Below are 51,239 nucleotides of genomic sequence, written 5' to 3' on the forward strand. Positions count from 1 at the left end.
GGTGTCTTTGCGGTACATCCACTCCCCCTCGGGTGCACTGTCCGGTCTCAATCCTGACATACGGCCTCCTTGCCCCACGAGGTCCGGCCAACCCCCGCGAGGAGCTGTAGAAGAGCTGTTACAGCGTCGCGCCGCCGGGTAGGCGGAGTCTGCGGGGAGTTGGGGAGGAGGGGCCGTGCGGGACCCTGACAGTGAACTGCGGCTTGCCGAAGTTCTCGTGGAGACGGCGGACACCCTGGCCGACGACTTCGACACCGAGAGGTATCTGCGGTGGCTCTCGGACCGCTCGGTGGAGCTGCTCGGCGCGCAGGGCGTCGGCGTCATGTACACGGGCGGGGCGGGCACGGTACGTCTCATTCCCAGCAGCCGCCAACAGGAGCGGGTGCGGGACCTGTTGGCCGTGCAGCACCTCGGCGGCCCGTGCCTGGAGAGCTTCGGTTCCCGAAGGCCCGTGCCACCGGTCCGGATCGGCTCCGGCCGGGTGCGGGCGCGCTGGCCCGCGTTCACCGGGCAGGCCGTGAAGTACGGCGTCGCGGAGACGTACGCGGCGCCGATGCACCGGCGCGGCGCCATGCTGGGCGTCCTCAACGTCTTCGTCCCGGGGACGCGTCGACCGGCCACGTCCGAGCGGGAGTTCCGGGCCGCCCTCGCCCTGGCCCGAGCCGCGGCGGTGGGCCTCGCCAATCGCCATGCGTTCTGCGAGTGCCGGACCCTCTCGGAACAGCTCCAGACCGCGCTCGACAGCCGAATTCGCATCGAACAGGCCAAGGGAATCCTGGCGGAGCGGTGGAAGAGCGGCGTGGACGAGGCATTCGAGGCGCTGCGGAGTTATGCGCGCCGCGAGCAACAGTCTCTCGATCTCGTCGCCGCCGCGGTGATCAAGGGCTCGGTCGGCAGTGAAACGCTGCTGGAAGGCATTCCGCGACCCGCCCGCTGAATTCGGTTCGACCCGTGCCACCCGCGGTGATCACGGAGGGAGAGGGAGAAGCGACGTGGTGTCATTCCGGCTCGGACGCCCTCTAGGATCGCGCGCCTGTTCGTTCTACAGTCGGTTGCACGGCCCGAGCCCCCGGCCTTTGCCCACCATTCCGTGATCCGTCATTCGGAATGGTCCCGGACCTCCCGCGTCGACGCCGGGTTACTCCCGCAACCCGTGCGCGCGCGGTCGAGGACCTGTCCGGTCGGCGGCTCCGGGGGGAGCGGGCCGCCGACCGGGCCAGGTGGAGGGCCGGACGCGAGGCCGGTGGCGCGTGCGGTGACATGTCCGGCGGCGCGTGCGGTGGTCACCTGTCGACTCCCGTGAGGTACGCCGAGACGACGACGTTCGCCGTGTAGGTGCGGGCGTCCTTGTCGAAGGCGCCGCCGCAGGTGATCAGGCGCAGCTCGGCGCGGCCCTTCTCGTGGACGCCGTAGGCCTTCTTCGCGTCGAAGCGGGCGCGGGTGATGACCCGGACGTCGTCCACCGTGAACTCCGCGACCGTGCCGTCGTCGCGGGTCACCTCGATCTTCTCGCCGGGGCGCAGCGTGCTGAGGTCGTAGAAGACGGCGGGTTCCGTCTCCGTGTCCACGTGGCCGACGACGAGGGCGGCGCCGGAGGCGCCGGGGCGGGTGCCGCCCGCGTACCAGCCGACGGTGTCGGCCTGCGTGAAGGGCGGCGGGTCGATCGCCCCGTCGGCGTCCAGGCCGCGGGCATGGACGGGGGCCCGCACCTTCAGCGACGGCACGTCGACGCGCAGCGGACGCGCGGGCGCCAACGGCTCGTGCGGGGCGGGCAGTTCGACGCTGAGGGGGCGGCCGACCGCGGCCACGTCACCGGTGGCGGGCCCGGAGAGGCCGCCGCGCAGACCGGCGACGTCGCTGCCCCAGAGGCACAGGCCGGCCATGAGGACGGCCCAGGCGACGCCGGTCGACAACCGCCTTGATCCATGGGGGTGTTCACCACTGGACACGACTGTCTCCCGTCCGTCACTGGGAGCGTCGGCGGCGGACGCTGCGGAACGCGACGGCGACGGCCGCGACCGCGGCGAGGACCAGGCCGATCACGGCGTGCCGGGTGCCGGGTCCCGCCTCGTTGGCATCGTGCGCACGGGACGCGGCCGTGGTCACGTGGTGTGCGGCGCCGCCACCGCCGGCCCGTACCGGCGAGACAGGATCCTGGTGGTGTTCGATCACCTGGAGCGTGCCTGCGCCCTGGTGCGGGTGGCCGTCGCAGGTGATGGTCACGTCGTGCGCGCCGTAGACGCCCTGCCGGATCCTGGCGCTGCCCGCCAGCGCGTACTGGCCGCCGTCGCGGCCGGTGAGCTCGGCGTCCCCCTCGAAGACCCCCGAACCCGCCGTTCCTGTCGTGCCCCCGCAGCCCGTGACGCTCACCTCGACGGTGGCGCCGGGCGCGGCGGTGGACGGGGTGATGGTGGCTCGCACGGAGCCGCTGTCGTGGGCCTGGGCCGCGGTGGCGGGCAGGGCGGCCGCGAGGGCGACGGCCACCCCTGCTCCACGGACGGCAAGGGAACGTATACGCATCGTGAACCTCCTGTATACGAGGTTCACGCGCCGGGCGGCCCTTCGCATCTCGGGGCGCGCCGCCCGAGGACCCGTGGGGCGCTGCGCCGCAGGTCAGAGCCGTTCTGCGGCGAACACGGACTGCGTCAGACGCGGTCGACGAGGTCCGCGATGGAGTCCACGACGGTGGAGGGCCTGAAGGGGTGCTTGTCGATGTCGGCGCGGGTCGTCAGGCCCGTCAGCACCAGGAACGTCTCCATGCCCGCCTCCAGACCGGCCAGGACGTCCGTGTCCATGCGGTCGCCGATCATCGCGCTGGTCTCCGAGTGCGCCCCGATCGCGTTCAGCCCGGTCCGCATCATCAGCGGGTTCGGCTTGCCCGCGAAGTACGGGTTCTTGCCGGTGGCCTTGGTGATCAGCGCGGCGACGGCCCCGGTGGCGGGCAGCGGGCCCTCGGTGGAGGGGCCGGTCTCGTCGGGGTTGGTGCAGATGAAGCGGGCGCCCGCGTTGATGAGGCGGACGGCCTTGGTCATGGCCTCGAAGGAGTACGTGCGGGTCTCGCCGAGCACCACGTAGTCCGGGTCGTGGTCGGTGAGGACGTACCCGATGTCGTGCAGGGCCGTGGTCAGGCCCGCCTCGCCGATGACGTACGCGGTGCCGCCGGGGCGCTGGTCGTCGAGGAACTTGGCGGTGGCGAGCGCGGAGGTCCAGATGTTGTCGACGGGGACGTCGAGGCCCATGCGGGCCAGCCGGGCCTGGAGGTCGCGCGCGGTGTAGATGGAGTTGTTCGTCAGGACGAGGAACGGCTTGCCGGACTCGCGCAGCTTCTTGATGAAGGTGTCGGCGCCGGGGATCGGCACCCCTTCGTGGATGAGCACGCCGTCCATGTCGGTGAGCCACGATTCGATGGGCTTGCGCTCTGCCATGAGGTGCACTCCTGCGGTCTGCGGTCAGCCTGGTGGTGAGGGGACGCCGGGACAGCGCTGTGCCGACGCCCCACAGCCTAATCAGGATCCAGTGATCTTGACCCCGTCGATCACCGGAGCCCAGAGGTACGACGGTGAACTCTCAGCTGCCGGTCGCGGACTTCCAGTCCTCCACGTACGACGGAAGGTTCTCCGAGACGTCCCGCCAGTCCGGCCGGAAGATCTCCACGCCGTCCATGATCTCGCCGAGGGCGGTCGCGTTGGCGTCGGTGGGCCTGACGTCCTCGCGGGCCGGGAAGCCGCCGCCGATCTCGCTGACCTGGCGCTGCGCGTCGCGGCTGAGCAGGAAGTCCAGGAGTTTCCGCGCGTTGGCGTCGTGCGGGGCCTTGGTGACCAGGCCGGCCGCGTAGGGCAGCGCGAAGGTGGTCGGCCTGTCCGGGGCCTTCGCGGTCGCCGGGAACCAGATGTTGAGGTTCGGCAGGTCCTTGGACTGGGCGTAGTTCATCTGGACGTCGCCGTTGGCCGCCAGGAGCTCGCCCTTGTCGACCTTGGGCGCGAGCTTGCCGGTGGAGGCGGACGGGCCGACGTTGTTGGTCTGGAGCTTCTTCAGGTACTCCATCGCCGGCCCCTTGCCGCCGAAGTCGTGCATCGCCTTGATGAGCACGGCGGTACCGTCGCCCGCGACGCCGGGCGTCGAGTACTGCACCTTGTTCTTGTACGTGCCGTCGGTGAGGTCCTCCCACGTCCTGGGCGCCTTGCCGCCGGGCAGCTCCTTCTTGTTGTAGATGAAGCCGAAGTAGTTCTTCACCACGGAGGTCCACTTGCCGTCGGCGTCCTTGTCCGCGGCGCCGACCTCCTTCGACCCCTCGGGCTCGTACGCCTTCAACAGCCCCTTCTCGTCGGCCTGTTGGATGAATGGTGGCAGCGTGATCAGCACATCGGCCTGGGTGTTGGACTTCTCGCGGACGGCGCGCTGCACCATCTCCCCCGAGCCGCCCTCGACGTAGTTCACCTTGATGCCGGTCTTCTTCTCGAACTCCTCGAAGACCCGGTCGTACCAGCCGTCGCCGTTCTCGCCCTTGAGGCCGTCGGCGCTGTAGACGGTGACGGCCTTGTCGTCGGACGCGGCGGAGCTGCCGCCGCACGCGGTGAGGGATCCGGCAAGGACGAGGCCGCCGGTGACGGCGGCGGCCGTGCGCAGGTGCTGGGCTCGGGTAAGGCGGGACATGACGTTTCGTACTCCTTGGCTTCAGCGGTAGGAGGCGCGGGTGCGGATACGGGAGACGGCGAACAGCACGAGGAGCGTGGCCGCCATCAGGACCACCGCGACGGCGGCGCCGGTGAACGTGGACCCGCGGTCGGTGGCCGCGTAAATCCGCACCGGGAGCGGCATCCAGTCCGGCGGGTAGAGCATCATCGTGGCGCTCAGCTCGCCCATGGAGAGCGCGAAGCAGAGCCCGGTCGCCGCCGTCAGGGACGGCAGCAGCAGCGGCAGCTTCACCTTCCACAGGACGTACGAGGGCCGGGCGCCGAGCGAGGCCGCGGCCTGCTCGTACGCCGGGTCGAGGCGGACGAGGGCCGCCGCGACCGACTGGTGGGCGAACGCCGTGACGAGCAGGGCGTGCGCGAGGATCACGATCCACCGCGTGCCGTTGAGGATCATCGGCGGCTTGGAGAACGCGACGAGCACCGCGAGGCCGACGACGACCGACGGCACGGCGAGGGGCAGCACGAACAGCGCGTCGACGAGCGCCTTGCCGCGCTTCTTCAGGGCGGCGGCGGCGAGCGCGGCCCACGAGCCGACGGCCAGCGCGAGCAGGCTGGCGCTCACCGCGGTCACCAGGCTCGTGGTGAGGGCCTCCAGGGACTCCCCGCGGGTGGCCGACGCGTAGTGCTCCCCGGTGAATCCGGTGGGGAAGGCCCCCGACCAGTGCTCGGCGAACGACGCCGTCAGGATCACGAGCAGCGGCAGCGCGAAGAGCGGCAGGAAGAGGACGAGGAAGAGCGCCCAGAGGGCCCATCTGCCCTTGCAGCTATGCACCAGCACGACGGCTCACCACCCGGTAGAGGCCGTAGAGGCCCACGGAGATCGCGATGTTGACGACGGCGACGACACACGCCGCCGGGTAGTCGGACTCGAGGATGGCCTTGCTGTAGACGAGCATCGGCAGGGTGGTGACCCCCTTGGCGCCCGTGAAGAGCACGATCCCGAACTCGTTCAGGCACATGACGAGGACGAGGCTGCCGCCCGCGGCGAGCGCGGGCAGCGCCTCGGGCAGGATGACGCGCCGGACGATACGGGCGGGCTTCGCCCCCAGACCGGCCGCGACCTCCAGCTGCGCCGTGTCGAGCTGCGAGAACGCGGCGAGCAGCGGCCGCATCACGAACGGCGTGAAGTACGTGATCTCGGCGAGCAGCACGCCCCACGGGGTGGTCAGGAACTGGAACGGGCCCTCCGCGGCGCCGGTCGCCTCCGTCCACACCCCGTTGGCCATGCCCTTAGTCCCGTAGACGAACAGCAGGGCGAGGGTGATGAGGAAAGACGGGAAGGAGAGGAAGACGTCGATGAACCGGGCGACGGCCTTCCCGCCGGGAAACGGCACGAACGCGATGATCAACGCGAGCGCGAACCCCAGTACGAGACACCCCGCGGTCGCCCCGACCGCCAGCCACACGGTGGTCCCGAGCGCCTCCCGGAACACCTCGGACGCGAACACGTCGGAGTACGCGGCGAACGAGGTCCCACCCGTATCGGGCCGCACCGACTGCTGAACGACGAGCACGAGCGGATAGAGGAAGAAGAGACCGAGGAGGAGGACGGGCGGCAGGGCCCACACGAGTGCGGGAACGCGCCGCTCCCGCCAAGGCGAGCCGTCCCGCTCCCGCTGTGGGCAGGCGTTCGGCTCCCGCTGTGGGCAGGTGTTCCGTGCGGCGGAACGGGTGGGCGCAGCCCCCGGTGCCGGGGCACTGTCGGCGAGGCGCTCAGCGGGACTACCCACCGGTCACCCCTCCGGCCAGGAGCACCGCGTCGTCGGGCGCGAAGTGCAGCGTCACCGTTTCCCCGATCGCCGGGGGCGTCCGCAGCTCTCGTACGTCCGCCTTGATCCGCTCCCCGCCGACCGCCACGTACAACCGGTGCGTGGCCCCCCGCCACTGGACCTCGACGACCTCCCCCACGACGGAGTTGGGCCCCTCCCCCAGCCCCACCAGATGCGGCCGCACGCACAACGTGGCGGTCACCCCCGCCGCCACCGCCCCCGTGTCGACGTCGAGTTCCGTGCCGCCGAGGGAGACGCCCTTTGTGCCCACCGTCACCGTGAGGAGGTTCGCGTTGCCCACGAACGACGCCGTGAACTCCGTCCGAGGAGCCCGGTACAGCTCCTGGGGCGTCCCGCAGTCCTGGAGCCTCGCCCGGTCCATGACGGCGATCCGGTCGGCCAGGGTGAGCGCCTCGACCTGGTCATGGGTGACGTACAGGATCGATACGTCGGGCAACTCCCGGTGCAGACGGGCGAGTTCGGCCAGCATTCCGGAGCGCAGCTGTGCGTCGAGCGCGGACAGCGGCTCGTCGAGGAGCAGCACGCCCGGCCGGACGGCGAGCGCCCGCGCGATGGCGACCCGCTGCTGCTGCCCGCCGGACAGCTCGCGCGGAAACCGTTTCGCGTAAGCCGCCATGCCGGTCATCTCCAGCGCCTCGGCGACCCGCCCGGGTATCTCGGACTTCGCCACCTTCCGCGCCTTCATGCCGAAGGCGACGTTGTCCGCGACGCGCATGTGCGGGAAGAGCGCGTACTGCTGGACGACCATGCCGATGCCGCGCCGGTGCGGCGGCAGCGCGGTGACGTCGCGGCCACCGATGAACACCCGCCCCGCCGCGGGCCGCACGAACCCGGCGACGGCCCGCAGCGCGGTGGTCTTGCCGGACCCGGAGGGCCCGAGCAGGGCCATGACCTCGCCGGGCTCGACGGTCAGGTCGAGGGAGTCGAGGACGGTGGTGCCGCCGTACGCGACGGAGACCCGGTCGAAGCGGATGCCGCTGCCCATCAGCCGACTTCCCGGAGCAGGGCGGGCAGTTCGGCGACAGAACCGAGCACGTGGGTGGCCCCGGCCTCGCGCAGCGCGGCACCGTCGTGGGCGCCGGTGAGCACGCCCGCGACGACGGAGGCGCCGGAGCGTACGCCGCTGAGCATGTCGTAGGCCGTGTCGCCCGCGACGGCGACGTCCCGCACGCCGTCCACGGCGCCGGTCCGCAGGAAGGCGGCGAGCACCATGTCCGGGTAGGGGCGTCCGCGACCGCCCGCGTCGGCGGGGCAGAGGGTCAGGCCGACCAGGTTCCGCCAGCCGAGCGCGTCGAGAATGGCGTCCTGGGTGACCCGGGCGAATCCGGTGGTGAGGACGACGGTGCGGCCGTCGTCCGCGAGCTCCTCGATGGCCTCGCGCGCCCCGGGGACGGGTGCGATGCGACCGCCGTCGACGAGGGTCCCGTACGCCTTCTCGAAGGCGACGTTCGCCTGCCGCGCGAGCTTCTCCTCGCCGAACAGGTGCCGGAAGACGGAGATCTTGGACTCGCCCATGGTGGCGCGGACGTACTCCAGTTTCGCGGCGTGGTCGGCCGATTCGGGTTCGACGCCGAGTTCGCGCGCGGCGGCGGCGAAGGCCTGCTCGACGAGGCCGCCGTCGGCGACGGTGGTGCCGGCCATGTCGAGCACGACGAGCCCGATCCGGCTGCCGTCCGTGGTGTGCGTCATGGTGTTCGTCAAATCCCTCACCATCCCAGTTCGTCGGCGGTCTGCTCGGCGATCGCGGGCGAGCAGGTCATGCCGCGCCCGCCGGGCCCGGTGACCAGCCACACGCCGTCGCGCACCTGCTGCCGGTGCACGACACGGCTCGTGTCGACGCACTGCGCGTACACCCCGGCCCAGCGCCGCCGGATCTTCGGCAGCGGGCGGCCGAGGAAGCCCTCGACGACCTCGATGAGGTGGTCGTAGGGGTCCTCGACGGTGTCGAAGGCGAAGGGGTGCTCGTACTCGTGAGTGTCGCCGATGGTCAGCCCGCCGTCCTCGCGCTGCACCATGAGCAGCTGCATCTTGTGCGCGGCGGCGGTCGGCGCCTGTGGCTGCGCGGCGTTGAGCGCGTCGAGCGCTTCCGACCGGTACGCCGGGTAGTAGCGGAAGCTGTCGGCGTCGGCGACGGAGGTGGTGAGCCGCTCGCCGAGGGGTTCGGTCTGCATCATCTGCAGCCTTACGCGGCGCACCGGCAGGTCGGGTCCGGCCAGCTCCCGGACGAGCCCGCCGAGCCAGGCTCCGGTGGCGAGCACGACGAAGTCGCCGGTGTGCACGTCGCCGTGGTCGTCGCGGACGCTGCCCGCGCCGACGACCTCGCGGACCTCGCGGCCCGGCAGGAAGGTGTAGCGCGGGGACTTCGACAGGGCCTCGCGCAGCCGCAGTTGCGCGGTGCGCGGCTCCACGGCCGCGTCCCGCTCGCACCACAGGGCGGCGCTGAACTCGCCGCGCAGGGCCGGGTTGAGGGCGCGCGCCTCGTCGGCGGCGAGCAGCTCGTAGCCGCGGGCGGCGGCGTCGGGGCGGGCCAGCGCGGCCTCGGCGACGGCGCGTTCCCTGTCGTCGCGCACGAGGGTGAGGGAGCCGTTGGCCCGGAAGCCGAGGCCCGGGACGCGCTTCCCGATGCCCTCCCACAGCTCACGGGCGCGCAGGGCGGTGTCGAGCTCCTCGCCGCCCGCCCGGCCGCTCACCCATATCTGCCCGAAGTTGCGCAGCGACGCTCCCCGGGCCTCGCTCTCGCGCTCGATCTGTACGACCTCGTGGCCGCGCTCCACTGCGTGCCAGGCGTGCATGGTTCCCACCACGCCGGCTCCTACGACGATGACTCTCACGGCGGCAACGCTGCTGGGGAGCGGTGACCCGCGCGGGGCGGACTGGCAACGGGACGGTGAACGCCCACCCAAGCTTGGACTAGACCCGTTACGCATCCGTGACTTTTGAGGGGCGGTGCATTCGATGGGCGGATCAGCCGAGGTGGGTGGTGAAGGAGAACCGGTCCCCGCGGTAGAGGGTGCGTACGCGTTCGAGCGGCCGACCGTCCGTGTCCCGGGAGAGCCGGTGGATCAGCAGCATGGGGAGCGCGGGCGGAGTCCCGATGAGAAGGGCCTCGCGGGGGGTGGCGAGGACCGTTTCGATCCTCTCGTCGGCGTCGCCGAAGGAGATGCCGAGGCGGTCGCGCAAGTACGCGTAGAAGGAGGAGTCCGGTGCGAAGTCGACGTCGAGGCGGGGTACGCGGGCGACGGAGACGTACGTGCTCTCCAGGCCGACCCGCTCGTCGTCGGCGAGCAGCACCCGCTCCATGTGCCAGACGGGCTCGCCCGCACCGGCGCCGATCTCGGCGGCGAGCACGGCCGGGCACGGGAAGCGGTCCAGCGAGATGAGATTGCGGCCGGGCGTACGGCCCTGGCGCCGCACGCCCTCCGTGTAGCTCGCGAGCGACAGCGGCTGCTCCAGCTTCGGCCCCGCGACGACGGTGCCGCGCCCCTGCCTGCGCAGCCGCCCCTCCAGGAGCAGTTCGCGCAGCGCCTGGCGCACGGTCTCGCGCGCCACCTCGTACCGCTCGGCGAGATCCCGCTCGGTGGGCAGCGGCTGCCCGTCCCCCAACTCCACGATGAGCGCGGCTATCCGGGCCTTGACGGCGTAGTACTTCGGGATGCGGCCGTGCTCGGGGATGCCGGAGCGGATGGGGGCGCCGGGCACCTGGTCCAGCAGGTGGGCGGGGTGGTGCGCGGGGTTCGGGTTGTCCACTCGGGGATGCTCGCAGACGTACGTGAACACGCGGGTGAACGGGAGGTGGCGGGGGCCGGGGGCGGTCCTGGGCCGAGGTCAGCGCGCTCCGGACCGCAGGCGCCTGCGCCGGGCCGCCATGACGATGGCGCCCGCGCCGAGGAGGACGGCTCCGGCGGCGATCCCGGACACCGTCGGGGCGCCCGGACCCGTCTGGGCGAGCTGTTCGGCGGACGGCGTCGCGGGGCCTTCGGTCACGATGTCGAACGGGTAGTCGTTGGAGTCGCCGACCCAGTCGCCGTCGTCGTCCCTGCGCTGCACGAGCGCGGCGGACGCCACGACGCGGTCGGCCTCGGTGTCCGAGGTGAAGGTGAGCCGGACCTCGACCGTGACGGTACGGCCCGGCGCGACCGTGAACCCGGCGAAGCCCGCGTCGTCGAAGACGCCGACGTGCTCTCCCTGACCGGTCCTCTCGAACGGCACGGGCCGCCGCCGCTTCCCGTCGTCGAACTCCAGCTGGATCTGCTCGGGCCGCAGTGTCCGCGCCCGGTCGACGAGGACGACGATCGGGTGGATCCTGGCGCAGGTCTCGTCAGTGGTGTTGGTGAGGTCGATCGACCAGTGCTGGTAGCCGTCCCCGGGGTGGTAGGTGCCGGGCCCGCGGTGGATACGGGTGTCGATGGGGAAGTCGGCGCTGTCGTCCGTGGCGCAGGTGGGCCGTTTCACGGCGTGGGTCCAGGCCGCCCGGGAGGCGCGGCTCCCCCGGCTCCCGTCTCCGTCGGCCACCGCGGACGTCCCGGCCGTCGCGGGCGCCGCCACCACCACGGGCACGAGGACGGCGGCAGCGACGGCGGCACCGAGGACGAGGGAACGGCACAAGCGCATGAACGGCCTTTGCTGAGCTGAACACCGACGAGGGGAGGCGGGGCGGGACCGGGAGCGGGAGGGAGGCGGACGGCGGTCGGCGTCCACCGGTCGGGGCATGCCTCGAGACCTTCCCCGCACGCGCGACCTCAGCGCCGCCCCACCGCGCGATGGGCCCGTTCGGCCGCCTGATCCCCCTCGTTCAGGCGAGTTTCCGCCGGAGCGGGTCGGCGGGCCCATCGGTCGACCGCCCACCGCCCGGACACCGGCCCGGAGCCCTACCAGGGGACGGTCTCGCCGTGCCGGTCGAGGAATTGCAGCCCAGGGGCGCCCGACCGAGGCGCAGCACGACCCGGACACGGCCAAGAGCTTCCACAAGCGCTATCTCGGCCCGCGCCGCGCTCTGGAGCGCGACATGCTGGCGCGCGCGGTCGACGCGGGCGAGATCGCGCCCGCGCTCGGCCCCGAGGCCACGGCCGACGCCGTCGTCGGCCCGATCGTCTATCGCGCGCTGACGGGTTCGAGCATTCCGCGCGGCCTGGTGGACACACTCGTGGAGGATCTGCTCAGGCCGCGCACGAAGTAGCGAGCGCCAACGGCGGGAGAGCCGTCGTCGAGCGCGTCACCGGCTGGACATCGAGCGCGTCACCGGCGAGAAGGGCCCGTGCTCCCCCAGGCCGCCTCGATCATCTCGAAGACCTCGTCCACCGCTCCCCGCGGATCGTCCGCCTCACGGGCCAGCGAGTAGGCGTCGACGACGAACCGGGCGACCGCCCGGCAGGCCGTCGTGGTCCCCGGCAGGCCGAGATCGGCCGCGATGGCCGTGGCCAGCGACTTCGCATGGCGCAGCCGCATCGACTCGTCGTACTGCCGCAGGGCGGGCGATTCGTTGATCATGCGCCAGATCGGGCCCGCGCCGTCCGCCGTGCAGTGCCGCACCATGGCGTGGATCTCGCGGCGCAGCGCGGGGAGGAGCGGCTCGTGCGGCTCCCGGTCGACGACCGCCCTCGTGAGGCGCTGCTCGAAGTCCTCGTCCTGCTCGAAGACCAGGGCCTCTTTCGAGGCGAAGTGGGAGAAGAGCGTGGTGACGGCGACGTCGGCCTCGGCGGCCACGTCACGGATACCCACCGCGTCGTACCCGCGCTCCTGGAAGAGCCGCAGTGCCGCGTCGGCGATCTTCTGGCGGGTGGCGGCCTTCTTGCGCTCACGGCGTCCGGTCGGCACGGTCATGGCCGGATGCTATCAGGTACGAAACCACAACGGTGACGCAAAAACAACAGCTACAAAACACTAACCGTTAGTGTTACGTTCGGCGGCATGAAGAAAGTGAGCTTCGCCGAGTTCGGCGGTCCGGACGTCCTGCGCCTCATCGATGCCGAGGAGCCCCACGCGGGACCCGGCCACATACGCATCGCCGTGCGGGCGGCGGGGGTGAATCCCGTCGACTGGCGCGTCCGTGAAGGCCAGATCCTGGCCGCCCACCCCCTGGAACTGCCCGCGGGCGTCGGCCTGGACGCCGCGGGAGTGGTGGACGAGGTGGGCGAGGGCGTCGAAGGGATCGAGGTCGGCGATTCCGTCTTCGGCGAGGGGTCGAGCACCTACGCCGAGTTCGCCGTGCTTTCGGCCTGGGCGCGTATGCCTGAGGGGCTGACCTTCGAAGAGGCGGCCGGATACCCCTCCGTGGTGGAGACCGCGCTGCGCGTCATCCGCGAGGTGGGGGTGGAGGCCGGGCAGAGGTTGCTGGTCAGCGGGGCGTCGGGAGGTGTCGGCTCGGCGGTCCTGCAGATCGCCCGCGACCGCGGCATCGTGGTGATCGGCACGGCCGGTGCCGCGAACCAGGACTACCTGCGCGACCTGGGCGCCCTCGCCACGACGTACGGCGAGGGCTGGGTCGACCGGGTGCGGCGGCTCGGCCGGGTCGACGCGGCCCTCGATCTCGCCGGGTCGGGCGTGATCCGCGAACTGGTCGAGCTGACGGGTGACGCGCGCAAGGTGCTCTCCATCGCCGACCTCGACGCACCGCAGTTCGGTGTCCGCTTCTCCGGCGCGGCGGGGAGCGTGCCGGACGCGCTGGCCGAGGCGGCCGAACTCATCGCGCGGGGCAAGCTCCACATCCCGGTCGAGAAGTCGTACTCGCTCACCGAGGCCGCGGCAGCCCACATCGACAGCCAGGCCGGCCATACGCGCGGACGCCGGGTCATCGTCATCTGAGCGGCTTCCTGGGGGGCGGGGTCAGCCGTCATCCCGGGCCGTCGTGCGGAACAACTCCCTCCGCCCGCCCGAAGAGGGGAGCGAGGACCAGCTGGGCCGCCCCCTCGGCGACTCCGCGCTCCCCTCCCGCGGCGAGGCTCACCGGCACCGGCGTCCTCCCACCCCCGCGCCGGACGCGTTCGGCGACGACCGTGCCCACCCCTCGTACGAAAAGGTCCTCGGCGGCGTAGACCGTCCGGCCGCCCAGCAGCACGCGGTCGATGTCGAGCAGGCCGACGACGTTGCCCGCGGCCGTGCCGAGCACCCGCGCCGCCTCGTCGAGGTCGCCCCGGGCGACGGCCGCGAGGCAGAGCGCCTCGACACACCCCCGGTCCCCGCACTCGCAGCGCGGCCCGTCCAACTGCAATACCTGGTGGCCGAATTCACCCGCGCCCGTGCGCGCGCCGCGGTAGAGGGCGCCGTCGAGCACGAGCCCGGCGCCGAGTCCGGTGCCGAGGTGGAGGTACGCGAAGGAGTCGGCGGCACCGGCGAGGGCCAGGCCCAGGGCGGCGGCGTTGGTGTCCTTGTCCACGACGACGGGCAGCCCGAGCCGCGCACCGAGCGCGTCGCGCAGCGCGAACCCGTCCCACTCCGGGAAGCCGGTGACACGGTGCAGTACGCCTGCGGCGTGGTCGAGCGGCCCGGGGAGCGCGACCCCGACTCCGGAGATCCGACGCCCGGCCCCTCCCTCTCCCTCTCCCCCTCCCTCTCCCTGCCCTTCGCCCTGCCCTTCGCCCTGCCCCCGCCCCTCTCCCTCTCCCGACCGCAACAGCTCCCGCACCTCGCCCGCCGCCGCCTCGACCACCGCCCGCGCGCCCGCGCCGAAGGCGAGCGGGGCGCGGCGTTCGGCGACCACCGTGCCGGTGAGGTCGACAAGGACCGCCGTCAGCGCGTCGCGGTCCAGGTGGAGGCCGACCGCGTGGCCCGCGGCGGGGACGAGCCGCAGCACCGTGCGGGGCTTGCCGCCGGTGGACGCGCGGCGGCCCGCCTCGGCGGCCAGGCCCTCGTCCCGCAGCCGCGCGGTGATCTTGCTGACCGCCTGCGGGGTGAGCCCGGTGCGCTCGGCGAGTTCGAGGCGGCTGATGCCCGCCTCGCCCGCGGCGCGCAGCAGATCGAGCACGAGCGCGGCGTTGTGCCCGCGCAGCGCCGGCAGGTTCACTCCGGGGTTCACCCTGTTCACGTACGGCTTCACGGATCCATTGTCCCGCCCGCTTGCACTTTGGCAACACCGTTGCTTAAGTGGAAGGCATGACTGGCACAGGCTCTTCACGCTCTCCCCTCCGCGTCGGCCTCGTCGGGTACGGCCTCGCGGGCTCCGTCTTCCACGCCCCGCTGATCGCCGCCACCGAGGGCCTCGTCCTCGACACGGTCGTGACGTCGAACCCCGAACGGCAGGCGCAGGCCCGCGCCGAGTTCGGCGACGACCTGCGGTGCGCCGCGTCGGCCGACGAGTTGTGGGAGCGCGCGGACGAGCTCGACCTGATCGTCATCGCCGCTCCGAACAAGACGCACGTGTCGCTCGCCACCGCCGCCCTCAAGGCGGGCCTGCCGACCGTCGTGGACAAGCCGGTCGCGGGCACCGCCGCCGAGGCGCGCGAGCTCGCGGCCCTCGCCGACGAGCGCGGGCTGCTCCTCTCCGTCTTCCAGAACCGCCGCTGGGACAACGACTTCCGCACGCTGCGGCAGCTGCTCGCCGACGGCGGGCTCGGTGACGTATGGCGCTTCGAGTCCCGCTTCGAACGGTGGCGACCGCGCCCGAAGGGCGGCTGGCGCGAGTCCGGGAACCCCGAGGACATCGGCGGTCTCCTCTACGACCTCGGCAGCCACGTCGTCGACCAGGCCCTGGTGCTCTTCGGCCCGGTGGCGAGCGTGTACGCGGAGTCGGACGTCCGGCGCCCGGGAGCGGAAACCGACGACGACACGTTCCTCGCCCTCACGCACACCAACGGCGTCCGCTCGCACCTCTACGTCAGCGCCACCACCGCCCAGCTCGGCCCGCGCTTCCGGGTCCTCGGCTCGCGGGCGGGCTACGTGAAGTACGGCCTCGACCCGCAGGAGGCGGCGCTGCGCGAGGGCAGGCGCCCGGCCGCGCGGGACGACGCGTGGGGCGTGGAGGACGAGTCGATGTGGGGCCGGGTCGGCGCCGGGGAGTCCCCGCTGACCGGCGGCGGCAGCCCGCTGCGGACCCTGCCGGGCGACTACCCCGCGTACTACGCGGCGGTGGCCGCGGCGCTGCGCGGCACCGGCGGGAACCCCGTCACCGCGCACGAGGCCGCCGCGGCCCTGGACGTCCTGGAAGCGGCCCGCCGCTCGGCCCGCGACGGTGTGACGGTGACGCTGTGAGCACTCCTCCCGCCCCCGCGAACGCCCCCTCCATCGACGAGCTGGAGGCCCAGGAACGCCGCCTGGTCCTGCCCCACTTCACGTACGACGACGCGTGGGCCCTCGGCACGCTCCTCGTGGAGCTGGCCCGCGAACGCGACGCCCCCGTCGCGATCGACATCCACCGCGGCGGCCAGCAGCTCTTCCACGCGGCGCTCCCCGGCTCGACGCCCGACAACGACGCGTGGATCGCCCGCAAGCGCCGCGTCGTCGAGCGCTACCACTGCTCCTCGTACCTCGTCGGCTCCCGCTTCCGCGCCAAGGGCACGACCTTCGAGGACTCCTCCCGCCTGGACCCCGACGTGTACGCGGCCCACGGCGGCGCGTTCCCGATCGCGGTCGATGGCGCGGGGGTGATCGGCACGGTGGTGGTGTCGGGGCTGCCGCAGATCGAGGACCATGCGCTGGTGGTGGCGGCGCTGGAGCGGTTCGCCGGGACGATCTGAGCCGAGGGGGCCGCACGGCCGAGGGGGGCCGCACGGCCGAGGGGCCCCGGCGGCGGGGCCCCAGGGCGCGCGCTACGCCCCCTTCAGCTCCTGCCGCTGCCGCCCGAGCCCCTCGATCTCCAGCTCCACCACATCGCCCGCCCGCAGGTACGGCTTCGGCTCGGGCCGGCCCATCGCCACGCCGGCGGGCGTGCCCGTGTTGATCACGTCGCCCGGGTAGAGCGTCATGAACTGGCTCACGTACCGCACGACTTCGGCGACCGGGAAGATCTGGTCGGCGGTCGTGCCGTCCTGCTTCAGCTCGCCGTTGACCCAGAGCTTCAGGGAGAGCGCCTGCGGGTCCGCCACCTCGTCCGCGGTGACCAGCCAGGGGCCCAGCGGGTTGAACGTCTCGCAGTTCTTGCCCTTGTCCCAGGTGCCGCCCCGCTCGATCTGGAACTCCCGCTCGGAGACGTCGTGCGCCACCGCGTACCCCGCGACGTGCGCGAGCGCCTCCTCGTGCGACTCCAGGTAGCGCGCCGTACGTCCGATGACCACGGCGAGCTCGACCTCCCAGTCCGTCTTCACCGAGCCGCGCGGCACAAGCACCGTGTCGTCCGGGCCGACCACCGTGTCGGCCGCCTTGAAGAAGACGACCGGCTCGGCGGGCGGCTCGGCGCCCGTCTCCCGGGCGTGGTCGTGGTAGTTGAGCCCGATGCAGACGACCTTGCCGATCCGCCCGACCGGCGGCCCCACGCGCAACCCCCGGGCGTCGACAACGGGCAGGTCACCGGCGTCGGCAGCGGCCCTGATCCGGCCGAGCGCGCCCGCGTCGCCGAGCACGTCGCCGTCGATGTCGGCGACGATGCCCGACAGGTCGCGGAGGGTGCCGTCGGCATCGATGAGTGCCGGGCGCTCCGCCCCCGCCGTACCGACTCGCAGCAGCTTCATGGTCAGACTCCATTCCTTCGGTAGCCCGGCCGATGGGATGCGGCCATCGGAGGTTTGGTCGATCGTCCAAGCTCGCCGTCCGGTCCGCAATACCCCGTTCACGTACTGGACCTTTACCGGGCGGTAGCCCCCGCCCTCATACGGCGGCGGCCAGCGCGCCCGCACTGCCCGGCATGTCCCGGTACAGCACCGCCCGCTCCACCGCGCTCCACGTCGTACTGGTCACCACGTACAGCGCGGCGGCCAGCGGCACCACGGCCACGGTGAACAGAGTCATGAACGACATCAGCGGCATCACCTTCGCGATCGCGCCCATGCCCGGCACCTGCTGGTCCCCGGCCCCGGCCTGCGGCAGCGGGTTGGCCACCATCTGGCGCTTGGTGCGCCGGAAGTTGAAGGTGGCGACGGACGCGACGATCACGAAGAGTCCGACGTAGACCAGGCCCTGCGCACCGAACACCCCGCCGCCCGCCAGCGCGTCCGTCCACCGGCCGCCGAGCGGCGCCGCGAACAGGGTGTGGTCGAGCAGCGCGTTCGCGTCGCCGCCGATGCTGGAGCTGGAGAAGAGGTGGTAGAGGAGGAAGAAGGCCGGCAGCTGGAAGAGGCTGGGCAGGCAGCCGGAGAGCGGCGACACCTTCTCCTCGCGGTGCAGTTCCAGGACGGCCTTCTGCAGCTTCTCCGGGTTCTTGGCGTGTTTCTTGCGCAACTCGGCGATCCGCGGCGACAGCTCGGCGCGCGCCCGCTGGCCCCGGGCCGACGCCCGCGACAACGGATGTACGAGGAGTCGTACGCAGGCGGTGAACAGCACGATCGCGGCGGCGGTCGCCGAGCCGTGGAAGAGCGGGTCGAGCAGATCGGCGAGGTGCTCGACCAGACTGGCGAACACGGACATGAAAGCGGACATGGAGAAGCCCTCCGAGGGTCTCGTCGTGCCGGGAGAGAGGGCGACGGTCAGCGAGGGCTGCCGTCGCGTCGGCATGACGAACCGCGAGGGGACGCCAGGAAAGCTGGGTGTGTTCCCCTACGCGGCCGTCAGGAGGAGACGGCCGGGTGCTCGGGGGCGCCTGCGGCCCCGGGCGTCGGGGTCGCGTTGCGGCAGGAAGGCCGTACGCATCTCGCGGTCGCGGATCGCCGTGCGCACCCTGGTGCGGGGCACGGCGGGCGCGCAGCGCGCGGCGATCACGGAGCAGACGGCGAGCGCGGAGCCCGCGGCGGCGGTCGCGGCGAGCGCGACGGCGGCGGTGAGGCTGCCGGTGTCGACGAGGACGACCTCGACGAGGAGGAACAGGAGGAGGAGGGCGGGGCGGGCGGCGGCTCTGCCGTCGCGGATCACGTTGCGCAGCACTCCGCGCATGACCACCCTCCTCTCCTCGTCCGTGTACTCGTACGTGTACACCTACACGTACGACGATGCTAAGTACTACAGCCGTTATACAGGATCAACTTCGGCGCCCTGAAGAAGCCCCGAGGCTGAGGTCGTCGTCCTCCCCGTCGAGGGGATCGCCCGCGAGGACCTCGGCGTCCGGCCGGCTGTCGGCGCGGTCGCCGGGCCCCGCGTACGACACGGCGAGCGCCACGGCCAGGTTGAGGGCGAGCGCGAGGATTCCCGCGTTGACGCCGAGGACGGGGTCGTGGTCGCTGAAGACGAGCGCGCACACGACCCCGACCCCCACGACGAGCCCACTCAGCGCCCCGGCGAGGGTCAGCCTCCGCCACACGAGGCCGAGCAGCAGCATCGGTACGAGCTGCGCCATCCCCTCGTACGAGATGAGGGAGAGCCGTACGAGGGTGTTGGGCGCCCCGTAGGTCAGGGCGAGGGCGACGCCTCCCGCGACGACGACCACGCCCTGCGAGGCGAGCTTCTGCCGCTGCGGGGTGCGCCAACGGGGCAGGAGCGACAGCACGCTGCTGCCCCACATGGTCCCGATGACCAGCATGAACACGGCCATGGGCACGATGGAGGAGAGCGCGGCCGCGACCCCGATGACGCCGACGGCCCACGCGGGCAGCGAGTCGACGACCAGCTTGAAGAGCGCCAGGTTGGACTCGGCGCCGACGAGTCCCGGGACGACGAAGAGGGCGGCCATGCCGAGCAGCATGGGGACGAAGAGCAGGACGTTGTAGCCGGGCAGCCAGATGGCGTTGCGGCGCAGGGCGTCCGCGTTGCGGGCGCCGAGGTAACCGGCGACGGTGGTCGGGAAGATGACGACGGTCACCGCGTTGAGCAGCGAGGTCGTGGCGAACCACGCCTCTCCGTACGGGCTCCCGCCGCTGCCCGGCAGCGTGAGCCAGTCGCTCTTCTCGCGCACGATCCGGTCGAGGAAGTCCCCGTACCCGTCGAAGTAGTGGAGGGGTACGTAGACGGCGAGGAAGGCGAGCGTGCCGATGACGAGCACGTCCTTCAGGACCGAGACCCAGGCGCTGCCGCGCAGCCCGCTCACCACCACGAAGCCGGTCGTGACGGCGAAGCCGATGAAATAGGCCCAGTTGAGGCTGATGGCGCCGTAGGAAATGGTGGAGACGACGACGCCCATGCCGGTGATCTGCAACTGGATGTAGGGCAGCAGGAACACGGTGACGAGGAGGGCGACGCCCGCGCCGAGCCACGGCCGCCCGTACCGGTGGGCGACCATGTCGGAGATGCTGACGAGCCCGTGGCGCCGGGCGTAGGCCCAGAGCATGGGGCCGACGACGTACCCCACGGCGTATCCGCAGGACATGTACGCGACGACGTACAGCACGGGCGCGCCGTAGTTGTACCCCCAGCCCGCGGCCCCCAGATAGCTGAAACTGGTGTAGCCCTCGCCCGCCATCAGCACCCAGATGAACACGCCCCCGAGGCTGCGCCCGCCCACGGACCACTCGGCGATCCCGCCCTGCTTCCCGCGCCCGCGGACGGCGGCGAGGCCGAGCGCGACGGTCCCCACCATGAAGACGCCGAAGACGGCGGTGGCGACGGCTCCGTCACTCATGACCGCCGCTCCTTCAGTTTCCGGTCGCCCCGGTGGGTGAGCCACACGCACACGGGCGTGAGCAGCGTCGCGCAGAGCAGCCAGAAGAACAGGAAGGGCAGCCCGAGGACGACGGGCCGCACGCGGTTGGTGAGCGGCAGGGCCCCGAGGTAGAGCACGAAGGGGACGAGGAGCCAGAGGAGATGGGGACGTCGAGCGATCACGAAACCTGACCCTATCCGGGGCGCGGGGCGCGGCCCCCGCCCTAACGCGGCCGCATGGCGCGCAGCTTGCCCCACACGACGAGCCGGTACTTGGAGGTGTACTCGGGGGTGCAGGTGGTGAGCGTGACGTAGTACCCGGGCTCGCGGTACCCGTACCCCGCGCGCACGTCGCTGCGCGGCACCGTGCGGATCACGCCGCTGTCGCGTGCGGAGGTCCGCGCCAGCGTCTTCTCGACGACGTACGTATAGGTGGCCTGCGCGGTCTCGACGGTGACCTCGTCCCCGCGCCGCAGCCGGTCGATGTGGCGGAACGGCTCCCCGTGCGTGTTGCGGTGCCCGGCGAGCGCGAAGTTCCCGGCCCGGCCGGGCTGGGCGGTACGGGGATAGTGACCGGCGTACCCCTGATTGAGCACGGCCCCTTTGCTGACGCCCTCGGCGACGGGGACGCGGATGCCGATGCGGGGGATGCGGAGGACGGCGTAGGCCTGGTCCCAGCGGGGGGTGGGGGGACGGCCTTCGGTTCCGCTGCTGTCCGTACGGGGGCGATCGCTGTCCGGGGACGAGCTGGTGGAGCGGCCCCCTGCCCCAGCCCCTGCCCCAGAACGAGAACCGGCCCCGGAATCGGAACCGGAACCGGCCCCGTCGCCCGAACCGCCCCCGGGGCCGGACGCCCCGCCCTCACCCCTGCCCCACTCCTCCTCCAGGGCCTGGACCTTGCGCTCGGCGGCGGCGCGGGCTTGGCGGTTGGTCCACCACAGCTGATGGGCGACGAGCAGAAGGAGGACGAGTCCGAGGGTGACGGCGATCTCGGCCCCGCCCCACAGGGCGCGCACGACGGGGGTGCGGGGCGGGGTGCGTCGCGGGGCGCGGCGCGGGGCGCGTCGCCGGGTGCGTCGCCAGGTGCGTCCGTGCTGGACCACCGGAATCCGCTCACGCACGAGGCCTCCTCCTTGAGCTGCCCGGGCCCCCGGGCTTCCCGGGCTCCTCGAACCGCTACCGCTCCATCCGCTCGGGCCCGCCCGGCCGCCGGGAGGATAGGCGTTGCTCCGCCAACAATCCATGGCCGGACGAGGCAGCTGCCGAACCGCCCCTCCTGCTGGAGGCCCCCTCGGCAGTACCGTGTCCCGTATGCGCCCCGACAAGCCTGCTGCCGCCGACCACGTCGACGTCGACCACATCGCCGAAGCCGCGCGCCTGGAACGCACGGCCGGCCTGTACCCGGAGGACGCCGAACAGCTCCTCCTCCAGGCCGCGGCCCACCTCGAACTGGCCGGCGCCCGCGACCGCGCGACGACGCTCTACGACCGCTTGCTCTCCGCGGAGACGCCCGCGGGCTCGCCTCTCCTCATCCGCGCCCTGAAGGCGTCGAACCTCTGGGAGTACGGCCACGAGGCGGAGGCGAGGGCGATCATCGACGGCGTCCGCGCGGCGTCTCCGCGGGACCCGGCGCCCTGGGTGATCGTGGCGGAGTCACTCGAATCGCACGACGAGCTGGAGCAGGCGCACGAGACGTTCACGGAGGCGGCGACGCGGCTGCTGCCCGCGCAGGCGGCGGAGCCCCCGTACGCGACGCACCCGATCCTCTTCGGCCGCCACCGCGTACGCCGCCTCCTGGGCGCGGACCACGACGCGTGGGACACCCTGGCGGACCGGGTCTCCACGGCGCCGGTCCCCCTGGACGAACTCCACGACCCGAAGCGGGTCTGGTCCCTCGGCTCGGAGAACCCGGCGGAGCTGCGCGCGGAAATCGCCCGCATCCAGGCGGAGTTGGGCTCGTACAGGGAGGCTCTCTCCCGCCCCTTCCCGGTGGCGATCCTCCACTGGCCGGCGCCGGAACTGACGGAACTCCTGTCGGCGTACCCGTCCCTGTCCTCGGAGTACCCCTCCCACGAGGCGCACCTGTCGACCATAGAGTCATCACTGAGGGAACTCTCCGCCTCGGGAACCCCGAACCTGGGCATCGTCACGGGCACGGTCCCGTCCTACGAGGCCTTCGCCGCGTCCGAGGCATCCTCCCCGGAGGACCCCTCACTCCTCCCCCAGTACGCGACGACGCTGGCGGCGCGGGGGCGGGCGGTGGCTTGGCCGCCGGAGCGGGGGGCTGGGTGTTGGTGTGGGTCGGGCGTGGCTTATGGGACGTGCCACAGCAGCGATTGACAGCGGGACCCTCGACTCGTCCCCCTCCCTGAGCCACCGAAGTCCGGCCTAGTCCTCGCCCACTTCCAAACCACCGTCCGATCACCGGCATCGAGCGAAACTTCAGGACCACATGCCAGAGACGAACGAGCCACGCCCTCTCCCTGCGCCGAATAGCAAGGAGTTGCAGGACCTGGTCCCTGACTCCGAGACACGGGCCGTGTACCAAGTGCTCTACCAGTCGCAGGAAGAGCTACTGGCCATGCCTGCCATCAGGGAGCGCGTCAGCCTCGTCACCGGCAAGGCCAACTTGCAGATGGACCGGCGGCTTCGCTCGCTGCGCACCCACTTCGACGTGCCCGCACAGCGCATACCGGGGGAGAAGAACCTCTTCGTCTATCCGCTGCTCGGCTGGAATCCTCATTTCGGCAAGCGAACGGCGCGGAAGAACATCCGCGGATCCGTACGCGCCATGGTCCACCACACATATGGCAACCGCTGTGCCGCTTGTGGCCGCACGCCCAAAGACGACCAGGTGAAGCTGGTCATCGATCACATGGTCCCACTTGACCTAGGCGGAACCAACGAACAGGAAAACCTCCAGCTGCTCTGCGAGGAGGACAACCATGACAAGCAGTCTCTCTTCGCCGACCATCAAGAGAACGCCGCTGCCCTGCGAAAGTCGCTGGCACTCCCCGAGGTCCATCTGCGGATCGGCGAACTACTGAAGGCTATGGCAGGCGAGAACGTCCCAAAGGAGCTTATTGTTCTCGTTGCCCGGGAAGAGAATCACGGCGATCCGACCAAGCGAATGCGTGAGCTCAGATCCCTCGGCTGGATCATCGAGAACACTCAGCGCAGGAAGGGGCGGCGCGTCCTCTCGTTCTATCGCCTGGAACACTGGGAGCCTTGGCCCCCGGGAGGCCCGCAAGCCGCGATTGCCAAGCTTGAGCGGACGCGCCAGAGAGCGAAACGTTCGGCGACAGACGCAGCCGGGAACAGCTCGCAGGAGTAGAGCAGTGAGTGATCCGCAGCCCTGGTCTCCGCCAGAAGGCTCATGGGCATCGTCTGCCGCGAGGCGACGCAACATGCAGGCGATCCGGAGCCGGGACACCAAACCTGAACGGCTGATCAGGCGGCTCGTCCATGCCAACGGCCTACGTTATCGAGTCTCGACACGCCCGCTGCCCGGCCTTCGCCGAACCGCAGACATGGTCTTTCGGCCAGCAAAGGTCGCCGTATTCATCGACGGTTGCTATTGGCACGGATGCCCCGAACACTATGTGTCGCCAAAGACCAATCCAGGCTACTGGTCGGACAAGGTCAAACGGAATATGGAACGGGACCGGGACACCGACCAGCAGCTAACAGAAGCTGGCTGGCTTGTTCTGCGCTTCTGGGAACACACGTCCGCCGAAGAGTCGGCAGCTGAGATTACACGGCTGGTCTCGGAGCGGCGGAACCGCACATCAGATGAGGGTGTCCCGGACTGAAGCGCTAGTAGTGCCGTCCAGCTCACGGTCTCCCACAGGAGGTTCCATCAGATCCCCCGTGCGCTCCAGCGCGTCCTTGATGGCCAACCCGACAGCCTTGGCGACGGGCGGAGGGAACGCATTGCCCACCTGCCGGTATTGGGCGGTCTTGCGCCCAGCGAAAACCCAGTCCGTAGGGAATCCCTGAATAATCGCCGCCTGTTCGACAGTGAGCATTGGGCCGACGCGCTTCTCCTCCGGCACATCGATCGCCAAGTCCTTGTTGCCCAAGTCCCTTTCGAGGTTGGGTTCCTTCTCGTCGTTAGCGACACCCATCCCGTTCACCCCGAGGGCCCGCCAGGCATTCTTCGCTCGGGTCGGCCCGAGGTCAGCGCCACCATGCTTCTTGGAGCCGCCCACAAGGGTGGGGGCCACCGTTCCGGCTTCAGAAGCCTCCTTGAGCCACTTCTCAAAACCGTCAGGCCTGCCGGCATCGGTGAAACGGCGCTCCATCGTGTCCCTCAACGCCTGCGCCACTGTCTTAAGCTCATCTGTCGGCTTCGGCCAGTCAAATCCGCGGTAACAGTCCTTTCGGATCGCCACCAGAATCGCACGAGGCCGAAGCTGAGGAACGCCGTAGTCGGCGGCCTCCAGGAGACGCCACCCACACACAACATATTCCATGTCGCGAAGCTCGCGCTTGATATCTTCTCGATAACGGAAGAACTTATCGAAAGGTTTAACGAGACCGGCAACATTTTCGATCATTACCGCGCGAGGAGTCAGTTCTCCTACCAGTCTCAGCATCTCCGGGAAGAGATCACGCTCGTCATCCTGACCGAGTTGCTTCCCGGCGACAGAGAAAGGGGGGCAAGGGACCCCGCCGGCGAGTAGATCGAGATCTTTTACTGTCGGCTTGAAGTCCTTGACGTCCATGGGAAGGATTTCGCACTGAGCAGCCTCTTCCTCTCCCCAGACCTTGCGCTCCACCACGTTGAGCTTGAGCGTCTCGGCCGCAAACTTGTCGATCTCGACGAGTGCACGGTGACGGAACCCCGCCCCATGGAGGCCAACTGCCTGGCCTCCAGCTCCCGCGCAGATCTCAATCGAGGTCAGCGGCTGGTAGCTGGAACTCATCCAACCCTCCCGGTGGTGTAGCTACGACACGCTAGTGTCGCATCCACAGCACCGGAACTCGCCCGCGTCGCAGCTCTCCCGGTATGCGTCAGCTCTTGAGCAGAGCTTCGAGGTCCCGCCTGACCTCATCCCGCAACTCCGCTGGCAGCTGCCGGTACATCCCCCACGCGCGTTCAGCGCCGCTCAGTGGCCGCGCGTCGGCAGCCATCCATACCAACAAGTCCTTCTTGAACCGCACCGGCAGTTCCTTGATCCTGTCCCACACCTGCTCACGTGTCATCTGCGCACCAGTCAGGTGCTTCACCGTCTCGTTGCAGCGAGCGCACTCGGTGATCAAGTCTTCGGAGTTCGCCCCACTGCCGGACTTGTGCGGGTTCACGTGCCCCAGCGTCAATCGAGCGTGGGAGCCACGCTCACCCGCGTACTCCTCACCCGCGGCCACACCACAGCGACGGCACATATGGCCATCGCGCTCGAAGACGAACCGCCGAGTCTTCGCGCTGATCTGCCTCAACCCCGCAGCGCGGTGCTCCCTCTCCCAGACCGGGTGGCCGATCTTCTCCAGGTACAGCTCATCGGCCTGCAAGCTGGGCTTGTCGCGGTAGGTCTTGATATCCCAGCCCGCCGGCCGCAGGTCTCTCATGCGGCGGTCCACCTGCTCAGAGCCTGGGATGGCGGCCCGCAGGGCCTGCTTCTTGAAGGTCCGCCCTTCGCCGACTTCATCCCTCAGCCACAGAGCCACCCTCACGCGGGTGCCGAGCGCCTCATCTCGCCAGTCGGGCCTGCTTCCCATGACAACCCCTCCACACGTCAGAACACCGGTTCGCATAGTCCTTCGTTCGCGTCGAAACCTTAGCTTGCCGCCACTTGCCGCGGCAAGTGGCGGCAAGCTGCTCGGGACACTCGTCGGAACGACAGCCCCGAAGGGCACCCCTCGTGACACAGCTATCGACCAAGGTCACCCCCCGTCGCTCATGCCTCGAACTCTGCGCAGGTGCGGGAGGGCAAGCGCTCGGCCTGGAGAGGGCCGGGTTCCAGCACGAAATACTGGTGGAATTGGACCCTGACGCATGCCGCACTCTCCGCGGCAACCGGCCAGACTGGAATGTTCTTCAGGCAGATCTCCGGACGCTGAATGCGGATTCCTTCACCGACGTGCGACGTCATGACCTCCTCGCAGCGGGAGTACCGTGTCCGCCCTTCTCGCTCGCCGGCCAGCAGCTGGGCGCCGATGACGAGCGCGACCTCTTCCCGTACGTCTTATCGCTGGCCTCGGCGGTCAGGCCGCGAGCCGTCCTCATCGAAAACGTGAAAGGACTTCTTCAGAGCAAGTTCTCCGCCTATCGGTTCCAAATTGTCCAAGCTCTCTCGGCCCTTGGGTACACCGCGGAGTGGAGACTTCTGTACGCGCGGGACTTCGGGGTCCCCCAGCTCCGGCCGCGCGCCGTCCTCGTAGCCCTTGAGCACCACGTCTTCGAGCACTTCCGATGGCCGGATGAGACCACCTCCGCTCCCGTCGAGGCCGCACTCGTAGGGAATGTTCTTCGCGAGTCAATGGCGTCCCGCGGATGGGAACTGGCCGATCCCTGGGCTCAACAGGCCCAGAAGGTCGCACCCACGCTATGCGGCGGCTCGCGGAAACACGGCGGCCCAGATCTTGGACCCACACGAGCACGGCAGGCCTGGGCAGAAATCGGAGTCAACGGCTCAAGTGTGGCTGACATGCCACCCGGCCCAGGCGACGTGCTTCCGGTGAGGCTGACCGTTGCGCAGATGGCTCTATTGCAGGGCTTTCCCCCAGAGTGGAAGTTCGAGGGCTGCAAGACGTCCACTTACCGGCAAGTGGGTAATGCGTTTCCACCACCGGTGGCGCAAGCAGTCGGCCGTACGGTGATAGAGGCCTTCGATCATGCGGACAGTGCAGCCGGAGGCAACACCAGGCAGTCCCTTACCGGTCACCATGAGAATCAAGGTGACGAAGCAGCGCACGGACATCGGCCATGTCCATCCCCGCGGCAAGTGACGGTTCTTCCTGCAAGTCCGCGAGCTGCTGCACCGACGGATCATCGAGGATCTGCCCCATGAACTGAAGCTTGTCCTCCAACCGGAGAGCTACCACTTCGTCGATCGTCTCTTCTGCGGCGAGAACCGTGACCCGCGTCTCGGTATCGGGTTCGAGCCCCAGCCGATGAATGCGGTCAAGGCTCTGGAGAAACCTGCCTGCCATGAAGTCACGGTCCACATAGACGGCGTCGTGACAGACCTGGTGGAGGCTGATGCCCTCTCCCAGGGTCGCGGGATTGGAGAGAAGCACGTGGCAGTCAGGGTCTTCTCTGAACCGCCTGAGCTGCTCCTGGCGATCAGGTGTGCCTCCATGCACCACGGCTGGTTGGTAGGCGGAGAAGAGTCGCTCCATGGTGGTCAGACTGCGCACGAAGGTCGTCCACACCAGGGTTTTCCGCCCCATGGCCGCGTTCTCGGCGACGATGCTCAGCGCTTCCTTGTATTTCGGAGAGAGTTCGTATTGAGGCAGCTGTTTGAGCAGCGAGTACAGGGAATCCGTCCGTGGCACCTCCAAGGGCGGGACCCGGTAGTCGAGCGGTGCGTACCGGCTCTCTCCCTCCATCAGCAGGGCCGGGCTCGTACCCGCCATGAGCAGGCGCAGCATCGCCTTGCCCAGGGCGTCGAAGTCCTCCCGCCCGGCCTCAGCGCGAGCGGTGTAGCGGCCGACGAGCGCGTCGTACACCTCGCGGTGCAGCGGCGGGAGCTCGACGTAACGGATGCGTGTCTCGAAGGGGGGGAGGCCCAGTTCGTTCTTGGTGGTCCGGGTGAAGAGCGGGCGCAGCACCGTACTGGCATGGGCGAGATCACCGCCGGCCACGGCATTGGTCACAACCCGGCGGCCGTGACCAGGCCAGACGAAGGACAGGAGGTTCTCCAGGTCGCGAGCGCCGTTGGGAGCCGGCGTTCCGGTCAGGATGAGGCGCCGACGGGCCAACGGCCCTAGTGCCATGCAGGCACTTCCGTAGATGCCGCGCGCCCCGAGCTTCATGCGGTGGGCCTCATCGAGGATGAGCATCGAGGGTGCGCCACGCAGCCAGGTCGCGAGTGCGGCGAGTGACCGATCGAGGCGCTCGTAGTTGACGATCAGGACATCCGTACCCGGGCTGGGTGTGCGCTCCATAACCCGCGCGGTGAGCGGCTCTCTGAAGCACACCTCGCTCTCGTAATCCCACGACTCGTACGCGGACTTAGGGCTCACGACGAGCAGCCTGCGCACGCTCCCCTGTTCCCGCATCGCGGCGAATACCGCCAGACCGACACGCGTCTTGCCGGCCCCCGGTACGGAGAAGTTCGCCCCGTGCTGCAAAGACAGAAGACGAGCGATGTCTCGTCGCTGGAAGTCAGTCAGGTCCGCGCGCCACTCTGGACCGAGCCGCTCCAGGACTGTGTCCGGTGATACGGCGGCGGCCGATCCGGAGTCCTCCAGCCATTGCTCGGCACGCTCGGCGTCGTCGAGTACGCCACCGACGAGGGTTGCCAGCTCCCCTTCCCACTCAACGTCCGCAGATGGCCAAATAGTCAGCGCATCAAGCCCAGTGAGAAAGTCATCCAGGTCGACCTCCACGGACAGCAGCGTGCGCTGTCCGCCTGCGGGGAAACGTGCCGCCAGCTTCGCGAAGTCTCCTTCACGCCCCGGAGCCGCTCGCAGGACAGCGCGCGTCCGCGTGACGTCAGAGGAAATCCGCAGAGACGGTTCGGCGACGGCGGTCACATGCCCTCCTGCCTGACCGATTCGCGAAGCCAGGAGACGCCGTCACCTGGCGCCTTGATACTGCGCTGGGTCGCCACAGCCAGCTTCGTCAGGGTCTCTCGGAGCGTCAGCACCGCCTCATCAAATGCCTCCTCGTCGAGACTTCCGGAAGCCTTGGCTAGCGTGAGGTCGGTAATGCACTGCTCGATGTCCTGGCAGGCATCGGTGATGCGGTCCTGTGCTGCCTGCTTACGCTTGCGCACCCGAGCGTCCTTGCCTGCCGGCTCCAAAGCGTCCCCAACCGCCTTGTGCGCGGCGGCGAACGTCGCTGTCGCGGACTTACTGCGTTCGGTGAGGAGGCCGTCCTCTGCGGTCACCACTGCCTTCGCTTTCAGAATGGTGTCCGTCAGAGCCTTGGCCTGAGCGACCTTCGGCGCGGACGGCTTCATGGTCCGGTTGAGCCCTGGAATGGCCACCGCCGCCGGAGCCTCGGGCTCCGTCTTCAGCGCGTCCGGCAACTGCTTTTCCAGGTACCGGTCCCTGAAGTCGGGCTCGATCAGCCGTACGTCCGTCTTGGAGAACCCAAGGACAATGGCCGTGAGTCGCGTCTCTTTCAGGACCTCCGCGTTGTCCTTGCTCGCCGTCGACTCCTTGGCGTACCGACGGTACAACTCACGGAGCTTCTCCTGGTGCTGCTCGAAGTCCAGCAGCCGAAGCTGAGCACCTCCGTCGCCTGACCGCTCGATCAGGTCGCGAAGGCAGGAGAGAATCCACAGGTCCTGCTCGCAGGTGTTGGCACGGATACGGAACTCCCGCGCCACATCGGCCAGTGGCCGGCCCAGAAGCTGTTGCTCCTCCATGGCCAGCAGCCGGTTGATGTACGAGTACTCACGACGCTGGTCCGGCCGGAGCTGGAGCGACAGCTCTACAGCGTTGATGTCATCCCAAGTACATGACTCCGGCAGCACACCCACCCGGATGTTCGTGATGCCCAGTTCCTTGAGGGCCGCACGACGGGTGTTGCCGTTGACCAGAATGCCGTCCCGCGTGATGAGACCGGGCTCGTTCTGACGGTAAGAGCGGAGACTCTCCATCAGGTCGTCGAAGTCAGGGTCCTTCTTCGAGGGGTCGGCCGGCAGCATCTGCAGCAGGTAGTGCAGGTAGTCCTGGCTGTCCGGCGCCCAGGGCTCCTGCTTAAGCAGTTCGTCGCGCTCAGGCTCGTGATCCCGCTGGGCGCGGATGCGGTGTGTTCCCGGGTTGTAGTAGAGCGTCTCCACCGGCATGTCAATGACCTCGACGGAGAGCGGTTGTGTACGCCACTCGATGGTGAGCGTCTCCCGGACGACGTTCCCGCCGGCGATTTCCTTCAGTCGTTCTTCGACTCGCGCCTTGTTCTCTTCCGCCAGCGGCGGTCGGCCGAATTCCTTGTCCACTAGTAATCTCCTCAAGAGCATCAGATTTAGTACTGCTACGTGGGGGCCGCCTCCCACCCGAGGGAGGGAGGCGTAGCCTCCGGACTATCAAGGGTTACTGGCGCCTACTCACCCGCCGGCTTCAGGGCTTCGCGGATCTTCACCCTCGACTCCTCGGGAAGCGTCCGGTAGTCGGCCCAGAACGCCTCCGCCGCGCTGAACTCGCGCCGGTCCTGGTCCATCCAGCCCGAGAGCACCCTGCGTTCCAAGCCGCTCAGGCCCTCGGCACGCTTCAGCATCTCGCCCAGATCCACCACGGCGCCACGCCCTCCCACCCTGCAGCGATTGCACTCGGCTACGAGCTCCGTCTTCTCAGTGCCATTCGGCTGTCGCACAACTCGGCGAGCGATATCGATCTGGGCGGATTCGTGAGTGCCGGCATAGACCTCCCCCGGCGTGATACCGCACGACCGACAGAAGTGCCCGTCCCGCCTGAGCACTTCGCGCCGTCGGGTCTGAGTGATCGAAGTGCCGGGGCGCGTGCCCTTGCCCGGCTGCCACACCGGCTCACCCTGCTTCACGAAGCGCTGCTCGTGCTGGCCGAGGGAGGCGTCCTCACGGTTGGTGTTGATCTGCCAGCCGTGGTCCCTCAGGTCACGTACTCGGCGATCAGCCTGGCTGACCCCCGGGAAGGCTTCCTTCACTGCTTCCTTGGTGAAGATGTTCCCTTCGCCCACCACGTCCACCAACCACAGGGCAGCGCGCTTCATGGTGCCGAGCTTCGGGTCAGTCCATGACGGCATGTCCACCTCGTACCCCTCATCCTTGTGCTGGGTCTACTTGGGCCGCGAGCGGCGGGAGACCCGCCGGTCCGCGACACCAGGAGCCTTGCTCAGGCAAGGGTGCGAAATCCAGTGCCAACCGGGAATTGCACTGGCGCCATAAATTGCACGTCCGCAATGGCCGTAGCGCCTACTCATGAAGCCAGTTGCTCCAGCAGTATGGAAGGTCCACTCAGGCGACCGCGCCGTACGGAGAGGCTGGGCCCATATATGGCGACGAGATCCGCGGGGGTCCTTCCCCAGCAGGATGACAACGCTCTTCTGCCCTTACCCAGAGAGGCGTTCCTGGAGGCCCTGCGAGCTGTACTGACCGCAGTGGGCCTCACCCAGGGGACGATCGCCAGGCGGGCAGGCGTCAGCCAGTCCAGCCTGTCCTGTTACAACACGGGCAGGCGAGTGCCGGACGCAGGGAAGCTGGAGAGGATCTACAAGGTCCTGGAAGACGAGGCCCAGCGGACTTCGGCGAAGGCCTTGCCGCACACGCTGCCCTATCTGCTCCAGCTCCGTGACGCCGCTCGCGCTCAGCGCATCGCGCCCTCAGCGGCGAACGCCGCTATGGCGGCCACCACAACTCGCGCCGCTCAGCAGCCGGCCTACGCAACGTTCCACAACCAGCGCCGCATGAAGCGGATTCGGCTCGCTCGCCGCAGACTTGCGGCCCCGTCGGCACGGACAGAGGTGCCGGTCCCCCTTCAAGAGGGGGACCGGCACCTTGCCGACAACGCGCATGCCGCCGACATCGCGGATTACCTCGGCCACGTAGCGGCGGGCCGATATCGGGATGCGCAATTCAACGTCTGGGCGAAGGGACACAACCTCGCCTCACGAGAGTTCCCTCGCGCCGTAGCCGCCTACCGAGACGCCGGAGCGGAGGACGGGGCGGAAGCCATGCTCAACGCCGCCGCGAACCGTGACGACATCCAGGCTTCCGTCAACATCACCGCCGCACTGATTGATGAGGGTCAAGTAGACGATGCGCGCGTCATATTGGCGGCCATCCGCACGGATGAGTAGCCCGCCCCCGCCCTCGCCGGCGGGCCACCTACGCCGCTGCGTCGGCCTCCGCCTCGAAGTGCATCTGTGCCCGTTCTAGCGCCTCGCCCGGGTCTCCTCCTTGCGCGACCAGCCAGTGGAGCAGATCGGCGATTACGTCGGTGACCGACTCTTCGAGGACCGCGAAGGACGGCGCCAGGGCGGAATTCACACCGGCCACCCGTCGGTACTCGTCAAGTACCTGCGCGGCTCGCCGAACCCGCATACAGTGGCGGGCCGGTTCGAGGGAGAGTTCGCACCAGACGGCCTTTCCAGTTGCAGTGAGCAGCGTGCCCCACTCCTCACTCAGGGACGCCAGCAAGTGAAGGCCACGCCCGCACTCCGCTTCCCCGCACACAGCGCTTAGAGCCGGCGCGAGGCGGCTCTTGTCGTGGACCTCCACGCGCAGACGATCGCCGCGTGGTTCAAGGACCAGCGTCGCTGCCGTCCCTTCGCCGACATGCTTGATGACATTGGTCGCCAACTCGGTCGTGACCAGACCCACTTCGTCATTGACGTCCAGCGCACCCCACAGCTTCAGGTGGCGTCTCACCGACTTGCGCAGCAGCTGAAGTTCCGCCGGCGCCGCCTCGAATGGCAGGACACAGCGCAACCGCCGTTCCCCCTCGTCATGAATGGACATGGAGGCTCCCTCCTCCCAGACCACGCAGAGCTGCGCCCGCCGTATCCGTACGGCTACACCGCGTAGTGAACCACTGGCGAGGATGGCACAGAGAACTCTCGCTATGTAACTTCTCACGCGAATCCTTCGAGTGAACCTGCTGGAGGGCCAACCAGTTGGACACATAGCCTGAGCGCGACCTCAGGCCGGGCACCCGGCCGCTGGGGAGGAGCCGCATGTCAGTACGGAACACCACTCGCCGACGCCAGCTAGGCGCCATGATGCGGAAGCTGCGCGCCCGCAAGGGCATGACTCTTGAGGAAGCCGGCACCCTCGTCGGGGTGTCCAAGGCGACGGTGAGCAGGTACGAAACGCAAGCCGGTCCGGTCAAGTGGCTCGTGGTTGATGCTCTCTGCCGTGAGTACGCGGCAACCGAGGCCGAGCGCCGCGCCGTTGTGGCCCTCGCCAAAGACGCCAAGCAGCAAGGATGGTGGAGTTCGTTCACCGACTCGATTCCCGAGAGCATGAACCTCTTGCTCACGCTGGAAGACGAGGCCGTACGTGAAGACCACTTCTCCTGCGTCTACGTCCCTGGACTGCTGCAGACGCGGGCTTACAGCACCGCGGTCCAGCAAGCCAATGAAGTGCGCCTCGCCCCGGCCGAGATCGAACGCCTCGTGGACATCCGCATGAAGCGGCAGGAGGTTCTCACCCGGCCGACTCCCCCTCGGCTGTGGGCGATTCTCGACGAGTCCGTCATCCGTCGCGTCGTGGGATCCCCGGCTGACATGAAGGAACAACTCGGCCGGCTCCTCGAAGCGAACGAGTCACCCGGCATCACGCTGCAAATTCTGCCGTTCTCCAAGGGGGCCCACTCCGCTGCCCTCGGCAGCTTCGTGATTATCGGTGGCACGGAACCAGCGCTGGACGTCGTGTACGTCGACCTCCACACCGGTTCGCTCTTCCTTGAGAAGGACGAGGAACTGAACCGATACCGGCTTGCGTTCGACTACCTCCGCGCACAAGCGTTGGACATGGAAGCCTCCTCCTCCATGATTCAACGCGTCCGCAAGGAGCTGTAATGCCTGTTGTGCCTCCGTCCCCCTCAGCCATCTCGTGGTTCAAGTCCTCGCACAGCGGGGGCAACACCACCGAGTGTGTGGAGGCCGCTTTCCTGCCTCGCGGTGTGCTCATACGCGACTCCAAGCGAGCCGACGGGCCTCTCCTTCTGGTCTCTTCCACAGCGTGGGCCCGGTTCGTCGCGGACGCCGCCGACCGGCTCTGAAGGTCGGTACGTGGCGGTGACGCGGTTCTCCGCCTCCGTGAAGCACGGTCATGTGTGAGACCGGCTCAGCCGTAAACCCTGTACCCATGGGCGGCACGCCGCGACGTACGAGGAGGAGAACCCCTTGCCTTACGCCCCCGAACACGACCAGGACCGCACATTCCTCGCCCAAGCCATCGCCCTCTCCCGCCACGCCCTCGACCCCGGCAGCAAGAAGCCCTTCGGTGCCGTCGTCGTCATGGATGGGGAAGTCGTGGGGTCGGGGAGCAACTCCGTCGTCGAGTCGTGTGATCCGACCGCTCATGCCGAAGTCATGGCCCTGCGGGACGCGGGGCGGCGGCTCGGGAACTTCCTCATTGAGGGCGGCACCCTTTACTCCAGCTGTGAGCCCTGTCCGATGTGTCTCACCGCCTGCTACTGGGCGGGGATCAGCCGCCTCGTCTATGCCGCCGACCGGCACGACGCCGCCCGCAACGGGCACCCGGACCTGCAGTTCTACCTGGAGCTCGCGCTGCCCAACGGGGAGCGGCAGCTGTTGGACGAGGTGGCCGTCGAGGGGGAGGTCCGGGCCGCCGCGGTCGGGGTTCTCGCCGAGTGGGCCGCCGAGCAGCCCGGCCCCGTCGAGCCGAAGCTCTGAGGGTGCCGGCCGACGCCTCGTTGCTGCGCGTTAGCCTCACCCCATAGCAACATGGGCAACATGGGCAACATAGACAACCTGGATGTATCACCGAGAGGCGGATCGATCATGGTGAGGATTCCCACGGCAGTCGTGGCCGCGAGCGGGCTGGTCGGGGGCTACGCCACCGCGCGGGCCACCAAGAAGCGTCCCCTCGGCGGAGCCGTGCTCGCCGCGGCCGGGACCGTGGCCGCTCGGCAGTGGCGGGAGGCCGCCGGTGCCAAGACCGCCGCCGCGCTCACCGCCGCGTACGTCGCCGGGTTCGCCGGGTCGCATCCGCTCGCCAAGAAGGTCGGGGCCTGGCCCGCGGTGTTCGCCGTGGCTGGGGGCGTGGCCGCGGCCTCTTGGGCGTTGGCCGATCGTCGCGCCTGATGTGAGTGAATCCCGCTCGTGGGGCTCTCTTGAGGGTCTCGGGAGGGGGTAGGGCGCGCGGCGGAGAGTGCGGGGGTTCTCTAGCTGGTCGGTGTGCCTCTGAACGTTGTTCGGTACGTTGCCGGAGGCACCCCCACCCCCGCCACGAAGTGCTGCCTCAGCGACGCTCCCGTGCCGAAGCCCGCCTCCGTCGCTATGCGGTCGACCGTGTGGTCCGTCGACTCCAGCAATTCCCGCGCGCGGTCCACCCGGCGCTGTGTCAGCCACTGCATCGGCGTCAGGCCCGTCTCCTCGCGGAAGCGGCGGCTGAACGTGCGTACGCTCATCGAGGCTCGGGCCGCCAGCTCACTCAGCGTCAGGGGGGCGGCCAGGTTGTCCTCCGCCCACGCGCGCGCCGCGCTCGTCGACGTCGACTCCCGTACCGGGACCGGACGTTGGATGTACTGCGCCTGCCCGCCCTCCCGGTGCGGCGGCACCACCGTGCGGCGTGCCGCGTCCGCCGCCACCGCCGCGCCGTGGTCCTCGCGGATCATGTGCAGGCACAGGTCCACCCCGGCCGCCTCCCCCGCCGACGTCAGGATGCGGCCCTCGTCGACGTACAGGACGTCGGGGTCGACGGTCACGGAGGGGAACGTGCGGGCGAACAGGTCCGTCGACAGCCAGTGCGTCGTCGCCCTGCGGCCGTCCAGGAGGCCCGCCGCCGCGAGGACGAACGCTCCCGTGCAGATCGAGGCGATTCGAGTGCCCGTCGGCACCGAGGCGAGTGGCCCGGCCAACCGGTCCGGCAGGGCGCCGGGGGCCAGCGACTCGTCCTCCTCGTGCGACGCCGGGACAATCACCGTTTCCGCCCACGTCAGCGCCTCGGGTCCGTGCGGGGCCTCGATCGGGAAGTCCGCGTCCGTACGGAGCCTGCCTGGGCCGGTCGCCGCGCAGGTCCGCACCTCGTACAGGCGCTCCCCCGACGGGCCGCGCGCGGCGCCGAACAGCTGGTGCACCAGGCCCAGTTCCATCGGAAGCACGCCGTGCCGGACCAGGACGGCCACCCGGCGCCGCCTCGCACGGGGCGGCTGTCCGGCCGCTTCTGCTGGTCTCACTTGGCCTCCGCCGACGACAGCGGCGTCGCGATGTCCTCCAGCGAGCGGCCCTCCGCCTTCACCGCCAGCGCCGCCGCCACCAGACCCGCCGCGCACATCAGGCCCGCGCCGATCTGGAAGGCGAGGACCGTGTCGCCGACCACGCCCGACTCGGTCAGCTTGGAGAAGATCAGGGGGCCGCTGATGCCGCCCGCCGCCGTGCCAACCGCGTAGAAGAAGGCGATCGCCATGGCGCGGGTCTCCATCGGGAAGATCTCCGAGACCGTCAGGTACGCGCTGCTCGCGCCCGCCGACGCGAAGAACAGGACCACGCACCAGCAGGCCGTCAGCGTCGTCGCGCTCAGCGAGCCGCGGTCGAACAGCCAGGCCGTGGCGAAGAGCAGGATGCCGGAGAGGAGATACGTCGAGGAGATCAACGGGCGCCGGCCCACCGTGTCGAAGAGCTTGCCGAGGAGGAGTGGGCCCAGGAAGTTGCCCGCCGCGATGACGGCGAAGTAGTAGCCCGTGCTGCCCGACGGGACGTCGAAGAACTTGGTGAGGATCGCGCCGAAGCCGAAGGTGATCGCGTTGTAGAGGAACGCCTGGCCGATGAAGAGGGAAAGGCCGAGCACCGCGCGTTTGGGGTAGTCGCGGAAGACGGTCTTCGCGATCAGCCCGAAGCCGATGCTCTTGCGCTGGTGGATGGTGATCTCGCCGCCCGGGGGCGGCAGACGCTCGCCCTTCTCCTCCTCGATCTCCCGCTCCACGGAGGTGACGAGGGCGTCCGCCTCCTCGCCGCGGCCGTGGATGAACTGCCAGCGCGGACTCTCCGGTACGTGGCGGCGTACGAGGAGGATCACCAGGCCGAGGACGACGCCGAGGGCGAAGGTGAGCCGCCAGCCCAGGTTCTTGGGGAGGATCCCGGTGTTGAGCATGAGGACCGAGAGCAGTGAGCCGCCGATCGCGCCCAGCCAGTAGCTGCCGTTGATGATCAGGTCGACGCGGCCGCGGTACTTGGACGGGATCAGTTCGTCGATCGCCGAGTTGATGGCCGCGTACTCCCCGCCGATGCCGAAGCCGGTGAGGAAGCGGAAGAGGAAGAACCACCAGGCGTCGAAGGAGAGCGCCGTCAGGGCGGTGGCGGAGAGGTACACCACGAGGGTGACCATGAACAGCTTTTTTCGGCCGAACTTGTCGGTGAGCCAGCCGAAGAAGAGCGCCCCGGCGCAGGCCCCCGCCACGTAGAGGGCGGCCGCGACGCCGGTGACCTGGGCCGAGGAGATGGCCAGGCCGCTGCCCTCCTCGGAGAGGCGGCTCGCGATGTTGCCGACGGTGGTGACTTCCAGGCCGTCCAGGATCCAGACGGTGCCGAGGCCGATGACGATCATCCAGTGCCAGCGGGACCAGGGCAGCCGGTCGAGGCGGGCGGGTACGGCCGTGGTGACGGTCGACGTGTCGTCGGCTGTGGTCATGACACCTCCCGGGAGCCCCGTGGCTCTTCCCGGGGGCTCCTCCAGAGTGCCCGGCAAACGCGGTCTCACGCGCGGCGAGAAGGCCGTACAGCCGTCGTACGCGCGGCTGAACGCGCTCTCACGCGCGGCGGCAGGGCCGTACGGCCGTCGTACGCGCGGCGCGCCGCCCCAGCCGATACGTCGCTGCCCCGCACCCCGCCCTACGCCCCGAGCAGCCGCGACACCGCATAGATCGCAAGCCCCGCCAGCGAGCCCACCACCGTGCCGTTGATCCGGATGAACTGCAGGTCACGGCCGATGTGCGCCTCGATCTTCTTCGAGGTGTGCTCCGCGTCCCAGCCCGCGACCGTGTCCGTGATGAGCGAGGTGATCTCGGCGCGGTAGGTCGTGACCACGTAGACCGCCGCGCCCTCCACCCAGCCGTCGACCTTCTGCTGGAGGCGGGCGTCCGTCGCCATGCGGGCGCCCAGCGAGAGGAGCGAGGCGCGGACGCGCAGGCGCAGTTCGCTGCGTTCGTCCTCTGCGGCGGCCACGATCATGGCGCGCACGGCCGACCAGGCGGAGGCGATGAGGTCCTGGACCTCGTCGCGCCCGAGGACCTCCCGCTTCAGCCGCTCCACGCGTTCGCGCGTGTCCGTGTCGGACTGGAGGTCCGCGGCGAAGTCGGCGAGGAAGCGGTCGACGGCGCCGCGCGCGGGGTGCTCGGGCATGTCCCGCATCTCGGTGACGAAACGGAGCAGCTCCTTGTAGACGCGCTCGCCGACCCGTTTGTCGACGAACCGCGGGGTCCAGCCGGGGGCGCCGCCCTGGACCGCGTCCATCACGGAGTCTGCGTGCTCGACGAGCCAGTCGTGGGCGCGGACGCAGACCAGGTCGACGACCCGCTTGTGGCCGCCGTCCACGACGACCTTCTCCAGCATCTTGCCCATGCCGGGGGCGATCTCCTGGGCGTCGGCGCGGCGCGTGATCGCCTCGCCGACGACCGCCTGCACATCGGAGTCGCGCAGGACCGTGAGGGCGCCGCGCAGGGCCGTGGCGAGCTCGGCGGTCACCCGGTCGGCGTGCGCGGGCTCGGCCAGCCAGGTGCCGAGGCGTCCGCCGATGCCGACCGCGTGCAGGCGGCCCCGTACGACATCCGCGGACAGGAAGTTCTCCCCCACGAAGTCGCCGAGCGAGGCGCCCAGCTGGTCCTTCTTGTTCGGGATGATCGCCGTGTGCGGGATGGGCAGGCCGAGCGGGTGACGGAAGAGCGCCGTGACCGCGAACCAGTCGGCGAGCGCGCCGACCATGCCCGCCTCGGCCGCCGCGGCCACGTAACCCGCCCAGGGGCCCGCGCCGGAGTGCTGCGCCCATTTGGCGAGTACGTAGATGAGGGCGACCAGGACGAGCAGGCCCGTCGCCGTGGTCTTCATACGGCGGACGCCGCGCCGCTTCTCCTCGTCGGCGGGGCTGTAGGTGAGGCCGCCGGACCCGCCGGGCCCGCTTGCGCCGCCGCGGGCCGCGCCTACGCCGACCGGGCTACCGGCCGCGCCCGTCCTGGCCGGTTCGGTTCCCGTCTTGGCCGGTTCGGTTCCCGTCTTGGCCGGTTCGGTCGGTTCCTCCGTGTTTGTGCGTTCCACTCACTCCACCTGACCCGTTCGCCTCGTCCTCGTCCGCATCCGCATCCGCATCCGCATGGTTTCCTCGCCGTGCCACGTCTCGTGTCCCGATTGTCCCCACACCGTGTGGCGTACGCCCCTTCCTGACCGACTCCTGGAACGGACGACAAGTTCCCGGCGTCCCAGAGGACGGAGGGGGGCAGTGTCGGCCGCCTCACGGCCCATGCCGCATCATGGGGTGATCACACCGGAGCCTCGGGGCTCCCCCTTCCCGAGGAGAAAGAGCCCGCATGACCAAGCGACACGGTTATGCCCTTCTCGCCGCGGTCATCGCGGTCATAGTGGTGATCTCGGCCGCCATATACGTCGGGGTCTCCACCGACGACGGCTCGCAGGACCCCTTCAGCGCGGGTTCGCGCAACCCCCGTAACTCCGCCGCACCCGCCTCCTCCGGCAGCTGGGTCGGCTCCTGGTCCGCCTCGCCCGCGGGGTCCGAACCGGGCACCGAGCGGCGGGGGTTCGCCGGACGCTCCCTGCGCAACGTCGTGCACACCAGCGTCGGCGGCACCAGTGCCCGCATCACGCTGTCCAACCTGTACGGGCGTACGCCGCTCAGCATCACGCACGCCTCGATCGCGCTGGCCTCCGCGTCGAACAACCCGGCCGCCGCGGCCGGCACGCTGCGCAGGCTCACCTTCGGCGGCAACACGTCGGTGGTGATCGCGCCGGGGCAACAGGTGCTGAGCGACGCCGCCAGGCTGCGCGTCCCGCACGACGCGGACCTGCTGGTCACGACGTACTCGCCGACCCCGTCCGGGCCCGTCACCTACCACCCGCACGCGCGCCAGATCAGCTACGTCGCCGAGGGTGACCGCACCGAGGACCAGTTGGGTGACGCGTACACCGAGCAGAGCCCGTACTGGCGCTACCTCACCGCGGTGGACGTCCTCAGCAACGAGACCGAGGGCACCGTCGTCGTCTTCGGTGACTCGATCACCGACGGCATCTCCTCCACGATGGGCGCCAACCGCCGCTGGACCGACGTCCTCGCCGACCGGCTGCGCGACGAGCCCGGCGCGCCTCGTTACGGCGTCGTGAACCAGGGCATCAGCGGCAACCGCGTCCTCTCCGACGGGCGCGGCAATCCCGCCGTCAATCCCAGCGGGCTCTCCCGGTTCGGCCGTGACGTCCTCGACCGCACCGGCGTCAAGGCCGTCGTCATCGCGCTCGGCGTCAACGACATCCTGCGCAACCCGCACCAGAACGATCCCGACCGGATCGTCGAGGGGCTGCGTGAGCTGACCCGGCAGGCGCATGGGCGTGGCCTGCGGGTCGTCGGGGCGACGCTGATGCCGTTCGGGGGGCACCGGGGGTACGAGCCCGCTCTGGAGTCCGTGCGGGAGGGTGTGAACGCGCGGATTCGCTCCGGCGAGGTCTTCGATGAGTTCGTGGACTTCGACCGGGCGTTGCGGGATCCGTATGACCCGCGGAGGCTTCGGGCGCGGTTTGACTCGGGGGATCATCTGCATCCGTCCGATGCGGGGTTCCGGCGGATGGCTGAGGTGTTTGATCTTGCGGGGCTCAAAGGGTCGGCTGCGCTTTGACCCTCCCGGGGTGGGGGGCGGGGTTTAGGGAGGCTTCGGTCTGGCTGGTCGGGTGGTGCGGCCCACCCGTGGCTCTGTTGCGCAGTTCCCCGCGCCCCTTCTAGGGAGGCTTCGGTCTGCCCAGACGGCACGTGCACGTCACCCGTGGCTCTGTTGCGCAGTTCCCCGCGCCCCTTCTAGGGAGGGCTTCGGCGCGCCTGGCCTGTATGCGCAGCCCACCCGTGGCTCTGTTGCGCAGTTCCCCGCGCCCCTGGAGGAGGCTTCGGTCTGCCTCGTCGGTCAGCGTAGGCGTTCCATTCTGCGGATTTTTCGGTCTACGCCTATGCCGCCCATCAGGGCGTAGCCTCTGACCGTCACTCGGGGGGAGCCGGGGGTGCCCTCGCCCGTGGCCTTGTCGTCGATGCCGCCCATGATTCCGAAGCCCTTGACCGTGACGGTCATGTCCGGGGGGACGATCACCTGGATTCCGCCCATGATCGTGAAGCAGCGGATCTCGACCTCGCGTTCCGTGAACCTCGCCTCGCGCAGGTCGATCTCGCCGCCGCCCCACAGCGCGAAGCCGACGAACTGGCGGCCGACCACCCAGCCGCCCTTGCGGCCGAACCCGCTCCAGACGGCGAAGCCGAACGTGGAGGACGGCTCGCCGCCGCGCACCATCCGCTCGTCCCAGTCGATGGCGGCCGGATCGTCGCTCACCGGCCGCTTCACCATGGACACCTTGGCGCCGTGCGAGGGCAGATCGCGGGTGAGAGGGGCCAACTCCCCGTACGTACGCGCCCGGTACGCCGCGTCCAGGCGCTCCTCGAACTCCGACATGTCGAGGCGGCCCTCGGTCAGCGCGTCCCTGAGCTGTTCGGCGACCTTCTCGCGGTCGGCGTCGGAGGCGCGCAGGTCAGGGCGTTCGGGGTGTTGGGGGTGTTGGGGGTGTTGGGGGTGAACGGGGCGTTCGTCATTCATATGGGAAGCCTACGAGCTTCCCTTCTCCGCGTACATCTTGGCGATGACCGCTTCGATGTCCGGCTCCCTGACCGAGAGATCGGCCAGGGGATAGCGCGCCGCGATCCGCGCGACAAGCGGAGCAGCTGACTCCGCCATGGGGAAGGCCAACCACTGCCGAGGACCCTCCACCCTCACCACCCGCGCCGACTCGTCCTCGATGGGCGGCAGTTCACGTTCGAGGTCGACGACGAGGGTGCGCTCGCTCTCGCCCACCTCGTGCAGGCCTGCCAGCGGCCCGTCGTACATCAGGCGCCCGTGGTCGATGACCATCACGCGCTCGCAGAGCTGCTCGATGTCGGTGAGGTCGTGCGTGGTGAGGAGGACCGTCGTGCCGGACGCCGCGTTCAGGTCGCGCAGGAAACCCCGCACCTTCGACTTGCTGATCACGTCGAGGCCGATCGTCGGCTCGTCCAGATACAGCACCTCCGGGTCGTGCAGCAGCGCCGCCGCGATGTCGCCGCGCATCCGCTGGCCGAGGGAGAGCTGGCGTACGGGCACGTCCAACAGGGCGCCGAGTTCGAGGAGTTCGACGCAGCGGTCGAGGTTCTCCGCGTAACGGCCGTCCGGGATGCGGTACATCCGGTGCATCAGGCGGTACGAGTCGATCAGCGGCAGGTCCCACCAGAGCGTGGTGCGCTGGCCGAAGACGACGCCGATGCGGTGGGCCAGGCGGGTGCGCTCGCGGGAGGGGTCGATGCCCGCGACGCGCAGCCGGCCGCCGCTGGGCGTCAGGATGCCCGTCAGCATCTTGATCGTCGTCGACTTGCCCGCGCCGTTGGGCCCGATGTAGCCGACCATCTCACCGCGCGGCACGGTGAAGGAGATCCCGTCGACCGCCCGCACCTCGTGCCGTTCATGTCGCAGGAAGCCGGTCCGCTTGCGTACGTCGAAGACCTTCTCCACGCCGTCGAGCTCGATGAAGGCGGTACTCATGGTGGTTCAGCTCCCGGTGCTGCGGTACGAACGGAGGCCTGCGCGCCAGGCGAGACCGGCCAGGGCGAGAGCGCCGACGGCCACCGGCGGCGGCGCGAACGCCACCCAGGCCGGCAGGTCGAGCGGGTAGGGCCGGCCGAGCACGTACAGCGCGGGCAGCCAGTTGACGAAGGCGAGCGGCAGGACGAAGGTGACGCCGCGCAGCAGGTCCTTGGCGAAGACGGTCGGCGGGTACTGCAAAAGCGTGGTGCCGCCGTACGTGAAGGCGTTCTGCACCTGGGACGCGTCCAGCGCCAGGAACTGGAAGGCCCCGCCCATCACGAACACGGCCCCGAAGATGCCCGCGCCGCACAGCAGCATCAGCGGCACCATCAGGACCTTCACCGGACTCCAGTCGACGTCCAGGACGACGAGCGCGTACCCGAGGACGCACGCGCCCTGCGTGACGCGGCCGATCCTGTGCAGGCCGAAGCGGTCGGCGGCGACCTGGGCGATGACCGGGGCGGGCCGCACCAGGAGCGTGTCGAGTGTGCCGTCGCGCACCCGCCTGCCGAGCCGGTCCATGGAGCCGAGCGCGAGGTCGGCGAGGCCGAACGCGGTGCACGAGACGCCGTACAGGAAGGCGATCTCGGCGAGCGAGTAGCCGCCGAGCCGGTCCACCTGGGAGAACATCAGCAGGATCGCCACGAAGTCGAACGCGGTCACCGCGAAGTTGCCGAACGCGGTCAGCAGGAAGGAGACGCGGTAGGCCATCAGGGAACGGATCCACATGGCGGAGATCAGCCGGTAGGCACGGAACCCGTCGCGCACCTGCGCCACGCCGCCCCGCACCCGCGCGAGCCCGCCCCTCCCCGGCGTCGGCTCAGCCACCCTGGACCACCACCCGTCGCGTCGCCGCCGCCTGCAACAACCGCCCGGCCGTCAGGAGCGCCACCGCCCAGCCGATCTGGAAGGCGTACGTCCGCAGCACATCGGCGCCGGTCGCCTCGCCGAGGAACACGTCGGCGGGCATCTGGAGCAGCGCCGACCAGGGCAGCGCGCGGGCGATCTCGCCGAGCGCGCCAGGGAAGACGTTCAGCGGGAGCAGCATCCCGGAGAAGAAGGTGCTCGCGAGCATCGCCACCTGCGTGGTGCCCGCGCCGTCCAGCAGCCAGAACGCGGAGAGCGCCACCAGGAAGCGGATGGCGTAGCCGACCACCGCGCCGAGCACGACGGCGACCAGGAACGCCAGCCAGCGCAGCGGACCCGTCGGCAGCGTCAGATCGAAGACGAGCCCGCCGAAGAGCATCGGCACGACACCGCGCCCGAGCAGCTGGAAGGTGCCACGGCCGAGATCGGTCGCCAGCCACCAGAGTTGCAGGTCGGCGGGCCGGTACAGGTCGACGGCGATGTCCCCGGTGCGGATCCGCTCGATCAGCTCGCTCTCGAAGCCGCCGCCCATCAGGGCCATCGTCGCCAGCAGGCCCTGGCCCAGCCACACATAGGTGAGTGCCTGAGACTGGTCGTAGCCGCCGAGCCCCGGCCGCTCGTCCCACAGCGCGAGGTACGTGTACGCCAGAATGAGCCCGAAGACGGAGTTGGTGAACACCCCGGCCGCGGTCGCCACCCGGTACGTGGCGTATCTGCGGAAGCTGCCCCCGGCGACGGCCGCGTACAAACGGAACCGTCCTGTACGCACGTGCATCCCTTTCACCGTGGGCTTCGTCTTCACCTTGGGCTCGGTCTTCACCCCGGGCTGCGTTCCCCGCCGGGCCACCGGCCCAAAGCGCTGGAGCCTAGTGCGACCGGGGTCGTCCGTGCCAGGCAATTTCGGTGCGGGGGCGCGTGCCTGGTCACGAACGTGTGTGGCCACGGTGTGCAATGAGGTTGCAATGGGTTGCAATGGGGTTTACGAGGCGTACTGGACGTACGACGCTAACCGGGAGTTCCGCGAGACATGAGCGACGAGCCGCAGCAGCAGGGCCCTGCCGGGCGCAAGGGCTGGGCGCCCAGGGACCCGCAGGACACGCCCTCCGGCGAACCGGCGAGCGCGCCCGGGGGCGAGGACGTGGCCGGGGACGGGGATGCGGCCGGGGACGGGGGCGCGGCGGCGGCAGCGGCAGCGGCAGCGGCAGCCGAGGGCACGGGGTCGGAAAGCCCCGAGGCGTCCGAGATGTCCGAGACGCCCGGGAAGTCTGCAAAGCCCGAGAAGCCGAAGAAGCCCAAGCGGCCCAAGCGCAAGGGCTGGCGGCGGATCTTCCCGACCTGGCGCATGGTCCTCGGCGGCTTCATCCTGCTGGCCCTGCTGCTCGTCGGTGGCTTCATGGCGGGCTACATGCTCGTCGACATCCCGCCGGCGAACAGCGCGGCCACCAAGCAGAGCAACGTCTACCTGTACTCCGACGGCACCCAGATCGCCCGCGACGGCGAGGTCAACCGCGAGAAGGTGCCGCTCAAGCAGATGCCGCTGACCATCCAGCACGCCGTGCTCGCCGCCGAGGACCGCGACTTCTACGGCGAGTCCGCGGTCGACCCGAAGGCGATGCTCCGCGCGGCCTGGAACACCGTCACCGGCAAGGGCAAGCAGTCCGGTTCCACGATCACCCAGCAGTACGTGAAGAACTACTACCTGGGCCAGGAGCAGACGGTCACCCGGAAGGTGAAGGAGTTCTTCATCTCGATCAAGCTGGACCGCGAGGTGAGCAAGGACGACATCCTCGAGGGCTACCTGAACACCAGCTACTTCGGCCGCAACGCGTACGGCATCCAGGCCGCCGCGCAGGCCTACTTCGGCGAGAACGTCCAGGACCTCTCCACCGCCCAGGGCGCCTACCTCGCCACCCTCCTGAACTCCCCCAACGCCTACGACGTCACCACGCACCCCGAGAACAAGCCGCGCGCGGCGGGCCGCTGGAACTACGTCCTGGACGGCATGGTCAAGGAGGGCTGGCTCGCCAGGTCCGACCGGGTGAAGATGAAGTTTCCGAAGCCCGACGAGGCCAAGGGCGCGGCGGGCCTCTCCGGGCAGCGCGGTTACGTCGTCAAGGCCGTCGAGGACTACCTCACGGCCAACGAGATCATCGACGAGGACACCCTCGCCAAGGGCGGCTACCGCATCACGACGACCCTGCAGAAGGAACGCCAGGACGCCTTCAAGAAGGCCGTCGACGACCAGGTGATGTCCAAGGTCGACAAGGGCGCCCGCAAGGCCGACCGCAACGTGCGCGCGGGCGGCGCCTCCATCGACCCGGCGACCGGCAAGGTCGTCGCCATGTACGGCGGCATCGACTACACCAAGCAGTACGTCAACAACGCGACGCGGCGTGACTACCAGGTCGGCTCGACCTTCAAGCCGTTCGTCTTCACCTCCGCGGTGGAGAACGGCTCGGTCACCCAGGACGGCCGCCCGATCAACCCGAACACCGTCTACGACGGCACCAACAAGCGCCCCGTGCAGGGCTGGAGCGGCGGCGCGTACGCCCCGGAGAACGAGGACAACGTCGACTACGGCGACATCTCCGTGCGCACCGCCACCGACAAGTCCGTGAACTCGGTGTACGCGCAGATGGCCGTCGACGTCGGCTCGGACAAGGTCAAGGACACCGCGGTCGCCCTCGGGGTCCCGGAGGACACCCCCGACCTGAACGCCTCCCCCTCGATCGCGCTCGGCCCGTCCACCGCCAGCGTCCTCGACATGACCGAGGCGTACGCGACGCTGGCGAACCACGGCAAGCACGGCACGTACACGATCGTCGAGAAGATCACCAAGGACGGCAGCGAGGTCGAACTGCCGGAGCGGAAGACCGCGCAGGCCGTGACCCGCGAGGCCGCCGACACCACCACGTCCATCCTGCAGAGCGTCGTCCAGGGCGGCACCGGCACGGCGGCGCAGGGCGCGGGGCGTCCGGCGGCGGGCAAGACCGGCACCGCGGAGAACGACACGGCGGCCTGGTTCGCCGGCTACACCCCCGAGCTGGCGACGGTGGTCTCGGTGATGGGCCAGAACCCGGACACCGGGGCCCACACTCCGCTGTACGGGGCGCTCGGCGAGCAGCGCATCAACGGTGGCGCGTACCCGGCGCGGGTCTGGGCGCAGTTCACCAAGGCCGCCCTTGAGGGCAAGCCGGTCAAGGACTTCGACCTGGAGGTGGGGCAGGGCGCCGACCAGCCCCTGCCGCCGACCGACCCGGCGACCGGCGGCACCGGGGACCCCGAGACCGGCGGCACCACGGACGGCGGTCCCGACACCGGCGGGGGCCAGGCCACGGGCGGCACCACCACCACGGACGGCGGCCAGAACCCCGGCGGCACCACCACGGGCGGCGGTGGCCGTACCGGCGGCACCACCACCGACGGCGGCCAGACGGGTGGGCCCACGGACGGCGGGACGGCCGACGGCGGGCCCACGGACGGCGGCACCGCCGACGGCGGGCCGACCGACGGGGGCGTCCCGGGCGGTCCGACGGACGGCGGCACCGATCCCGGCGGAGCGGCCGACGGCGGCACGGAGGACGACGGCGGGGCGCTCGGCGGGTTCACGGACGGGTAGCGGCGGTCGCGGACGGGTAGCGGTGGTGAGGCCCGAAAGCCCCCTCCCTCAGTGCCCGGACGTCGCCTTCAGGCCGACCACGGCGACCAGCAGCAGGCAGACGAAGAAGATCCGGGCGGCGGTGACCGGCTCACCCAGAATCACCATGCCGAGCACCGCCGCACCCGCGGCGCCGATGCCGACCCACACTCCGTACGCCGTACCGATGGGCAGTGTCTTGGCGGCCTGCGACAGCAGCATCATGCTGGCGACGATGCCCACGCCCGTGAAGACGCTCGGCCACAGCCGCGTGAAACCGTCCGTGTACTTCATCCCGATCGACCAGCCCACTTCGAGCAGACCGGCGACGATCAGCAGAACCCAGGCCATGACGGCACCTCCGACGAGCAGAACGCGAGAACGCGTTACCTGATTGGGGTGCGTCGTCTTTGCGGAACCCGGTACGGCGCGTCTCGTCGGGGTCATTCCAAGGTAGCAAAGGCCGCCCGAAAGGGGCCGGTGACGATGGTCACCGGCCCTTTCGGACATCTTCGGAGGGTAGGCCGGGCGGACGGGCCACCCGGGCCGAACGGGCTACAGATACAGCCCCGTCGAGTCCTCCGAACCCTCGAACCGGTCGGCGGCCACGGCGTGCAGGTCGCGCTCCCGCATCAGGACGTAGGCCACGCCCCGCACCTCCACCTCGGCGCGGTCCTCCGGGTCGTACAGGACCCGGTCGCCAGGCTCGACCGTCCGTACGTTCTGCCCGACGGCGACCACCTCTGCCCAGGCGAGCCGTCGGCCCACGGCCGCGGTCGCGGGGATCAGGATGCCGCCGCCGGAGCGGCGCTCGCCCTCGCTGGTGTCCTGCCGCACGAGCACACGGTCGTGCAGCATCCGGATGGGCAGCTTGTCGTCGTGGTGGGTCTTCTCGCTCACGCCCCAGAACCTACCCGCACCGGCCGCCGTCATGGTCTCCCGGGTCGGAACCCGGGGTCGGAACCCGGGGCCGGGACTCCTCAGTCGCCGCGCCGCCGCGAGCTCACCACGAGCAGCCCGACGAGGCCCACGGCCACCAGGGCGACGGGCACGATCCGTTCGATGCGCGGGGCGCCGTCCTCGGTGACCAGCTGTCCCCGCACATCCGAGACGAAGCGGTTCGCCCCGACGTACGCCCGGCCGAGCGTGTTGTCCACGCTGGAGACGACCTTCGCCTTCGCGTCGCCGACGATCGTCTTCGGGTGGACGCGCACCCCGATCTCGTCGAGCGTCTCGGCCAACTGGTCGCGCCGGCGCTTGATGTCCGCCTCGATCTGCGCAGGGGTCCTGGCATCCGACACCGCGCTGCCTCCGTCGTCGTAGCTGAAAATCGGAACCGGTCTATCAGTGGATCTGTATCCCACAGTCTGTCAGCTTCACGCGCACCGCACCCCACGGCACCCCTATTACGCTCGACTCCGTCACCACACCCTGCGCGCGGCACCCCTTACCGCAGCACCCCTACAGCAGCACCTCTTGCCGCAGCACCCCTTACCAGGATCACGAGGAGACCGAACCATGAGCGAGCGACTGCAGCCCGGCGACACCGCCCCCGCCTTCACCCTGCCCGACGCCGACGGCAAGGACGTCTCGCTGGCCGACCACAAGGGCCGCAAGGTCATCGTCTACTTCTACCCGGCCGCCCTCACGCCCGGCTGCACCAAGCAGGCCTGCGACTTCACCGACAACCTCGACGCGCTCGCCGCCGCCGGGTACGACGTCATCGGCGTCTCGCCGGACAAGCCGGAGAAGCTGGCGAAGTTCCGCGAGCAGGAGAACCTCAAGGTCACGCTGGTCGGCGACCCCTCCAAGGAGACCCTTGCGGCGTACGGCGCGTTCGGCGAGAAGAAGCTGTACGGCAAAACGGTGACGGGCGTGATCCGCTCGACCGTGGTGGTCGACGAGCAGGGCAAGGTCGAGCACGCGTTCTACAACGTGAAGGCGACGGGGCACGTGGCGAAGATCATCCGCGACCTGGGCGTCTGAGGCCGCCACTCCTCCCGTATCTGCCTTCCGAAGTGTGACGAAGCCCCCCTCGCGGGGGGCTTTCGTTTGCGTTGGCCACGTTCGAGCAAGTGATCCCTGGGGGTATGTACGAAGAGCGAAAGGATCAACTCCATGGCGGCCCACGACGAGACCGCGGCGGATACCGAGGCGGTAAGACGCCACCGGACGCTGTTCCGGGCCGTGCAGCGCCGCAGGAACCCTCCCCTGCGCCGCACCGACATCACGGTCACGGACGAAGCCGCGGTCAAGCGGGCGGTCAAGGCGGCCTCGCTCGGAAACGCCATGGAGTGGTTCGACTTCGGCATCTACAGCTATCTGGCCGTCACGATCGGCCACGTCTTCTTCCCGTCCGGGAACGACACGGCTCAGTTGATCTCGTCCTTCGCCACCTTCGCGGTCTCCTTCCTGGTGCGACCCGTCGGCGGCATGGTGTTCGGTCCGATGGGCGACAAGGTCGGCCGCAAGAAGGTCCTCGCGCTGACGATGATCATGATGGCGATCGGCACCCTCGCCATCGGCCTGATCCCGTCCTACGACTCGATCGGCTTCTGGGCGCCGGTCCTGCTGATCTTCTTCCGCCTCGTCCAGGGCTTCTCGACGGGCGGTGAGTACGGCGGCGCCTCGACGTTCATCGCGGAGTACGCCCCCGACAAGCGCCGCGGCTACTTCGGCAGCTTCCTGGAGATGGGCACCCTCGCCGGCTACACCGGCGCGGCGGGCCTGGTGCTCATCCTCAACTCGGCCCTCGGCTCGGACGCCATGGAGTCCTGGGGCTGGCGCCTGCCGTTCCTCGTCGCGGGACCGCTCGGCCTCGTCGGCCTCTACCTGCGGCTCAAGCTCGACGAGACCCCGGCGTTCCAGAAGATGGAGGACGCGAGCTACCACTCGGCGTCCGAGGGCGCGTCGACCGTGGAGACCACGGCCAAGGGCGACCTGACGAAGATCTTCCGCGACTACTGGCCCACGCTGATCCTCTGCATCGCCCTGGTCGGCGCGTACAACGTCACCGACTACATGCTGCTGTCGTACATGCCGACGTACCTCTCGGACGAGCTCGGCTACGACGACTCGCACGGCCTCCTGATCCTCATCGGCACCATGATCGTCCTGATGCTGATCATCAACCAGGTCGGCAGGCTCTCGGACCGCTTCGGCCGCAAGCCGCTCCTGATGACCGGCATGGTGGGCTTCCTGATCCTCTCCGTCCCGGCGTTCCTGCTCATCAAGCAGGGCAGCCTGGTCGCGGTCTCCGGCGGCATGCTCCTGCTCGGCCTCTCCCTGGTCTGCCTCCTCGGCACGATGTCGGCGACGCTCCCGGCGCTCTTCCCCACCTCGGTCCGCTACGGCTCCCTCTCCGTCGGCTACAACCTCTCCGCCTCCCTCTTCGGCGGCACGGCCCCCCTGGTCATCACGTCCCTGATCAGCCTCACGGGCACGGACATGGTCCCGGCGTACTACTCGATGGCCGCGGCGGTCGTCGGCGTCATCGCGGTGGCCTGCATGAAGGAAACGGCCCAGAAGCCGCTGTCGGGTTCACCGCCGTCGGTGGAGACGAAGGAGGAGGCCGCGGAAATGGTCGAGGCCCAGGCGACGGCCCCGAAGTTCTGACCCACCCTCCCCTCTCGACGGCCCGCAACTGGACCGACCTGACAACCGGCGGGCACATCTGAGATACCTGTGCCCCAACTGCCATGCGCTGACGGAGACGTGGTGCCGCCGGAAGGGAGGCCGCCTCTCGCCGGGTGACCTGCCCTGCCCGTACACTGAACGCCGCCGGTCAGACAGAGTGACCGTTTTTGAGCGGCCGTGATGGAATTTGGCAGTCATGCTGGGTTTAGGTCCCAGTGGGTTAACACCCGTGTGGGTTCGAGTCCCACCGGCCGCACACTCAACGGGCCGTGGGGGGGGGGGGGGGGGGGCCCCCCCCCCCCCCCCCCCCCCCCCCCCCCCCAAACCCCCCCCCCCCCCCCCCCCCCCCCCCCCCCCCCCCCCCCCCCCCCCCACCCCCCG

At 69.8% G+C, this 51,239-nt stretch carries 53 protein-coding genes, 1 tRNA gene, 1 pseudogene and 1 riboswitch (1 of these 56 cut by a window edge); of the genes and pseudogenes, 19 read left to right on the forward strand and 36 right to left on the reverse strand.

The window, feature by feature from the left end; genetic code table 11:
* Window positions 1–18: the beginning of a glycoside hydrolase family 6 protein gene (locus ACFVYR_RS21640; protein ID WP_384254083.1), read on the reverse strand. It extends 1,014 nt beyond the left edge of the window; 18 of the gene's 1,032 nt are visible here — the first part of the coding sequence; the start codon lies at window positions 16–18; its stop codon lies off the left edge, out of view.
* 157 nt (window positions 19–175) lie between these two features.
* Between ACFVYR_RS21640 and ACFVYR_RS21645 the strand changes: the two genes are divergently transcribed.
* Window positions 176–937, forward strand: a complete 762-nt coding sequence (locus ACFVYR_RS21645; RefSeq protein ID WP_384253857.1) for an ANTAR domain-containing protein — start codon at window positions 176–178, stop codon at window positions 935–937.
* A 346-nt stretch (window positions 938–1,283) separates the two neighbouring features.
* On the opposite strand, the gene ACFVYR_RS21650 is transcribed toward ACFVYR_RS21645, so the two are convergent.
* The 11 genes from ACFVYR_RS21650 to ACFVYR_RS21700 all read right to left on the reverse strand — a co-directional run bounded on the left by ACFVYR_RS21650 (window position 1,284) and on the right by ACFVYR_RS21700 (window position 11,095).
* Window positions 1,284–1,883 carry a class F sortase gene (locus tag ACFVYR_RS21650; protein WP_384254081.1) on the reverse strand — a complete coding sequence of 200 codons (600 nt, stop codon included), beginning with the start codon at window positions 1,881–1,883 and terminating at the stop codon, window positions 1,284–1,286.
* 82 nt (window positions 1,884–1,965) lie between these two features.
* Window positions 1,966–2,520 (reverse strand): hypothetical protein, encoded by a 555-nt coding sequence (locus tag ACFVYR_RS21655; RefSeq protein ID WP_384253854.1) that lies wholly within the window; start codon window positions 2,518–2,520, stop codon window positions 1,966–1,968.
* A gap of 125 nt (window positions 2,521–2,645) precedes the next feature.
* Window positions 2,646–3,425 (reverse strand): HAD-IIA family hydrolase, encoded by a 780-nt coding sequence (locus ACFVYR_RS21660; RefSeq protein WP_384253852.1) that lies wholly within the window; start codon window positions 3,423–3,425, stop codon window positions 2,646–2,648.
* A gap of 142 nt (window positions 3,426–3,567) precedes the next feature.
* On the reverse strand, window positions 3,568–4,653 hold the full coding sequence (locus ACFVYR_RS21665; protein WP_384253850.1) for a 2-aminoethylphosphonate ABC transporter substrate-binding protein: 1,086 nt from the start codon (window positions 4,651–4,653) through the stop codon (window positions 3,568–3,570).
* A gap of 21 nt (window positions 4,654–4,674) precedes the next feature.
* Window positions 4,675–5,472: an ABC transporter permease gene (locus ACFVYR_RS21670; RefSeq protein WP_384253847.1), complete on the reverse strand. Its 798-nt coding sequence runs from the start codon at window positions 5,470–5,472 to the stop codon at window positions 4,675–4,677.
* The gene (locus ACFVYR_RS21675) at window positions 5,459–6,262 is read right to left on the reverse strand and encodes a 2-aminoethylphosphonate ABC transporter permease subunit (RefSeq protein ID WP_384254079.1); all 804 of its coding nucleotides are present in this window, start codon (window positions 6,260–6,262) and stop codon (window positions 5,459–5,461) included. Before ACFVYR_RS21675 ends, ACFVYR_RS21670 begins: the two co-directional genes overlap by 14 nt.
* A gap of 154 nt (window positions 6,263–6,416) precedes the next feature.
* Window positions 6,417–7,469, reverse strand: coding sequence for an ABC transporter ATP-binding protein (locus ACFVYR_RS21680; protein WP_384253845.1), 1,053 nt, complete (start codon window positions 7,467–7,469; stop codon window positions 6,417–6,419).
* On the reverse strand, window positions 7,469–8,173 hold the full coding sequence (locus tag ACFVYR_RS21685) for a phosphonatase-like hydrolase (RefSeq protein ID WP_384253842.1): 705 nt from the start codon (window positions 8,171–8,173) through the stop codon (window positions 7,469–7,471). The genes ACFVYR_RS21680 and ACFVYR_RS21685 overlap by 1 nt, the downstream gene beginning before the upstream one ends.
* A gap of 17 nt (window positions 8,174–8,190) precedes the next feature.
* Window positions 8,191–9,315 (reverse strand): TIGR03364 family FAD-dependent oxidoreductase, encoded by a 1,125-nt coding sequence (locus tag ACFVYR_RS21690; RefSeq protein WP_384253840.1) that lies wholly within the window; start codon window positions 9,313–9,315, stop codon window positions 8,191–8,193.
* 133 nt (window positions 9,316–9,448) lie between these two features.
* On the reverse strand, window positions 9,449–10,231 hold the full coding sequence (locus ACFVYR_RS21695) for a GntR family transcriptional regulator (RefSeq protein WP_384253837.1): 783 nt from the start codon (window positions 10,229–10,231) through the stop codon (window positions 9,449–9,451).
* A gap of 78 nt (window positions 10,232–10,309) precedes the next feature.
* Window positions 10,310–11,095: an LPXTG cell wall anchor domain-containing protein gene (locus ACFVYR_RS21700; RefSeq protein WP_384253835.1), complete on the reverse strand. Its 786-nt coding sequence runs from the start codon at window positions 11,093–11,095 to the stop codon at window positions 10,310–10,312.
* A gap of 97 nt (window positions 11,096–11,192) precedes the next feature.
* Here ACFVYR_RS21700 and ACFVYR_RS21705 point away from each other — a divergent pair, with 97 nt between their 5' ends.
* A complete protein-coding gene (locus tag ACFVYR_RS21705) occupies window positions 11,193–11,660 on the forward strand; it encodes a TetR-like C-terminal domain-containing protein (RefSeq protein ID WP_384253832.1) in 468 nt (155 codons plus the stop codon).
* Window positions 11,661–11,719: 59 nt separating this feature from the next.
* On the opposite strand, the gene ACFVYR_RS21710 is transcribed toward ACFVYR_RS21705, so the two are convergent.
* Window positions 11,720–12,304, reverse strand: coding sequence for a TetR/AcrR family transcriptional regulator (locus tag ACFVYR_RS21710; protein ID WP_384253830.1), 585 nt, complete (start codon window positions 12,302–12,304; stop codon window positions 11,720–11,722).
* An 87-nt stretch (window positions 12,305–12,391) separates the two neighbouring features.
* Between ACFVYR_RS21710 and ACFVYR_RS21715 the strand changes: the two genes are divergently transcribed.
* Window positions 12,392–13,285 carry an NADP-dependent oxidoreductase gene (locus ACFVYR_RS21715; RefSeq protein WP_384253828.1) on the forward strand — a complete coding sequence of 298 codons (894 nt, stop codon included), beginning with the start codon at window positions 12,392–12,394 and terminating at the stop codon, window positions 13,283–13,285.
* Between the two features lie 28 nt (window positions 13,286–13,313).
* Here the strand turns inward: ACFVYR_RS21715 and ACFVYR_RS21720 are convergent, their stop codons facing one another.
* Window positions 13,314–14,516, reverse strand: a complete 1,203-nt coding sequence (locus tag ACFVYR_RS21720) for an ROK family protein (protein ID WP_384253825.1) — start codon at window positions 14,514–14,516, stop codon at window positions 13,314–13,316.
* A 56-nt stretch (window positions 14,517–14,572) separates the two neighbouring features.
* Between ACFVYR_RS21720 and ACFVYR_RS21725 the strand changes: the two genes are divergently transcribed.
* Window positions 14,573–15,667 (forward strand): Gfo/Idh/MocA family oxidoreductase, encoded by a 1,095-nt coding sequence (locus ACFVYR_RS21725; RefSeq protein ID WP_384253823.1) that lies wholly within the window; start codon window positions 14,573–14,575, stop codon window positions 15,665–15,667.
* Entirely contained in the window at window positions 15,664–16,152 is a 489-nt protein-coding gene (locus ACFVYR_RS21730) for a heme-degrading domain-containing protein (RefSeq protein WP_384253821.1), read from the forward strand. Before ACFVYR_RS21725 ends, ACFVYR_RS21730 begins: the two co-directional genes overlap by 4 nt.
* 72 nt (window positions 16,153–16,224) lie before the next feature.
* Here the strand turns inward: ACFVYR_RS21730 and ACFVYR_RS21735 are convergent, their stop codons facing one another.
* The 6 genes from ACFVYR_RS21735 to ACFVYR_RS21760 all read right to left on the reverse strand — a co-directional run bounded on the left by ACFVYR_RS21735 (window position 16,225) and on the right by ACFVYR_RS21760 (window position 21,195).
* Window positions 16,225–17,082, reverse strand: coding sequence for a fumarylacetoacetate hydrolase family protein (locus ACFVYR_RS21735; RefSeq protein ID WP_384253818.1), 858 nt, complete (start codon window positions 17,080–17,082; stop codon window positions 16,225–16,227).
* A 136-nt stretch (window positions 17,083–17,218) separates the two neighbouring features.
* A complete protein-coding gene (locus ACFVYR_RS21740) occupies window positions 17,219–17,986 on the reverse strand; it encodes a YidC/Oxa1 family membrane protein insertase (protein ID WP_384253816.1) in 768 nt (255 codons plus the stop codon).
* A gap of 117 nt (window positions 17,987–18,103) precedes the next feature.
* Window positions 18,104–18,436, reverse strand: a complete 333-nt coding sequence (locus tag ACFVYR_RS21745; RefSeq protein WP_384253814.1) for a DUF6412 domain-containing protein — start codon at window positions 18,434–18,436, stop codon at window positions 18,104–18,106.
* Window positions 18,437–18,521: 85 nt separating this feature from the next.
* Window positions 18,522–20,054 (reverse strand): sodium:solute symporter, encoded by a 1,533-nt coding sequence (locus ACFVYR_RS21750; RefSeq protein WP_384253811.1) that lies wholly within the window; start codon window positions 20,052–20,054, stop codon window positions 18,522–18,524.
* On the reverse strand, window positions 20,051–20,257 hold the full coding sequence (locus ACFVYR_RS21755; RefSeq protein WP_384253809.1) for a DUF3311 domain-containing protein: 207 nt from the start codon (window positions 20,255–20,257) through the stop codon (window positions 20,051–20,053). Before ACFVYR_RS21755 ends, ACFVYR_RS21750 begins: the two co-directional genes overlap by 4 nt.
* 41 nt (window positions 20,258–20,298) lie before the next feature.
* Entirely contained in the window at window positions 20,299–21,195 is an 897-nt protein-coding gene (locus tag ACFVYR_RS21760) for a class E sortase (protein ID WP_384253806.1), read from the reverse strand.
* Window positions 21,196–21,385: 190 nt separating this feature from the next.
* On the opposite strand from ACFVYR_RS21760, the gene ACFVYR_RS21765 reads away from it, so the two are divergent.
* The 3 genes from ACFVYR_RS21765 (at window position 21,386) to ACFVYR_RS21775 (ending at window position 23,886) form a co-directional block, all read left to right on the forward strand.
* Window positions 21,386–22,414, forward strand: a complete 1,029-nt coding sequence (locus tag ACFVYR_RS21765) for a hypothetical protein (protein ID WP_384253804.1) — start codon at window positions 21,386–21,388, stop codon at window positions 22,412–22,414.
* 199 nt (window positions 22,415–22,613) lie between these two features.
* Window positions 22,614–23,408: an HNH endonuclease gene (locus ACFVYR_RS21770; protein WP_384253802.1), complete on the forward strand. Its 795-nt coding sequence runs from the start codon at window positions 22,614–22,616 to the stop codon at window positions 23,406–23,408.
* Window positions 23,409–23,481: 73 nt separating this feature from the next.
* Window positions 23,482–23,886 (forward strand): very short patch repair endonuclease, encoded by a 405-nt coding sequence (locus tag ACFVYR_RS21775; RefSeq protein WP_384253799.1) that lies wholly within the window; start codon window positions 23,482–23,484, stop codon window positions 23,884–23,886.
* On the opposite strand, the gene ACFVYR_RS21780 is transcribed toward ACFVYR_RS21775, so the two are convergent.
* Window positions 23,863–25,002 (reverse strand): DNA cytosine methyltransferase, encoded by a 1,140-nt coding sequence (locus ACFVYR_RS21780; RefSeq protein ID WP_384253797.1) that lies wholly within the window; start codon window positions 25,000–25,002, stop codon window positions 23,863–23,865. The two genes, ACFVYR_RS21775 and ACFVYR_RS21780, sit on opposite strands and share 24 nt — an antisense overlap.
* An 88-nt stretch (window positions 25,003–25,090) precedes the next feature.
* Entirely contained in the window at window positions 25,091–25,795 is a 705-nt protein-coding gene (locus ACFVYR_RS21785; protein ID WP_384253793.1) for an HNH endonuclease, read from the reverse strand.
* A gap of 143 nt (window positions 25,796–25,938) precedes the next feature.
* Here ACFVYR_RS21785 and ACFVYR_RS21790 point away from each other — a divergent pair.
* A pseudogene (locus ACFVYR_RS21790) lies at window positions 25,939–26,838 on the forward strand (DNA cytosine methyltransferase); the annotation flags it as partial.
* A 112-nt stretch (window positions 26,839–26,950) separates the two neighbouring features.
* Here the strand turns inward: ACFVYR_RS21790 and ACFVYR_RS21795 are convergent.
* From ACFVYR_RS21795 to ACFVYR_RS21805, 3 genes are all read right to left on the reverse strand, one after another.
* The gene (locus ACFVYR_RS21795; RefSeq protein ID WP_384253791.1) at window positions 26,951–28,777 is read right to left on the reverse strand and encodes a DEAD/DEAH box helicase; all 1,827 of its coding nucleotides are present in this window, start codon (window positions 28,775–28,777) and stop codon (window positions 26,951–26,953) included.
* Entirely contained in the window at window positions 28,774–30,189 is a 1,416-nt protein-coding gene (locus ACFVYR_RS21800; RefSeq protein WP_384253788.1) for a transcriptional regulator, read from the reverse strand. Before ACFVYR_RS21800 ends, ACFVYR_RS21795 begins: the two co-directional genes overlap by 4 nt.
* Before the next feature lie 104 nt (window positions 30,190–30,293).
* Window positions 30,294–30,977 (reverse strand): hypothetical protein, encoded by a 684-nt coding sequence (locus ACFVYR_RS21805; protein WP_384253786.1) that lies wholly within the window; start codon window positions 30,975–30,977, stop codon window positions 30,294–30,296.
* A 243-nt stretch (window positions 30,978–31,220) separates the two neighbouring features.
* Here ACFVYR_RS21805 and ACFVYR_RS21810 point away from each other — a divergent pair, with 243 nt between their 5' ends.
* Window positions 31,221–32,024, forward strand: coding sequence for a helix-turn-helix domain-containing protein (locus ACFVYR_RS21810; RefSeq protein ID WP_389612334.1), 804 nt, complete (start codon window positions 31,221–31,223; stop codon window positions 32,022–32,024).
* Between the two features lie 28 nt (window positions 32,025–32,052).
* Here the strand turns inward: ACFVYR_RS21810 and ACFVYR_RS21815 are convergent, their stop codons facing one another.
* Window positions 32,053–32,685, reverse strand: a complete 633-nt coding sequence (locus ACFVYR_RS21815; RefSeq protein ID WP_384253781.1) for an ATP-binding protein — start codon at window positions 32,683–32,685, stop codon at window positions 32,053–32,055.
* Window positions 32,686–32,900: 215 nt separating this feature from the next.
* Here ACFVYR_RS21815 and ACFVYR_RS21820 point away from each other — a divergent pair, with 215 nt between their 5' ends.
* The 4 genes from ACFVYR_RS21820 to ACFVYR_RS21835 all read left to right on the forward strand — a co-directional run bounded on the left by ACFVYR_RS21820 (window position 32,901) and on the right by ACFVYR_RS21835 (window position 34,997).
* Window positions 32,901–33,746 (forward strand): helix-turn-helix domain-containing protein, encoded by an 846-nt coding sequence (locus ACFVYR_RS21820; RefSeq protein WP_384253778.1) that lies wholly within the window; start codon window positions 32,901–32,903, stop codon window positions 33,744–33,746.
* On the forward strand, window positions 33,746–33,949 hold the full coding sequence (locus tag ACFVYR_RS21825) for a DUF397 domain-containing protein (RefSeq protein WP_384253776.1): 204 nt from the start codon (window positions 33,746–33,748) through the stop codon (window positions 33,947–33,949). The genes ACFVYR_RS21820 and ACFVYR_RS21825 overlap by 1 nt, the downstream gene beginning before the upstream one ends.
* 124 nt (window positions 33,950–34,073) lie before the next feature.
* On the forward strand, window positions 34,074–34,586 hold the full coding sequence (locus tag ACFVYR_RS21830) for a nucleoside deaminase (RefSeq protein ID WP_384253774.1): 513 nt from the start codon (window positions 34,074–34,076) through the stop codon (window positions 34,584–34,586).
* Between the two features lie 108 nt (window positions 34,587–34,694).
* Window positions 34,695–34,997, forward strand: a complete 303-nt coding sequence (locus tag ACFVYR_RS21835) for a hypothetical protein (RefSeq protein ID WP_384253772.1) — start codon at window positions 34,695–34,697, stop codon at window positions 34,995–34,997.
* An 80-nt stretch (window positions 34,998–35,077) separates the two neighbouring features.
* Here the strand turns inward: ACFVYR_RS21835 and ACFVYR_RS21840 are convergent, their stop codons facing one another.
* From ACFVYR_RS21840 to ACFVYR_RS21850, 3 genes are all read right to left on the reverse strand, one after another.
* On the reverse strand, window positions 35,078–36,007 hold the full coding sequence (locus ACFVYR_RS21840) for a GlxA family transcriptional regulator (RefSeq protein WP_384254076.1): 930 nt from the start codon (window positions 36,005–36,007) through the stop codon (window positions 35,078–35,080).
* 80 nt (window positions 36,008–36,087) lie between these two features.
* Window positions 36,088–37,542, reverse strand: coding sequence for an MFS transporter (locus tag ACFVYR_RS21845; RefSeq protein ID WP_384253769.1), 1,455 nt, complete (start codon window positions 37,540–37,542; stop codon window positions 36,088–36,090).
* Window positions 37,543–37,742: 200 nt separating this feature from the next.
* Window positions 37,743–39,161, reverse strand: coding sequence for a DUF445 domain-containing protein (locus ACFVYR_RS21850; RefSeq protein ID WP_384253767.1), 1,419 nt, complete (start codon window positions 39,159–39,161; stop codon window positions 37,743–37,745).
* Between the two features lie 269 nt (window positions 39,162–39,430).
* Between ACFVYR_RS21850 and ACFVYR_RS21855 the strand changes: the two genes are divergently transcribed.
* Window positions 39,431–40,744 (forward strand): SGNH/GDSL hydrolase family protein, encoded by a 1,314-nt coding sequence (locus ACFVYR_RS21855; protein WP_384253765.1) that lies wholly within the window; start codon window positions 39,431–39,433, stop codon window positions 40,742–40,744.
* 279 nt (window positions 40,745–41,023) lie between these two features.
* On the opposite strand, the gene ACFVYR_RS21860 is transcribed toward ACFVYR_RS21855, so the two are convergent.
* From ACFVYR_RS21860 to ACFVYR_RS21875, 4 genes are read right to left on the reverse strand one after another with little or no spacing between them, the layout of a single operon-like run.
* Window positions 41,024–41,701 (reverse strand): DUF1707 domain-containing protein, encoded by a 678-nt coding sequence (locus tag ACFVYR_RS21860; RefSeq protein ID WP_384253762.1) that lies wholly within the window; start codon window positions 41,699–41,701, stop codon window positions 41,024–41,026.
* Between the two features lie 9 nt (window positions 41,702–41,710).
* Window positions 41,711–42,676 carry an ATP-binding cassette domain-containing protein gene (locus ACFVYR_RS21865; protein ID WP_384253760.1) on the reverse strand — a complete coding sequence of 322 codons (966 nt, stop codon included), beginning with the start codon at window positions 42,674–42,676 and terminating at the stop codon, window positions 41,711–41,713.
* A gap of 6 nt (window positions 42,677–42,682) precedes the next feature.
* Window positions 42,683–43,507, reverse strand: a complete 825-nt coding sequence (locus tag ACFVYR_RS21870) for an ABC transporter permease (RefSeq protein WP_384254074.1) — start codon at window positions 43,505–43,507, stop codon at window positions 42,683–42,685.
* Between the two features lie 31 nt (window positions 43,508–43,538).
* Window positions 43,539–44,360 carry an ABC transporter permease gene (locus ACFVYR_RS21875; protein WP_384253758.1) on the reverse strand — a complete coding sequence of 274 codons (822 nt, stop codon included), beginning with the start codon at window positions 44,358–44,360 and terminating at the stop codon, window positions 43,539–43,541.
* 252 nt (window positions 44,361–44,612) lie between these two features.
* Between ACFVYR_RS21875 and ACFVYR_RS21880 the strand changes: the two genes are divergently transcribed.
* Window positions 44,613–47,204 (forward strand): transglycosylase domain-containing protein, encoded by a 2,592-nt coding sequence (locus tag ACFVYR_RS21880; protein ID WP_384253756.1) that lies wholly within the window; start codon window positions 44,613–44,615, stop codon window positions 47,202–47,204.
* Between the two features lie 48 nt (window positions 47,205–47,252).
* On the opposite strand, the gene ACFVYR_RS21885 is transcribed toward ACFVYR_RS21880, so the two are convergent.
* From ACFVYR_RS21885 to ACFVYR_RS21895, 3 genes are all read right to left on the reverse strand, one after another.
* Window positions 47,253–47,573: a multidrug efflux SMR transporter gene (locus ACFVYR_RS21885; protein ID WP_150168366.1), complete on the reverse strand. Its 321-nt coding sequence runs from the start codon at window positions 47,571–47,573 to the stop codon at window positions 47,253–47,255.
* A 47-nt stretch (window positions 47,574–47,620) separates the two neighbouring features.
* Window positions 47,621–47,690, reverse strand: a riboswitch (guanidine-III (ykkC-III) riboswitch).
* Between the two features lie 87 nt (window positions 47,691–47,777).
* A complete protein-coding gene (locus ACFVYR_RS21890) occupies window positions 47,778–48,122 on the reverse strand; it encodes a co-chaperone GroES (protein ID WP_030793504.1) in 345 nt (114 codons plus the stop codon).
* An 80-nt stretch (window positions 48,123–48,202) separates the two neighbouring features.
* Window positions 48,203–48,523, reverse strand: coding sequence for a DUF3618 domain-containing protein (locus tag ACFVYR_RS21895; RefSeq protein ID WP_384253753.1), 321 nt, complete (start codon window positions 48,521–48,523; stop codon window positions 48,203–48,205).
* Window positions 48,524–48,740: 217 nt separating this feature from the next.
* Here ACFVYR_RS21895 and bcp point away from each other — a divergent pair, with 217 nt between their 5' ends.
* The 3 genes from bcp (at window position 48,741) to ACFVYR_RS21910 (ending at window position 51,114) form a co-directional block, all read left to right on the forward strand.
* Window positions 48,741–49,208 carry a thioredoxin-dependent thiol peroxidase gene (gene bcp / locus ACFVYR_RS21900; protein WP_384253751.1) on the forward strand — a complete coding sequence of 156 codons (468 nt, stop codon included), beginning with the start codon at window positions 48,741–48,743 and terminating at the stop codon, window positions 49,206–49,208.
* A 132-nt stretch (window positions 49,209–49,340) separates the two neighbouring features.
* Window positions 49,341–50,837 carry a glycine betaine/L-proline transporter ProP gene (proP, locus tag ACFVYR_RS21905; protein ID WP_384253749.1) on the forward strand — a complete coding sequence of 499 codons (1,497 nt, stop codon included), beginning with the start codon at window positions 49,341–49,343 and terminating at the stop codon, window positions 50,835–50,837.
* A 192-nt stretch (window positions 50,838–51,029) separates the two neighbouring features.
* A tRNA-Leu gene (locus ACFVYR_RS21910) sits at window positions 51,030–51,114 on the forward strand.
* Window positions 51,115–51,239: the final 125 nt, after the last annotated feature.

Origin of the sequence: Streptomyces sp. NPDC058284 (assembly GCF_042881135.1) — a bacterium.
In the GTDB taxonomy this organism is placed as follows: domain Bacteria; phylum Actinomycetota; class Actinomycetes; order Streptomycetales; family Streptomycetaceae; genus Streptomyces.

What these genes read in the sequence shown, in the direction of transcription:
- ACFVYR_RS21650 (WP_384254081.1), bottom strand. Translation starts at nt 1,883, where the DNA reads ATGGCCGGCCTGTGCCTCTGGGGCAGCGACGTCGCCGGTCTGCGCGGC.
- ACFVYR_RS21655 (WP_384253854.1), bottom strand. Translation starts at nt 2,520, where the DNA reads ATGCGTATACGTTCCCTTGCCGTCCGTGGAGCAGGGGTGGCCGTCGCC.
- ACFVYR_RS21660 (WP_384253852.1), bottom strand. Translation starts at nt 3,425, where the DNA reads ATGGCAGAGCGCAAGCCCATCGAATCGTGGCTCACCGACATGGACGGC.
- ACFVYR_RS21665 (WP_384253850.1), bottom strand. Translation starts at nt 4,653, where the DNA reads ATGTCCCGCCTTACCCGAGCCCAGCACCTGCGCACGGCCGCCGCCGTC.
- ACFVYR_RS21680 (WP_384253845.1), bottom strand. Translation starts at nt 7,469, where the DNA reads ATGGGCAGCGGCATCCGCTTCGACCGGGTCTCCGTCGCGTACGGCGGC.
- ACFVYR_RS21685 (WP_384253842.1), bottom strand. Translation starts at nt 8,173, where the DNA reads ATGACGCACACCACGGACGGCAGCCGGATCGGGCTCGTCGTGCTCGAC.
- ACFVYR_RS21700 (WP_384253835.1), bottom strand. Translation starts at nt 11,095, where the DNA reads ATGCGCTTGTGCCGTTCCCTCGTCCTCGGTGCCGCCGTCGCTGCCGCC.
- ACFVYR_RS21705 (WP_384253832.1), top strand. Translation starts at nt 11,193, where the DNA reads ATGCCTCGAGACCTTCCCCGCACGCGCGACCTCAGCGCCGCCCCACCG.
- ACFVYR_RS21710 (WP_384253830.1), bottom strand. Translation starts at nt 12,304, where the DNA reads ATGACCGTGCCGACCGGACGCCGTGAGCGCAAGAAGGCCGCCACCCGC.
- ACFVYR_RS21715 (WP_384253828.1), top strand. Translation starts at nt 12,392, where the DNA reads ATGAAGAAAGTGAGCTTCGCCGAGTTCGGCGGTCCGGACGTCCTGCGC.
- ACFVYR_RS21725 (WP_384253823.1), top strand. Translation starts at nt 14,573, where the DNA reads ATGACTGGCACAGGCTCTTCACGCTCTCCCCTCCGCGTCGGCCTCGTC.
- ACFVYR_RS21735 (WP_384253818.1), bottom strand. Translation starts at nt 17,082, where the DNA reads ATGAAGCTGCTGCGAGTCGGTACGGCGGGGGCGGAGCGCCCGGCACTC.
- ACFVYR_RS21740 (WP_384253816.1), bottom strand. Translation starts at nt 17,986, where the DNA reads ATGTCCGCTTTCATGTCCGTGTTCGCCAGTCTGGTCGAGCACCTCGCC.
- ACFVYR_RS21745 (WP_384253814.1), bottom strand. Translation starts at nt 18,436, where the DNA reads ATGCGCGGAGTGCTGCGCAACGTGATCCGCGACGGCAGAGCCGCCGCC.
- ACFVYR_RS21750 (WP_384253811.1), bottom strand. Translation starts at nt 20,054, where the DNA reads ATGAGTGACGGAGCCGTCGCCACCGCCGTCTTCGGCGTCTTCATGGTG.
- ACFVYR_RS21765 (WP_384253804.1), top strand. Translation starts at nt 21,386, where the DNA reads ATGCGCCCCGACAAGCCTGCTGCCGCCGACCACGTCGACGTCGACCAC.
- ACFVYR_RS21775 (WP_384253799.1), top strand. Translation starts at nt 23,482, where the DNA reads ATGCAGGCGATCCGGAGCCGGGACACCAAACCTGAACGGCTGATCAGG.
- ACFVYR_RS21780 (WP_384253797.1), bottom strand. Translation starts at nt 25,002, where the DNA reads ATGAGTTCCAGCTACCAGCCGCTGACCTCGATTGAGATCTGCGCGGGA.
- ACFVYR_RS21785 (WP_384253793.1), bottom strand. Translation starts at nt 25,795, where the DNA reads ATGGGAAGCAGGCCCGACTGGCGAGATGAGGCGCTCGGCACCCGCGTG.
- ACFVYR_RS21810 (WP_389612334.1), top strand. Translation starts at nt 31,221, where the DNA reads ATGGCGACGAGATCCGCGGGGGTCCTTCCCCAGCAGGATGACAACGCT.
- ACFVYR_RS21815 (WP_384253781.1), bottom strand. Translation starts at nt 32,685, where the DNA reads ATGTCCATTCATGACGAGGGGGAACGGCGGTTGCGCTGTGTCCTGCCA.
- ACFVYR_RS21820 (WP_384253778.1), top strand. Translation starts at nt 32,901, where the DNA reads ATGTCAGTACGGAACACCACTCGCCGACGCCAGCTAGGCGCCATGATG.
- ACFVYR_RS21825 (WP_384253776.1), top strand. Translation starts at nt 33,746, where the DNA reads ATGCCTGTTGTGCCTCCGTCCCCCTCAGCCATCTCGTGGTTCAAGTCC.
- ACFVYR_RS21835 (WP_384253772.1), top strand. Translation starts at nt 34,695, where the DNA reads ATGGTGAGGATTCCCACGGCAGTCGTGGCCGCGAGCGGGCTGGTCGGG.
- ACFVYR_RS21840 (WP_384254076.1), bottom strand. Translation starts at nt 36,007, where the DNA reads ATGGAACTGGGCCTGGTGCACCAGCTGTTCGGCGCCGCGCGCGGCCCG.
- ACFVYR_RS21845 (WP_384253769.1), bottom strand. Translation starts at nt 37,542, where the DNA reads ATGACCACAGCCGACGACACGTCGACCGTCACCACGGCCGTACCCGCC.
- ACFVYR_RS21855 (WP_384253765.1), top strand. Translation starts at nt 39,431, where the DNA reads ATGACCAAGCGACACGGTTATGCCCTTCTCGCCGCGGTCATCGCGGTC.
- ACFVYR_RS21860 (WP_384253762.1), bottom strand. Translation starts at nt 41,701, where the DNA reads ATGAATGACGAACGCCCCGTTCACCCCCAACACCCCCAACACCCCCAA.
- ACFVYR_RS21865 (WP_384253760.1), bottom strand. Translation starts at nt 42,676, where the DNA reads ATGAGTACCGCCTTCATCGAGCTCGACGGCGTGGAGAAGGTCTTCGAC.
- ACFVYR_RS21875 (WP_384253758.1), bottom strand. Translation starts at nt 44,360, where the DNA reads ATGCACGTGCGTACAGGACGGTTCCGTTTGTACGCGGCCGTCGCCGGG.
- ACFVYR_RS21880 (WP_384253756.1), top strand. Translation starts at nt 44,613, where the DNA reads ATGAGCGACGAGCCGCAGCAGCAGGGCCCTGCCGGGCGCAAGGGCTGG.
- ACFVYR_RS21885 (WP_150168366.1), bottom strand. Translation starts at nt 47,573, where the DNA reads ATGGCCTGGGTTCTGCTGATCGTCGCCGGTCTGCTCGAAGTGGGCTGG.
- bcp (WP_384253751.1), top strand. Translation starts at nt 48,741, where the DNA reads ATGAGCGAGCGACTGCAGCCCGGCGACACCGCCCCCGCCTTCACCCTG.
- proP (WP_384253749.1), top strand. Translation starts at nt 49,341, where the DNA reads ATGGCGGCCCACGACGAGACCGCGGCGGATACCGAGGCGGTAAGACGC.